This is a genomic window from Dietzia sp. Die43, from assembly GCF_024519835.1.
Lineage (GTDB): Bacteria > Actinomycetota > Actinomycetes > Mycobacteriales > Mycobacteriaceae > Dietzia > Dietzia kunjamensis.
Genome location: NZ_JALJRF010000009.1, coordinates 114,556 through 169,690 on the forward strand (window position 1 = coordinate 114,556; position 55,135 = coordinate 169,690).

A 55,135-nucleotide genomic window follows, 5' to 3' on the forward strand; every position below is an offset into this window, starting at 1 on the left:
GTCGAAGGCACCCTCGTCCAAAGCTTCCGCCACCGCCAGACCGCTGCGTACCCGCGGTGTGGTGCCGGTCGTGGTGCTGCTCGCGGTCGTGGCGGCAGGTGTGGTGGTCCCGCTCTCGCGAATGTCCACGGACCTGGCACTCGAGCTCCTCGGCGTCCCGAACCCGGGCCTGCTCACCACCGCCGGGCTCCCGGCGGTCCGCGCGATCGCCGAGCTGCTGGCATCGGTGGCGGTGGGAATGGCGCTGTTCGCCGCGTTCTTCACCCCGCCGCAGAAAGACAAGACCCTCGACGTGGACGGCTACCGCGCACAGCAGATCTCCTCGTGGATCAACATCGCGTGGGCGATCGCGGCGGCCCTGCTCATCCCGCTGACCCTGTCGGATGTGTCCGGGCGCACGCTCTGGCAGTCCCTGCCGCCGGACCAGTGGATCGTGGCGATCACTCAGATCGAGGTGGCATCCTCGTGGCGCTGGGCCGCGATCATTGCACTGGTCGCCGGGATCGGGCAGCGGCTCACCGTGAGCTGGCGCTGGTCGGTCATCTGGCTGGGGGTCACGGTGCTCTCGCTCCTGCCCGTTGCCGCGACGGGCCACGCCTCGGGCGGCACCGCCCACGACATCGCCGCCAACTCGCTGATCATCCACCTGTTCGCTGCCGCGTTCTACGTGGGCGGGCTCGTCGCGGTGATCGCCCACGCGCTGCGCGGTGGCTCGCGCGTGGCGCTGGCCCTGCGCCGCTATTCGGTGGTGGCCACGGTGGCGATCGTCGCGCTCGGGCTGACCGGGATCATCAACGGGCTGGTCCGTCTGCACCCCGCCGACCTGTTGTCTTCGACCTACGGGCTGCTGATTGTGGCCAAAGCGTTGTGCCTGGCACTGTTGGCGGTGTTCGGGCTGGCGGTGCGCCGGCGCATCATCAACCGCATCGAGGGAACGTCGGCCAACGCCCCGGTGGACCGCGGCACGCTGCTGCGCATCGGACTGGTCGAAACGGTGATCATGGCGGGCACCCTGGGTCTGTCGGTCTCGCTCGGCCGCACCCCGCCCCCGGCACCGCTCTATGTGCCCACCCGGCAGGAGTCGCTGCTGGGTTTTGAGTTGCCGGGGCCGTTCTCCTTCGAGACGGTGTTCGGTCTGTGGCGCTTCGACCTGGTGCTGGGTCTGGCCTCGGTGATCCTGCTCGGGCTCTACGTGTGGGGGCTGATCACCCTGCGCCGACGCGGCGACTCCTGGCCGGTGGGACGAATCGTGGCGTGGGTGCTCGGGTGCGTGCTGCTGTTCCTGACCACCAGCTCCGGTATGGGGATGTACATGATGGCCGACTTCGCCAGCCACATGGTCGGGCACATGCTCATCTCGATGCTCGTTCCGGTCCTGCTCGCCCTAGGCGGGCCGCTGACACTGGCACTGCGGGCCCTGCCGGCGGCGGGCCGCGGCAACCCGCCGGGACCACGCGAGTGGATCGTGGAGTTCATCAACAACCCGCTCTCCCGATTCCTCACCCACCCGATCGTCGCCTCGGTGCAGTTCGTGGCCGGGTTCTACCTGATCTACTTCGGAGGGTTCTACGAGACGCTGGCCTCCGAGCACCTGGGCCACATGTTCATGAACGTGCACTTCCTCATCAGCGGCTACCTGTTCTACTGGGTGATCATCGGCGTGGACGCGGCGCCGCGGCACTTCTCGCCCTTCTACAAGCTCATGGTGCTGCTCGGTTCGCTACCGTTCCACGCCTTCTTCGGCATCGTGCTCATGAACTACAAGACCGTGCTGGCCGAGAGCTGGTACTCGGGGATCGGGCTGCCCTGGCTCCCGGATCTGCTGCAGAGCCAGCAGGTCGGCGGCGGGGTGGCGTGGGCGGCGGGGGAGATCCCGCTGTTCATCGTCATGCTCGCCCTGGCCTGGCAGTGGTTCCAGACGGACATGCGTAAGGCGCGGAGGGGGGAGCGGCAGGCCGAGCGGGACGACGACGCCGAGCTCAAGGCCTATAACGACATGCTCCGCGAGATGTCCCAGACCGACCGGAAGTAGGGGACAAGCGGACCCTCGTCGTCGAGGATGGTTCCCTCACACCCCCTTGTTCGTCCCCCAGGCACGTCGGCGATAGGAGCGAGCCCGTGAACGAGATGGCCGCCCGCCGCAACATCCCCAACCCCACCAACCGGCGGGTGCGACAACCCGGTGGTCTCCACCTCAGTGGCGAGCAACCCCGCTACCAGGACCACGACACCGATCACGGCGAGGGGAAACAGAGAATGGGCGACGAACTGAGTCACAGCGCACGTAATCAGGCCGAGTTCACACGCTCGCACTGGCGGGCGATGCGAGAATTCGTGCTCGTCGGCCTCACCGCCATCATCGCGGGCGGCCTTGTCGCCGCGGTCACCGGTCCCACCGGTTTCGATGAGGGTTCCTGGGTGGCGGCCTACCTGGTGCTAGTTGCGGGGGTGGCCCAGGTAGGGCTGGGCGTCGGACAGGCACTGCTTACTGGCGGCACACTGTTCGGTCGCCTGCGTGTTGTCCAGCTTCTCGCCTACAACTTGGCCAACAGTGCGGTACTCGGTGGCACCCTGACCGGCTCCGTGATCGTGGTGGCCGCGGGCGGTGTGCTGTTGCTGATATCGCTCACGTTGTTCCTGGCCACTGTGCGTCACGCGCGCCCGCGTACGTGGTATCTCGTGCTCTACCGGATTGTCATTGCCAGCCTCGCAGTGAGTGTGCCGGTGGGCGTCGTCTTGTCAGTTGTTCGTCACAGTTAGAAGCCCAGTGTGGGGGAGCCAGGGCCTTGTCGGCCAGCCTGCGCCGTCAGAGTTCCGGCGTCATAGGGCGCTGCTGCTTGACCCCGAGTTGACCATGATGCCCCGTTCTGCCAGCCATGCCGACGGATCGACAGCCCGCGAGCCGCCGTCGGCCCATACCTCGAAGTGCACGTGTGGGCCGGTGGAGAAGCCGCGGTTGCCCATCACGCCGATTTGCTGACCAGCGACGACAGTGTCACCGACCTGAACGGTATTGCTCTCATTGTGGCCGTAGACGGTCATGAAGCCGTCCGGCGACATGATCCGAATCCAGATGCCGAAACCGGAGGCCGGGCCTGAATCGATGACGATTCCGTCGGTCGCGGCGAACAGCGGTGTGCCGATGGCGTTGGCGACATCGAGACCCGAATGGGACGTGCCCCATCGGGGGCCGAAGGAGGACGTTGAGATGCCCACTGCCGGGAGGGCCACAATGGGACGCCGCGCCTGCTCCTCGGCAATCTCACGCTCGTAGTTGAGTTCGGTGCCCCTCTGCAGACTGGCGACGAAACCCGCGGCGGTGGGTCCCGGCTCGCCTGACACGTTCGCGTCATCGGAGGTGAGGGGGAGCGGAGCCGAGGGGGTCGCGGCTTGGGCATCTTTGGAGTGTGCGTCATCGGTGCTACCGGCCGGGGGCTCGTCGGTCGCGAGAAGAACGATCCGCTGATCACTGACGGGAGCCGCTGCCGCAATAGAGGCACCCGCGGCCAGGGCCACGACCGCGGCGATACTGCGGTGGTTGTTCGGTGAAACCCGGCGATGGGCTCCGCGGCGGCGCCGCGGGGGGCTGGTCGACTGAGAGGCGTGCTTCGGTCCTGCTCGCTTCTCCACTGCTACCGAATCCCGTCGTCGTCTAACCGTAATCGTTTCGTGACCTGACCCCGGTTAAAGGTAGTGGCTGACCAACCGGGTCGCAAGGCAGATGCACGGCCGAGACGACCGTCACAGAGAGGACCAGTGAGGTGACAGCTCCGCCAGGGTTAGGCGCTGGCTGAGCTTCCGAGGTGGAGACGACTTCTCCCCGACCGGGAGTCGATCTGGGCGCACTGGGGCTGGCGATGATCACGAATTACGCGCTGAGGGGTGACACGATCGATACCGAGTTGTTATATTGGGTCGTGTTGCCGACGAAATCGGTCACCCGCATCGCCTAGACGTCGCGGGAACACATCACCCCGAACGATGGAGACAGCCCCATGATCGACTCCACCCGGCCCGTGACCGTCGCAGAGCTCACCGAGCGTTTGGGCGTGCGCAGCGCGACTTTGGCCGGCGGCCGCCATCGTGTGGCCAGCGAAACCGCGACGGTGTCGCGGTTTGTTGGTGGCGCCGTCGTCGGCGTAGCCCTCTCGGGCGGCCTTGGTCTGGCTTTCGCGCCAGCCGCCGCCGCTCAACCCGTCGCGATCGATCAGGCCCAGGTCGTCGAGGCGATCCAGTCCGCGGCCGAGCAGTTCGGCATCGGCCCCGCCGAGATCCAAAGGATTGGGGACCAGTTCGGCGTGGCCCCAAGTGAGGTCCGGCAGTACGCCGCCGGGCTCGGGCTCGGTTCCCTCGGCGACAGCGCCGGTAGTCCGCAGATCGGTGGTGCGCATGCCCCTACGGAGGCCGTGATCACCTCGGGGTTCGGCTCGCGTTGGGGCAGCTTCCATAACGGCACCGACTTTGGAGCGCCGATTGGTACGCCGCTCTACGCCGCCAAGAGCGGCGTTGTCGAAGCCGCTGGCCCCGCCGCCGGGTACGGCATCTGGATCCGCATCCGCACAGATGACGGCGAACTGCTGGAATATGGCCACAACGACCAGAACTACGTCAGCGTCGGCCAGCGGGTCAACGCCGGTGAAGTGATCGGAACCGTCGGCAACCGCGGAGACTCCACCGGCCCCCACCTGCACTTTCGCGTACAGACCGCCGCCGGTCAGTGGGTCGACCCGGTGCCGTGGCTCGCGGCCCAAGGAGTCCTCGTCTAGCACCGTCCACTTCGGGCGTGCCGACCGCCTCCCCGCGGGGGAGCGCGTGCTGGTGTTCGCCAATTTCCGGGCCGGCGTTGCAACCCCGCGCGGTAGTGCATTTCTTCGGGGAATCCCCGACTTACTAGATCTCAAACAAGCCCCTGCAGGTCACGGCGTTGCGCCCACTCCGAAAGGACTCCAGAACCGGAGAATTCTCCGGAACGCTGGCAGGAGTGGTTCCTGGTTTCCGGCCGCGTGCGCGACGTGGAAGCGTGTCCCGGCTGGGAGCGAAAACCGGGGTTCCGCGGACCGTCTTGATATCGCGGTCATTGAGCTGAGTCGTACGGGATTCGATCAGCAGGCCGGTGACCGGACCAGATGCTTACCGCCTCCACCGGCGGCGTCGAGTTGGTTGCGGTGCTCCTCACGCAGATGCTGCCGGGCTCGCTCGTGCTGCAGGAGTTGTGGGCCGACGGGACTCCGTACGCGCCGGGCGTGCGGTACCTCAACGGGCTACCCGGTACGTCGAGGTCGTCCTGCCGTACACGTCGGGCCTGGCCCCCGGTTCGATGGCGACCAACGTGGTGGTCCAGGACGGCTGCGAGCAGAACCTCTCCGAGCACGTTGCCGTGGCCGATCCCCGCGCCCCCGACTACGTCCTGAACGCTCTCGACCCCGGCAACCCGCGTCAGCCGCGGTGCGAGGCGAGCGCCCCGATTCACGATCCGCGGGAATCTTCCTCCCGATGTTCACCCCACCGCGAAAGGCCGGGGTCTTTGTCAATTTGCTTTTGGCCCCGTTTCGCGAGTGGTCAGGATCTGACGAAGGCCCGCCACGAAGTACACGACGAGCACGATCAGCATGATCCCGCTGACGATTACCGCAGCAGGCCGCTCTGCATCTCCGGCGAACAACGCGCCGAGGTCGGCAAGCGGCATGAGAGATCCCAGTGCCCCGAGCACGGCGATGACGAGCGCTGCGATCATCACCCCTCGGCTGGCGTTCGGGACGCGGCTCGCGATGAACGCCGCGATGAGCAGCAGCACACCGATAAACGCCGGTATCAGCGAGGTGGCACTCTCCATCCCGGTGGTGAAGTAGGCGATGAGTCCGGTGGCGGTGAGGATGCCGCCCGTCCACGTGGTCAATGCGATCATTGCTGATCTCCTAGGTCGGTATCTGATTGCAGCTAGGCTGGCACGCCCGTTGCTCTGCGAGCAGTCATCGGCTCCAACGACGCCTAATCAGGCTACGGTCCCGGACGCTGCTGGGGGCGAGACTCCAGGGCGCTCTTCAAGTGTCCCATTCGGTCATGAGTCCCGCGTTTCTGCTTGGGGGGTTAGGTGACACGGGCAGAGTCGACACGAATTGCTAGACCTCAACATGCCCGTGCAGGGCACAGCGTTGCGAACACCCCGGAATGGCTTCAGAACCACCGAATTCTGCGGAACGCCGGTCAACCGGAAGGTGCTGGCGGCCCAGTAGGTAGGCGCCCAGCGCAGCCACGCCGGGCCCGTAACACACCGGGGCTCTGGCCTCGGCCGGGAACGCAGCGGTAGTCACTACTCCGCATGAACATGCGCGCCGCTGGGCGCGGTGCTCGATGGCGAGCATGTTCGATCGGCGGGAGGTCGAAAACCTGACGACGCTGATCACGGACCACCAGGGCACCGGACAGGTCGTAAATGAGGTGCGCGCCCCCCGGTCAGCCCAGTTTTCCGACAGGCCCGTGCAGCCGGCTCCCGTCGCCGTGGTGATGCGCAGGGTGATCGGACAGCCGGCACGATTACTGTTTGGCAGGTGAAACGGTTCTCTCGCATGCTCAAGCCGGGATGGTTGATCACCCTTCTGTTCATCAGCCTCTTCGCCTACCTGTGCTTCACGATGCTTGCCCCCTGGCAGTTGAACAAGTACGAGGATCTCAAGGCACGCAATGCCAGCTCGTTGAGAGCAGCGTGGCAGGGCCGGTTCCGTTGGACGAAGTGATCCGGCGGGAGGGATCTCTCGGTGATTCCGAGTGGCATCTGGTTACTGCGCGCGGAAGTTACCTGCCCATGGAGGATGTCCTGTTGCGGATGCAGTCCGTCGACGGTGAACTCGTGTACCAGGCACTTCGTGCATTCCGCACCGACAGTGGTGACTCCCTGCTCGTCAACCGCGGATGGGTCCGCGTCGGCGACGACAACGCGGTCCCGGACTTCCCGTCCGCGCCGACGGGCCAGCTGACCATCATCGCCCGCCTCAGGATCCCGATGGATGCTCCCGTGAGAATGACAACCCCATTTGGCCCCGCTGTGCTGTTTTGATTTGGCCCCACCCTCGTGATGGGTTGGGGGTGGGTGCGCCGGTGGTTGGCGTCCCGGGCGGTCAGGTGGTCGCGGGTTCCTTTCGGTGTTGGGCCGCGGTGGTGGCCAGTCGGTAGGAGGCGGTGCCGGTCTGGATGATGTGGGCGTTGTAGGTCAGGCGGTCGACCACGGCTGCGGCCAGTCGGGGGTCGGTGAAGGTGGTGCCCCATTCGCTGAACGGAGCGTTGGAGGCGCAGGCGATGGAGGCTCGTTCCTCTCGCGCGGTGATGATCTGGAAGAGGAGTTCGGCCCCACGTGGGTCGAGGTGGACGTAGCCGACCTCGTCGAGGCACAGCAGGTCCAGTCGGGCGTAGCGGCCGACCACGCGGGACAGTTGCTTGTCGTCGGCGGCTTCGACGAGCTCGTTTACCAGGGCCGCGGTGGTGATATACCGGACTCGGCGTCCTTGCTCGGCTGCCGCGGTACCCAGGGCGATGAGCAGGTGGGTTTTGCCGGTTCCGGAGTCGCCGAGCAGGACCAGTGGTTCTCCGGCGTCGATCCACGCCCCGCCGGCCAGGTGCGCCAACGTTGCTGGTGGTAGGTCGGGCAGGCGGGCGGGATCGAAGTCGGCGAGCCGTTTGGTGCGCGGGAACTTGGCCTCGTTGACCCTGCGCATCCGTCGGCGGGCATCGCGTTCGTCGCACTCGGCCGACAGCATCTCGGCCAAGAACGCCTTGTGGGTCAGACGCTGCTTGGCGGCCGCCTCGGCCATGGGTATCGCCTGGTCACGGATGGTGGGTAGGCACAGGGTCTTGGCTGCGGCACCAATGGCGGCTTCGGCGGCCGCGTCGGTCAGCGCAGTCATCGCCGGCGGGGTCTTGCTACTGCTCATGCGATGGCCTCCTCGAGCTGGCGCCCGCTTGAGGTCAGGAGTTGGTCGTAACCGGCCAGCGACGGGGCGGGCCTCTGATCGGCGGCCGCCGGAGCGGCCGTGGTCGGCAGTGCGATCGGCGGGGTGGCGGCCCGCCCGGTGGTGGCCCGGCGGGCGTGCACGGCGACCAGATCGGCATCGAACACCTCGTCGGCCACAGCGGCGGCCATCCCGGCGGCCACCGCCGAGGCGCTCATGGTGCGATGCAGCAGCAGGACCCCGATCAGGGCGCGGGTGCCGGCGCCGTCGCCCAACGCTTTGCGGGCGGCGGTCCAGAATCGCTGGTGGTTGGCGGTGAACGCCCCCGACGCTTTAGCGCTGGCCAGGGCGGTCGACCCGGCCAGGGCGCCGGGCTTGCGCACCAGCACCTCCAGGTAGTGGTCCAGGACCAGGTCTTCGGTGCCCTTGTGCAGTGAGCGGGTGTGCTGCGCGATGACCTTGCCGTGGGCGGCCGGGTCGAGCACGAGGATGCGCGTGGCGCCCAGGCGGACCTCGAGACGACGCCCGACGTGACGTGCGGGCACCGAGTAGTAGGACTGGCGCACGCACACTCGCGCTTTGGCATCGACCCGGCACGACAGGACGGCGTCCACATCGAAGACCTCGGCCGGTAGCGGCCGCAGCAGCGGCAGTTCCCGGGCCGCGGCCGCGCCGACGGTCTCGGCCCGGGCCCCGATACGCCGGGCATCATCGCGGGCATCGGCGGCGGCGATCAGCTCATTGAGCTCGGCCAGGGAGTCCACTTTCGGGACCGGGGTCAGGTGCCGGCGCCGGAACCGGCCGATCTCGCCCTCGACGCCGCCTTTCTCGTGGGCGCCGTCCTTGCCAGGGATGCAGTAGAACGAATCGAATCCGTAGTGCGAGCGCAACGCCACGAAGCGGGGGTGCTCGAACCGGTCCCGACCGAGCGCGACCCTGGTCACGGCGGGTTTGAGGTTGTCGTAGCGGATCATCCCCACCGGTACCCCGCCGAAGGCGGCGAACGCTCGGACGTGGCCGTCGAAGAACGATTCCTGGGCCTGGTTGGCGTAGGCGAAGTGGAACGCCTTGCCCGAGTGCGACAGGCGCATGCAGAACATGAATATCTTCATCACCACCCCGGCAATCGTGGCGGTGAATTCGCCGAAGTCGACCTCGGCCTCCTCGGCCGGCGGGTGGGTCTGCGGCACCATCACCTCTCTCGGGCCGCTGATCTCGGCACGGAGTGTGGCCACCAGGTTGCGCACGCTCGACTCGGCCACCTCCACTCCTTCCTCCTCCATCAGGCGCTGCCACACGCGGCGAGCGGTATGACGCTGCTTGCGAGGCGCTGTGAGGTCCTCGGTCAACCAGCGCCGGATCGTCGCCTCATGCGGGCCCAGTACCGGCGCGGTGCGTTGCGGGGTCTTACGTGGTGGCGGCACCGCATCGGCCAGCGCCGCGCGCACCGTACGGCGGTGCACCTTGTGCCTCTCGGCGAGGGCCCGGATGGACAGGCCTTCGTCTCGGGCGTCTCGTCGGATACGTTCGAACTGCTCCACTCTCGATCTCTCCTTCAACCCCTTGCCTCTCGTGAACGTCTTTGGTCGGACGACACGAAACTTAGGGTCTGGTTGATCGAGGGTGGGGCCATTTCAGAGCAGCACTACGCCTCCAAGTGGGGCCAATTCAGACTGGCACACTCACTCCCGCCCAACCCATCGTTCTGCACGATTGGAACATGGTGCGCAACATCGACCCCCCCGTCATCGGGGACCTCCTCGGCACCGACCTGTCGCCCTATTATCTCCAGCTCGCCGGTGGGCAGCCCGGGTCTTTGGAACCGATGCCACTGCCGTCCACCGAGTCAGGACCGTACTTGTCGTACGGCATGCAGTGGATGGCCTTCGGGGTCCTCGCTCCCATCGGCCTGGGCTACTTCGTGTGGAGCGAGATACGTCAGCGCCGTCGTCTGGACGACGAGGACAACGATGCCGCCGCGGCGCGGCCACGCAAGGGCGGGAACCGGGCAGCAGGTCCCGGGCAGGACACCACAGCGTCGCAGGCCCCGTCGGGCCCTCCCGCGGCCACGGTTGGAGACGATGGTCCATCGGACGAGGCCGCGGACTCAGACCGGCTCGTAGCGGCGGCCATGCGTGATCGCTACGGTGACCGGTTCGCATCCGAGTATCGACGCAGCTCGCGTGGAGGCAACCGCGCCTGATCGTCTGCGACAGCAGTCGATAGCTGTACGAGGAGTTGGACAGCGGGCGGGGGACCGGGTCCGAGAGCCATCCGGCGTGCGCTGCTTTGATCTGGGAGCGCCTGCGCAGACTGCGGTGTGCCGCCCCCGAGTGAGCCGAGGACTGACTCGCGGAACGCGATCTGCTGTTCGGCGAGCGTTTCTAGACGAGGGTGGTCCAGTAGTCCCAGAAACGGTGCGTGATGAGCAGCAGAACAAGTAGGTACCAGGCGGTAAGTATCGCGCCCCGGTATTCGGTAACTACGGCGATGAGGCGCGCAAGACCCGCCGTACCGCTGCGGCGTAGTAGCTGAAGATTGCACAGGGTGCAGTACCAGAAGATCGGTATGGTCACCGCCCAGACGATCATGCAGTACGGGCACAGGGCACCGATGCTGTACAAGCTTTGGTAGATGAGCCAGTGGATGAACACCACCGCGAAGGTGACGCCTATTTGGATGCTGGCCCAAAGCCACCGCTGAAATGCTCCCCCGGCTAGGAGCGCGGCACCCAGGGCCGTGGTGGCGGCGAATCCGGCGATGCCGATGATCGGATTGGGGATGCCAAAGGCCTCGGCCTGCGCGGTGGTCATCACCGACCCGCAGGACAGGACGGGGTTGATGCTGCAGGACGGGACGTAGCCCGGGTTCTCGATCAGTGCGATCTTCTCCACCAGGAGCACTACCGCTGCGACCAGGCCGATGAGCCCACCAACGATCAGCACCACCGCGAGCCTGCGGTGGGGGTACTGATCCGGGCCGGCGTTGGTGGAGTGTGCGACCGGGGTGGCTGAGCTATTCGAGGGCAGCATTGATGCTGTTCTCGAGATCGGTGACGCTGGTCGGCTCGAGGCGCTCCCCGTCCAGGAAGAAGGTCGGCGTGCCACTGACCCCGAGGCTCTGACCGTCCTGCTTGCTCTGTTCGATGCGCTCGAGGGTGGCCGGGTCGTTGTATGCGCTCTCGAAGCGCTCCATATCTAACCCCAGTTCCTCGGCATAGCCGAAGAAGGTGTCCATTTGCGGGGTTTGTTGGTGGCCCCACTGCTCGGGAGTGTCAAACAACTTGCGGTACATGGCCTCGAACTGGCCTTGCTCGGCGGCGGCCTCGGCGGCCAGGGCCGCCGCCATAGAGTTGTCGTGCAGGGGCATGTGGCGCACCACGAACGTCACCCGGTCTCCGTACTGCTCGCGGAGGTCCTCAATTGTCGGATAGAGCGCGATGCAGGCTTCGCATTCGAAATCGAGGAACTCAACGAAGACGGCGTCACCGCCCTCAGACAGTCGGGGACTGTCCTCACGCACCAACACTCCGGTGCCCGGACTGTCATCAGGACGTGCCTGCTCGGAGCCGGAATCGTTCCCGGCAGCCAGTAAGGCCACCACCAGGACGATCAGAGCAGTCGTGATCAGCGCTAGCGAGAGTTTCAGATTCTTACTCAACAGATTGTCCGCTTTCCAACTCATGCGTGCCCCGACGTGATCACTGGATGATAATCGGGCCAGCCGTAGCGATAGCGGTGAGGCGGGGCAACCGGAGCGCGATCGACCCACGAGACGATGGCCGGACAGGTCCGAATCGAGCGGGTCGGCGACCGCAGCTCCCGGTGGTTGCGTTGCGGCTATCCCTCCAATGCGCTCTCGCCGACGTAGCCGCCCTCGTGGCACCCCGGTGGGATCGCGAAAACGGCGGAGCCGATCGGGACCGTCCAGGTGTTGAGCATGTCCTGCTCTGCCAGTCGCTGCTGGATCGGCACGAACTGGCGTACCGGGTCGGCCTGGTAGGACGCGAACAACAGCCCGGAGTTGCTGATCTGGCCGGGATCCGGGATATCGTCATAGTTGTACGGTCGTCGCAGAATCGTCTCGGCCCGGACCCGTGGCCGGGCCCGGGCGATGTGTGATTCGGTGGGGATGACGGTCAACCCGGTCTGGTCAATCGCCTCGAAGTCAGCGGGGTCGTGTTCTGTGGTACCGGTCAATGGCGCGCCCGAGTCGAGTTTCCGTCCGATCGTGAGCTCACGGGAGCTCCGTTCGATCTCCTCCCAGGTGTCCATCGTCATCCGGATACGACGCAGCACCAGGGAGGTACCGCCCCGCATCCATCGCCGGTCGGCGCCATCGGAGTACAACAACTGGTCGTAGTCGGCATCGGCCGGCGAGGGATTGGCGGTGCCGTCAATCTGCCCGAAGAGGTTGCGTTGTGTCTGCCCGGACGGGTCGGTGCCCACGGCACGACGGAACCCTCGCTGCGCCCACCGCTGAAGGACCGCATCGCGAACACCCGAGGACAGAATCCGGGCCGAGTGGGCGACGGTGAGCGGGTCGTCGGCACAGACCTGCAGCAGCAGATCCCCGCCGGACCACCGGTCCTCGAGCCGGTCGATCTGCGGGAAGTCCGGTAGCGGCTGCAACCACTCCGGGGTGCGGTCTCCAAGACCGATCTTGCCGAGCAGCTCCGGGCCGAAGCCGATGGTCACCGTTAACCGGGACGGTCCTTCAGCCAACTCGTGTTGCAGGTCGGCCAGACCGCCGCGCCCCTGCGTGAGCCGGGCCGCGTCCTGCGTCCAGGCTCGTAGTACGCCGATGAGGTCGGTGCGGCGAAGGCCGTCTCGCAAATCGAATGCCACATACGCCGCATGCGCCTGTGGCGCCGTGGTGATGCCGGACTGACGGTCACCATGGAAGGGCTCGGTGGCCGCGCCGACGGCCCGGGAGTTGGCTATCGCGTCGCGATCAGGGGTCCGCGCGGTCGCGGTGCGCCCACCAACTCCCCACCCCGCAGCTCCTCCGGCGACAGCGGCACCACCGGTAAGCGCCGCACCGCCGACCAGGAAGGATCTGCGATTCAACGCCGAGCGGCGGTTACTGTCACCCATTGCCGGTCACTCCCCGCCCTGGTACTGCTCATTGCCCCCCTCGAACGACCGCGCGGAGGCGACGATCTCGCTGCTGTCGCCGTTCTCCAATGTGAGGGTCACGGCGACTTCCTGACCCGTGCGGATCGATTCGTGCACGCCCATCAGCATGATGTGGTTCCCGCCAGGCTCGAAGACAAGCTCTCCGCCTGCCGGGATGACAAAGCCGCCCTCTCGCTCCTGCATCATCGAGCCACCCGCCGCCCCCGAGACGGTCTCGTGCAACTCGGCCTCACCGGAGACCACGGAGGCCACCTCGACCAAGCGGACATCCTCATCGGATTGATTCCGCACGATCCCAAACACCGGTGCCATCGCGCCACCGTCACCGTGCGCTTTCGGGTCAGCAGAACCGGGGTCACCAGTGGCGGCCTCGCCGTGTTCAGTGCCCCCATTGACATCAGTGGCCTTGACCCACGCATCCTCCACCACAATGGGCGCCGCGCCGACGGTCGAGGCTGCGGTCGTCTCCGTCCCGGTCTCGGTGTTCTCCGAGGTGCACCCGGCCAGGCCCAGGGCGACCGCGGCGATCACCGCGACGAAGGGAGTCCTACGCATAGCTCACTCACATCCATGTAACTCCACGCACCTGAACCGCGACCGCCCCTGTTGTCCAAACGGAGCGTCGCACCGGCGTGGATTATTTACGGCGCGTTTCGGGCTGCAACGGCTAGCCAGGACTCTATAATGCCGCGCTTTGGTCCAACCCACCGGCCGTGGGTGGGTTGTAGAAACGACAGAGCCGGCCACCGCACCGGCCGGGTGCGGCCACGTCGGCACCTGAGCAGTCAGGTACGGCCGAACTAGAGGCGAGCGCAACTGCATCGACTGGCTGCCGACCAAGCGGGCTCGGGATCGGCGGAAATGCAGCGGGGATAGCGCTGCCGCCCTGAGCGTGGGTCAGCCACTGTGAGCATCTGTCGCAGAATCTCGGTGTAACTCGGACTCGTCTCGCGGTCGGCACGCAAGACCTGACGTCACCAGCTCCCACCTCAACCACTCGACTGATCCGGGCAGGCCGCGCAGGCCGCGCAGGTCGCGCAGGTCGGCGAAAGCGGTGCTCTGATGGGGGCGCTAGGAGCGCACCCCGAACGCGGCCACGAGGCCGAACCACAAGGCCGATGCTGCCGCGGCCACCTCAGTTGTCATGAGGTCCCCTGACTTGCCGGGCTGCAACTTCTGGCGTCTCCCACACCTCGATCCTGTCGCGGCCGGTAAGGGTGGCCACGATCAGCACCACAGCGCCACCGGTGATGAAGACATCGGCGAGGTTGAAAGTAGGGAACCATCCGGTGTGCAGGTAGTCAGTCACCAGCCCGTCGGGGGCGCGATCGATGAAGTTGGCCACAGCTCCGCCCAAGACCAGGGCCAACGCCAGTCGTACTGTGCGCGTTGCTGTGCCGGTGGCCCGCCAGGTGAAGAGCGCCAGGGCGCCGATGATGAGGCCAGTGATGGCGAGAACGACGCCGGCGGGAAGGCCAGCGCCGAGGCTGAACGCCACCCCGGAGTTGAAACCCAGGCGCAGCTGCATTGGTCCCAGATCCACCGTGTGGCCGTCGGCCAGTGCTCCGCCCGCCCAAGTTTTAGCTCCGAGGTCCGCCGCGGCCAGCAGCATGACGGAGACGACCAGAGCAGTTCGCGCCCGGGCGCCTTGTTCGCCTTGGTGGGGTGGTGCAGTAGCGGGACTAACGTCCTTTGGCATGACGTCATCCTCCTCGACTCGAAACCGGAGGCGGCAGGAACCTCGATCGCGGCCAACCAAGCCCCCTCATGTGGAGGCGGTGGTCAGGCGCAGCAGGAGGTGGGTAGTTCGGTGTGGAAGGTGCCTGCGACCAGGCGCAGGGCTTCGGAGGTGGTCAGATAGGGGGCCCAGGTGTCGGCAATCTGGCGGGTGGTCATCCCGGCTGTGATGGCGTAGGTCGCGGCGAGCATGATTTCTCCGGCGTGGTCTCCGATGGCGCTGAGTCCGAGGATCCTCCCGGTTTCTGTTTCGGCGACCATCTTGATCGCCCCGCGGGTGTCCTGGTCGACTAAGGCGCGCGGCAGGTCCTCGAAGCTCATCACTCGGGTTTGGCACCGGTGCCCGGCGGCCCGGGCTGCGGCCTCGGTGAGCCCGGCGGTGGCTAGTTGGGGGCGGGAGAAGATCACCGTCGGCAGTCCGGTGTAATCGACGACCTCGGCTGGGGCCTGCGGATCGGTCCGAAGAGCGTTGACGGCGGCGGCCTTCCCAGTGGCAGCAGCGACGTAGACGAACTGGGGTGCCGTGGTGGCGTCTCCGGCGGCGAAGACCCGCCGGTTGGTGGTGCGCTGATGCTTATCGACGAGGATGAATCCGTCCGGGTCGGTGGTGATGCCTGCGGCTGGCAGGTTGAGGCGAGCTGTGGAAGGGAGACGCCCGGTGGCCACCAAGAGGTGCTCAGCGCAGAGGTTTCGGCCCGACGCTGTGCGCACCCTGACTTGTGCGTGCTGCCGGTCGACAGTGGTGGCGTGCTCTTCGACTACCGTGATCCCGTCTTGGGCCAGGGCCTGGCGCAGGATGGCGACCATCTCCGGTTCGGCGGCCGGGGTGATCCTGCCGATGATGGTCACCCGGGTGCCCAGATGGGCGAAGAGCTGGGCCTGTTCGATACCGACATAGCCGCCGCCGATGACGATCATGGACTCGGGCAGTTCAGTCAATTCCATGGCTGTGGTTGAGGTGAGATGCTCCACCTCGCCCAGCCCGGCTACATCCTTCGGTCGTGCCGGTTCTGCTCCGGTGGCCAGCACCACCGATCCGGCCGCCACCGGATCCCCATCGATGACCAGAGTGTCGGGATCGAGGAAGGATGCCTCCCCGCGGCGGACTTCGAAGCCATGGGCGTCCGCGACGTCGGCGTACTTGGTCCCTCGCAGCTGGGTGATCAGCTGGTCCTTTTGTCTGACCAGCGCTCCCAGATCAACGTCCCGGGCGAGGGTGGGGACCCCTGGGGAAGGGATTGGTCAGTGCGGCCTGGCGGGTGCCAGCAGCGGCCAGCAGCGCCTTGGACGGGACGCACCCGATGTTCACGCAGGTGCCGCCGATGGTGCCGCGCTCGATCACCAGCACCGTCCTGCCGGCCTGCCGCGCGGTGATAGCGGCCGCCATGGCTGCCCCGCCGGAGCCCACCACCGCCAAATCGAATTCGAAACCCGGTTCCATCAGATGGCCCCTCTCTTTCTTCGCTCATTAGGATGGACCTTCCAGCACACTGGAAGGTCAAACCAGGCGGTCTCGAAGGAACGGTAGATTCAATGAGGATCGGCGAACTGGCTGCCACGGCGGGCACCACTCCGAAAACCCTTCGCTACTACGAATCCGTGGGCCTGCTCCCGCCCCCACAACGAACCCTCAACGGTTACCGTGACTACCCCGAGCACGCGATCTCCCGGATCGATTTCATCCGGCGGGGCCAGAGCGCGGGACTATCGCTTGCCCGCATCGGTGAGATCCTCCGGATTCGCGATGACGGACAGGCACCTTGCGCTCACGTCGACACGCTCCTGGTGACTCGACTGGACGAGATCGACCAGCAGATAGCCGACCTCTTGCAGCTGCGTCAGACAGTCACCCAGCTCCAGACCGCCAACCGCACAGTGGACCCTGCGACCTGCCAAGCCGAAACGATCTGCCACTACCTCTGACTGGCGGAGCTGTGGCCCATGCGGGACGCACCTGGCTTCCCTGCCAGCCGGTGGCCGCGACCCGGCGGGGGGTTGTCAGGCGAGTCTCATGGTGGTCAGGCAGGTGAGGTCCTGGTCTCCGGTGGCGATCGGAACAGTGGCCGATTTGCCGTCGTAGTCGATGGTGAGTACGCCGGTGACGTCCCGGGGGAGCCAGAGTCCGAGGAAGCCGTTGTCATAGGTGGTGCGTGGTTCATCGATGAGGATGTCTCCGGTGGCGGTATCGGTGACGGTGACGTGCATCTCTTCAGTAGCTATCTCGCCGAGGCAGGTGGTCAGGCTGTGGAATTGGCAGGGGTGGGTGCTGGTGTCGTAGGGCGCCACTGCCAGATAGAACTGGTCATCTGGCATCGGAATTGTTGCGAGGCTCTCATCGCCACTGGTCAAGACCAGTTCGTTCGGCTGCACCGAGGCGATCAGATCGTCAGGCCTATCAGCGACCGGCATGGCGTCGAGTTTCTCGATGATCTGGGGCGCATCGAGACCGGCGAGTCCGTAGGACTCCAACGACGCGGTTGGCGTTCCCGTCGGTGCGTTGTCGGCGGGTCCGGTCGAGCAGCCGGCGAGAGTCAACGCGGCGGCAGCAAGCAACGCGGATGCGACTCGTCGCCGAGAGGTGTCGGTGGTGATCATTGTGGTTATCCTCGCTCCATCGCTCGTGTGACGGATTCTGGACTCAGGTCGAGGCGGCGTAGCAGCTGGGCGTTGAGGGCAACAACGACCGTCGAGAGCGACATGAGGATGGCGCCGACGCTCATGGGCAGCACGAATCCGATCGGGGCTAACACTCCAGCGGCGAGAGGCACGGCGGCGAGGTTGTATCCGGCGGCCCACCACAGGTTCTGCTTCATTTTGCGGTAGCTCGCGCGGGAGAGTTCGATGACCGAGAGCACCGAGCGGGGATCCGAGCTGGCCAGGATTACCCCGGCGGAGCCGATCGCCACGTCGGTCCCGGCGCCGATGGCGATGCCCACATCGGCTTGGGCCAGCGCCGGGGCGTCGTTGACCCCGTCGCCGACCATGGCGACCTTGCGGCCCTCGTGCTGGAGTTGAGCGACCTTGGCGGCCTTGTCCTCGGGCCGGACCCCGGCGAAGACCCGGTCGATGCCGAGCTCGGTGGCGACGGTGTCGGCGACGGCCTGAGCATCGCCGGTGATCATGACGACTTGCGCACCGGCAGCATGGAGCGCATTGACGGCGTCACGGGACTCCGGCCGGATCTCATCGGCCAACCGCAGTGCGCCGATCACCCGACCATCGGCGAGGACGTGCAGGATGATCGCGCCCTCGTCGCGCCACTGATCGACGACGGGCAGTTCGGCGCGGTCGTGTTGGTCGAGGAGATAGGGGCCGCCGACCTCGACCACGGTGCCCTCCACCGTGGCCTTCACGCCCACCGCTGGCGAGGAGGAGAAGTCGGTCGCCGTCGGCACGGCCAATTCCCGGGCTCGCGCCGCCCCGACCACAGCTCTGGCGAGTGGGTGCTCACTGTCGCTCTCGGCCGCAGCAGCGAGGGCGAGCACCTCGTCCTCGGTGTGTCCCTCGATCGGTTTGATCCCGGTGACGGTGGGTTCGCCTTTGGTCAGGGTGCCGGTCTTGTCGAACAGGACAGAGTTCACCGTTCGCATCGATTCCAGCGCGAGGCGGTCCTTGATCAGCACGCCGCCGCGGGCGGCGCGTTCGGTGGCGATCGAGACCACCAACGGAATCGCCAAACCCAGCGCGTGCGGGCAGGCGATCACCAGCACGGTGATCGTGCGCACCACCCCCGCATCCGGCATCCCCAGAACACTCCAGATGACAGCGGTGATCACGGCCGATGCGAGGGCGAACCAGAACAACCAGCCGGCCGCGGTGTCAGCGATGCGCTGGGCCCGCGAGGAGGATGCCTGCGCGTCGGCCACCAGCTTCTGAATTCCGGCCAGGGCAGTGTCGTCACCGATTGCGGAGACCTCGACGCGTAAGCCGGAGTCGGTGGCCACCGTGCCGGCGACCACCTGCTCGCCGATCTCACGCCGGACCGCCTTGGATTCGCCGGTCACCATGGACTCGTCCATGCTGGCCGAGCCGTCGATGATCCTGCCGTCGGCGGGCACAGAAGCACCGGGGCGGACAATTACGACGTCGCCGACCAGCAGATCGGCCGGTGCGACGGTGACCACGTCGTCGCCGTCGACCTTCTCGGCCTCATCAGGCAGCAGCGCCGCCAGAGAATCGAGTGCAGAGGTGGTGTGCGCCAGAGAACGCATCTCAATCCAGTGGCCCAGCAGCATGATGACCACCAGCAGCGCCAGTTCCCACCAGAAGTTCAGCTCATGATCCAACAAGCTCAGGCTTGCGCCCCAGGAGGCGATGAACGCCACGGTGATCGCCAAGCCGATGAGCAGCATCATGCCGGGCTGCCGAGCGCGAACCTCAGACACCGCGCCAGTAAGGAACGGCCGACCACCCCAGAGATAAATCACTGTGCCCAGGGCGGGGGAGACCCACCACACCCATCCGGCGTCGGGCAGCTGGTAACCGATGAGGTCGGCGAACATCTCGTTGAAGCCGACCACCGGCACCGCCAAGACGAGCATGATCCAGAACAAACGTCGGAACTGCCCGACATGGTCTCCGTGCCCGGCATGACCGCCATGGTCTTCATGGCCAGCGTGATGCTGCCCCGCATGGGCGTGGCCCGTCGTCTCCTGGGGCCCGTCCGGGTGATGGTGCTCAGCTACCGCCGTGTCTCGCTCGTTGAGGTGCCCGGCCGCGGCTCCGCCGGATCCGTGACTGTGGGCGTGGTCATGATGATCGTGCGACTGATTCATTTGGTCCCTTCCGTCTTGTCCATTGCCACCTGGTTGGCGTGATCTTCGAGCGGCATGCGTCCGGCAGCTTCGATATGCAGGAGTTTCGAGGGAGTGAAACAGCAAGAACATGATTCCCTGACAGCGGTGAGCCCTAGCGCATGATGTGTTCTAGGGGTCATGGACATCTCTTCCCGTGGGGCCAAGTAGCAGTTGCTCCGGGCCACGAGCCGATACCGCCGCAGGGTATCGAATCGTGCTGACATCTGTGCTCGGCCGACCACGTTCGTGACACCGCCCATCCCAGGATCGCCGTTCCCGTCGGTGATGACGCACGTCCTGGCGTTCTGGGGTCCGGCCGACAGTCAGGATCGTGGGTGAGCCAGCGGATTGTGGTGGAGATTGTGGAGGTTTGCTCAAGATGTTCGTCAGGGGAGTGGTTCGGGCTGGCGCCACGATGATGGCGGCTCCCTTCTAGGGCGCTCGGAACGATGGAAGCACCCTCCGCCGCTGCTGGTCTTTCGGGCGCCCAAGGGCGTGGGCCAGGGTGAGCTGCCTTTGGCCCGACTTCGTAGCCACATTGCTCGAACCCGAAGGCTTTTTCGGTGACGACCTGCGGTGATGGCCTGGGACGATTGGAACAACCGGGTTGCCAGCCCGGGATAGGGCCCGCGAGTTCGTCGAGCTAACCGGCGGCGTCGACCGGATCCTGAATTCGATCAGATGTCATGTTCTCTCCTGGTTTCTGCCGTGCGAGTTCATTGGCTTTCCCACCCGCAAACTATACCCCAACGGGGTATGTTGGTGAGGCGTGTTCACCGAATTTCGGGGCTCTGCTACATCCGCGAAGCATCCTGCTCGCGACCTTGCCGGGGCCTCCCATGCACCTACCCGCCCCCGCTTAGCGGGAGAAGCGGGCGATGGCGTCGGCCACTTCCTTGAATTTGATCTCTGCGGCCTCGTCGGACTCGTTCACTGCGTCGGCGACGCAGTGGCGCATGTGGTCGTCGAGCAGGCCGAGGGCGACGTTGCGCAGTGCGGAATTGATGGCGCTGACCTGGGTGAGGATGTCGATGCAGTACTGCTCCTCATCGATCATGCGGTGGATGCCCCGCACCTGGCCCTCGATCCGCTTGAGCCGGGCCTTGTAGCGGTCCTTTTCCTTCATGTAGCCGTGGTGACTGTGGGTCTCGCAGCCAGCGGCTTCGGCATCGTGCTCGGCTGCAGGGTCGATGGCGAGGTCCGGCGTATCCGTCATGACTGGCTCCTGGTCTGGTCGTGGTTGGGGGTCGCGTGGCTTGAGGTGAACCCGCGCAGGCGTAGGGAGTTGGTCACCACGAACACACTCGAGAACGCCATTGCGACGCCTGCGAGTATGGGGTTGAGCAGTCCGATCGCAGCGACGGGGATCAGTGCGAGGTTGTAGGCGAACGCCCAGAATAGGTTGCCCTTGATGGTGCCCAGGGTCCGGCGTGACAGCCTGATCGCGTCCACGGCGGATCGCAGGTCGTCGTTCATCAGAGTGATGTCGGAGGCTTCGATCGCCACGTCCGTGCCGGCGCCCATCGCCAGTCCGAGCTCGGCCCGGGCGAGAGCTGCCGCGTCGTTGACGCCGTCGCCGACCATGGCGACGTTCTTGCCCTTGGCCTGCAGTTTCTCGATCTGGGCGACCTTGTCGTGGGGCATGACCTCGGCGATCACGTTGGCCGGATCAATGCCGACCTCGCTGGCCACGACACGTGCGGCTCCGGCGTTGTCGCCGGTGAGCAGCCACGGGGTCAATCCGAGAGCTTTGAGTCCGGCTACCGCCTCGGCGGAGGTGGGCTTGACGGTGTCGCGGACGGTGATCACGCCCGCGACGGTGCCGTCGATCTGGGCGACCACAGGGGTGCCGCCCTGCTTCTGGGCATCGTCGAACGCGGTCCGCAGGTCCGCCGGCAGGGAGCCCTCAGGGCGACCAATGGTCACCACGGCACCGTCGACGGTGCCCGTGACGCCACGGCCTGCAGTATTGGTGAACCCGGTGACCTCCGGCAGAATGGCGGATCCGGCCTCCCTGTCGGCCACGGGGCCCTCGCCCGCCAGACTCTTTGCACCCTCGCGGGCGATGGCCTGGGCGATCGGGTGCTCGGACGCGGCCTCCACCGCAGCGGCCTTGACCAGCAGATCCGTCCGGTCGAATCCGGCGGCAGTGGTGACCTGGCTGACGGACATCACTCCGGAGGTGACGGTGCCGGTCTTGTCCATGACGATGGTGTCGACGCGCCGGGTGGACTCTAGGACCTCGGGCCCCTTGATGAGCAGTCCCATCTGGGCGCCGCGGCCGGTACCGACCAGGAGTGCGGTGGGAGTGGCCAGGCCCAGTGCGCACGGGCAGGCGATGATGAGCACGGCCACGGCGGCGGTGAACGCGGTGGCCAGTCCCGCTCCCACCACAAACAAGTGCACGAGCAGGGTGATGATCGCGATGACGATCACGATGGGCACGAAGACCTGCGAGATGCGGTCGACCAGTCGTTGGACCGGGGCCTTCTTGGACTGCGCCTCGGTGACCAGCTTGGCCATCTGGGACAGTGTGGTGTTCTCGCCGGTGCGGGTGACCTCGATCAGCAGTCTTCCCGAGGTGTTCATGGTTGCGCCGGTCACCGTGGAGCCGGACGTGACCTCAACCGGGACGGATTCGCCGGTGAGCATGGACTCGTCGATCGCGGACGAACCCTCGGTGACGCGACCGTCGGTGGCGATCTTTTCGCCCGGGCGCACCACGACGATGTCGCCGACCTTCAACTGACCCACGGGGATGCGGACCTCGACGCCGTCGCGGAGGACGGCGGCGTCCTTGGCTCCCATGTCGAGGAGCGCCTTGAGTGCGGCGGAGGACTGCCCCTTGGCCTTGGTTTCAAACCAGCGGCCCAGCAGCAGGAAGGAGATCACCACGGCGGCGGTCTCCAGATAGATCTCGTCCATCGTGGAGTTTGTGGGCAGCAGATGCACTTCCATGGTCATGCCGGGCATGCCGGCGTTGCCGAGGAACAGTGCCCACAGTGACCAGAGGTAGGCGGCCGCCGTGCCCATGGAGACCAGGGTGTCCATGGTGAACGAGCCGTGCCGCAGGTTGGCGAGGGTGGCCTTGTGGAAGGGTGCGCCTCCCCAGAAGAAGATGGGGGTGGCCATGGTCAGCACGGCCCACTGCCAATTGGTGAACTGCAGTGCCGGGATCATGCTCAGCAAGACCACCGGGACCGTGAGTGCAGCCGAGACAATCAGACGGTGTTTGAGGTCTGCGGTCTCGCGTTCCCTGGCCTCCTCGATCTGGTCTCGGGGACCGGCGCCGCCACCTGCGGAAGTTGCGTCCACAGCCTGGTCGTCGTCATTCTTCATCGTGAACGCGTCGTATCCCGCACCGCGCACGGTCTCGATGAGCGCGTCCGTGTCGACCTTGCTCGGGTCGAAGGAGATGGACGCGGACTCGGTGGCGAAGTTGACCGTGGCGTCCACCCCGTCGAGCTTGTTGAGCTTGCGCTCGACCCGCCCCGAGCACGAAGTGCAGGTCATGCCCGTGACGCCCAGATCTATGTCGATCAGGTCCACCGCGGGGTGCATCTGGGAGGGTTGAGTCTGGGTCATCGAGGATCAATCCTTCACGGTGAACGGGTGGTGTGCTCGGGGCCAGGGATCTCGCCAGCTGCTGGGGCTGGCGAGATCGCTTCGCGTCAAGAGGTGACGGTGTAGCCGGCTTCCTTGACGGCGGCGACGACCTGCTCGTCGGTGAAGCCCTCGCCGGAGACCGACACCGTTCCGGTCTTGCTCGAGGCCTCCACCATGGAGACGCCCGCGATTTCGCCGACTTCCTCCTTGACCGACGACTCACAGTGTCCGCAGGTCATGCCCTGGACGGTGTACTCCTTGGTGCTGGTAGCCATGACGGCTCCTTCCGTTGACGGGTGTAGTTCGTTGAGACATCCGATGGCTCGGATCAATCCGAACACCAATGAACATATACCCCGTAGGGGTATTGGTCAAGGGTGATGTTCGCTTGTGTCCGCGGCTCACTCCGCCTGCACTCTGATCGCCCGGACGCCGTATGGATTGACCAGTAGGCGGGCGCAAGAGCCGTGGCGGCAAGGTCTTTGGAAGCGCGGAGACGAGCTCACCGTGCTGGCGGTGCAGCGCGAACCAGGCCCTTGCTGCCGCAGTCGAGCAGTTCGTCATAGAGACGGGCGACGCGTATTAACGCAGGCCAACACCCGGCCATGTCTGTATCCGCAACCAATTGTTCGGAACCCTGGCCGAGGGCCTCTTAGGCTAGGTCGGCATTTCCAGCACGCCAGGTTTCCCACGGGATGTTCCAGTCGCCCAGCCCGTCGGTCCCGGGAAGCGTCGGTCCGACGGTATTGATGACCTTGACCACGTCGCCCCGGTTGCTGCTGTGCTGGAACGACTTGGCGTAGGCGTCGGTGACATTGATACAGCCGTTACTGACGTTGGTGAAGCCCTGTTGTTCAACGGACCATGGGGCGGCATGGACGTAGATCCCGCTGTAGGACATCTGGGTGGCCCAGTTGACTGAAAGCCGGTAGCCGTCGGCCGAGTCGACCGGCACACCAAACGTCGATGAATCCATGATGAGCGATTCGTATCGGTCGCCGATGTAGTAGGTGCCGTTCGGGGTGGGTGTCGATGCCTTTCCTAGTGAGACCGGGCTACTGCTGGCGACCTCGCCATTGATTCGGGTCGTCATTGTCTTGGTGTTGTCGTCGATCGTGGTGATGACCTCGTCGCCGATCGTGAAGTTGCTGTTTGCGTCCTGGGCTCCGTAAAGGCCTTCGCCCATATCGGTGCCGTAGATGTTGACGTCGACGTCGACCTCGGTGCCCGGTGCCCAGAATTCGGCGGGGCGCCAGCGAACCTCCGAGGGCGACACCCAGTAGAAGGCTCCTTCGACGGCGGGGGTCGTGGTGACCTCGATGGCGTCCTGGACGGCCTTACGGTCGCCGACGGCGGACTCGAAACGCACCGCGACCGGCTGCGCGATACCTACCGTGTGGCCCTGACCGGTCACCAGGCTCGCGCTGGTGGTCGAGTTCGGGACCACGGTGCTGAACGAGGACGAGTCTGTAATCGTCTTACCGTCGTCGTTAGTAGCGCTCGCCTCGATCGAGTAATCCCGGTTGTAGCCCAGAGTCTCGGTGGTGCGCCACTGGGAGCGTTCCGCGTTGAACTCGCCTTCGACCTCGCGGCCTTCTTCGTTTGTGACCGTGACATCGTCGAACGCACCGTCTGTCACATCCAGAACGATCGGTTCCCGCGGCGTCGCGGCCACTGTCCCATCTTCGAACGAGGTGTGAATGACGGCCGCAGCGGCGGGGGCTTCTTTCGGTGCAGCGGCCGTCGAGGTGTCCTCGGTATCTCCGATCGTGCACGCGCTCAGCCCTACTGCGGCCACTAAGGCCACCGCGACCGAGGCAAGCCGTTTCGCCGGTGTGCGCTCTGGTGCGGCTCCGCCTGCGAGCATCGCTTCTTTCCTCGCCACTTCTCCCTCGAGTTCGTATGCGTTCTGACCGGTAGTTTCCATTCCGTCTTCGGTCGGCCTTGGTTTGCGCCGCCGATGACGTTTCAGGGAATCGTTAATGTATGAAGTGACCGTCCATCAGCAGCGTAGGCAGTGTCCTGGTCCGCGGCGATGATGGCTTCGACATCACCGACGACTGGTCCCTGCTGCCACTCATCGTCGTTGACGTTCTTGCGCCAGGCGGTGCCGTCGGTGTCGATCCCCCAGAGGGTGCCGTCTTCGGCTGCAGATATCAGCAGGAGTTCGGGAGCAGCTGGTACTGATGCGAATGTGCGCCCGATGTCGGTGCTGAGTTGTAGGCCTCCTGCGGTTGTGGCCCAGATGCCCTCGTCGGTAATCGCCAATGCTCTCGCGGCTATCTCGATGCCGTCGGTCCAACTGACGCCCGAGTCGGTGGACGTTCGAATTCCGTTGGCGGTGTCGAATCCGACAAGGGTGTTTCCGTCGGTGGTCAGGGCGTGAAAGTCGACTTCGCCGGAGAGGGATTTCGTCGCCCACGACTGGCCGCCGTCGACACTCTCGATGAGTCCGAGAGGATTGGGGGCGGAGCTTGACGGGCCGGGATGGCCCGAGGCGTAGAGGTTATCCGTCCCGGGCGCGCCTGTGAGCCCCATGAAGTCGTCGTCGGCGTCGCCGACGCGGGTGGTCGCGCCATCGGGGTTGAGGACGAAAAGCCCCGTATGCGTGCCGGCCAGCACCCTTCCCTCAGCATCGAGGTGGAGTCCGTGCACATGGTCAAGCGCGGGTGTTAATGCGGTGCCGACCGTCGATGAGGCGTCCCCGGATTCGGGTGCTGGCGTCTGCTGCGGGCTTGAACACGCGGTCGCGGTGAGAGCCGATGCAAGGATGGCTATTGGGGTCCAGGCCCGCTTTCGGTGCGAAAGCATGAGTGCGTATCTCGTTTCTGGCAGGGACAAGAAAATGTGTTGATGTCCAGACGGTCTCCGGCGGGGTCGGACTGCCATCGACCCCGCCGGGAATGCGAGCTTTCGTTTTTTTACATGGAGTCGAGCATCTGCTGCATGGTGTCGATTTCCTGCTGCTGGGTGTCGATGATGGTTTGCGCCAGATCGACAGCCGGCGGGTACGTGCCGTTCTCCACCTGGTCTTCGGCCATGGCCACGGCACCTTCGTGGTGGGCGATCATCTGGTTAAGGAACAACTCGGCAGCCTCAGGGCCGGGAGCGTCGGACAACTGCTGCAATTCCTCATCGGAGAGCATGCCCTCCATCTGCGCCATGTCATGGTCACCGCCCATGTCCATGCCTTCGGGCTGCGTCGGCTCGCCCCACTGCTCAAGCCAGTCGGTCAGCTGCGCGATCTCGGGCCCCTGGGCCGCCTTGATCTCCTCGGCCAGCGAGGTGACGTCGGCGGGGACATCATCCTTGGACAAGATGATGTCGCTCATCTCGATGGCTTGCTCATGGTGGGGGATCATCATCTGGGCGAACATCACGTCAGCCTCGGAATGCTGAGCTGATTCCTCTGCCTGCTCGGTGGTCGAACTCCCGCTGGTCGCAGTGGTCTCGACGGCGGTCGTGGTCTCGCTGGCCGTGTCGGTCTCGTCGCTGGTGCAGGCGGACAGCCCCAGCAGGACCGCGGCGGCAGCGGCGGTCATCACAAGCTTCTTTCGATTCATCTGGGTTCCCTTTCTTCTGCGGACTTTCGGGCCCGCGAGTGGATCACCTTGCCGGTCAGGCGAGGTAAGACAGAGTGGTCATCATCCCGGCCTCTTGGTGATAGGCGTTGTGGCAGTGCAACGCCCACTGGCCAGGATTATCGGTGTCGAACTCGATCTCAATAGTGCGCATCGGCCGAATCGTGACGGTATCCTTGCGAAGCCCGCTGTCCGCGAGCGCGAACGTATGTCCGTGCAGGTGCATCGGATGGAACATGTCGGACATGTTCCGCATCCGCATCCGCACCCGCTCCCCACTGTTGACCTCCAGCGGCACCGAATCCGGGTGGACTTGGCTGTTGAGGGTCCACCGGTACGGCGACATCGTCCCGCCCAGGTCAACACTGTGGTACCGATCATGACTTTGGCTAGACAGACGTACTGCCTCGCTGGGGGATAAGTCGGTACCCAATAGCGGACGCCGGTCCACTTCGACTGGTCGGGAATTCGTCGGGAGATCGCCCGCTGCTGTACGTACAAGGGCCTGCGCGTGGCCATCCTTGCCTTCGGGCTGAGCGAACAACGGGAACACGCCGTCGCCGAGCGTGACCACAACATCGAACCGTTCACCCATACCGATCAGAAGAGAATCGGTGTCCTCGGGAAGCACGGGAAAGCCGTCAGTGTGAGTGACGGTCATCCGGTGCCCGCCAAGCGCGACCCGGAACGCGGTGTCGGCGCCGGCATTGACGAACCGGATGCGCACGCGTTGGCCCCGCGACGCTCTCCAAACGTAGGGGTCGACAGGGAGTCGACCATTGATCAGAAAGTGCGGGTAGGTGACATCCCCGGCGCTGCCGAGGATGGGGGACATCATCGACCCCTCACCCCCGTGCATGTCCATCATGTCGTGGTCCATCCCCTGCATCCCGGCATCTGCGGTGTCGGCACCGATGCCCAGATCACGGGCGACATCGTCGGGAGTCCGACCGGTCCCGTCGACCCAGTCGTCAAGGACCACGAGCCATTCATGGTCGTAGTCGCCGGGCTCGCCCGGATCATCGATGATCACCACTCCGTACAAGCCCCGATCGAGTTGCAGACCCGAATGTGAGTGGTAGAAGTACGTGCCCGGGTCTGGGGCGGTGAAGTCGTAGGTGAACGTGGTGCCTGGTGCGATCGGGTCCTGCGTCAACCCGGGAACCCCGTCCATGTCGTTGCTCATGGCGATCCCGTGCCAGTGCACGCTGGTCTCCTGGGGCAGCTGGTTGTCCACGGTGATCTGCAGCCGCTCTCCAGCTTGGGCCCGCACCAGTGGGCCTGGCAATTGTTGGTCGTATCCCCACGTTGAGACGACTCGGCCACCCAGATCAACGTCGACCGGACGGGGGGTCAACTGCGCAGATACCACCGTTTGGCCGGGGGAGCGTCGCTCCTGCTCAAGCCGCCTCACGAGATCTGACGAGGCTCCCACGGGACTGCCCGTGGCTGCTCCGGAACCAGAACATGCAGTCAGAGCGCCGGCGCCGGCGAGAAGCGATCCGGCCAAGAAAGACCGGCGGGAGACCAGCACGCGCGGCGCACGTCTTAGCGCACCTGCCCGCCCCGTGGCGTCAGCGTTCATCATGATCGGCGTTTCGCGAAGTCGCGGTCCCTACGTGAGATCCGAAAGAGATACCGGAAGAGACGACCCCAGTAGCAGGAGAGTGAGACCCGCGTAGGTGCCGATGCCCTCCGAAAAGACTGGTCGTCAAGGCCAGAACCATCGCCCAGAAACCGAGTACGAACGCGATCAACAGGACGATGTCGATCCAGTTCATACCGTAAAACCACCCCATCAGACTCAACTCCTTGCCTGTCTTAGAAACTCGATTCTGCGGGGCGAAATGCGAGATCTGGGTCATCGTTTCGTCAAGATCCGATCAAGGTTCTTTTCGGACAGACAGACTCGACTCGAGTTAGGAGAGACCATCGGAGCACTGTCAGATCGGCAAAGTGGTGTCTGAGACGGCGAAGTCGCGGAGCCAGTACACGAACTGCGTCCATATGCCGCTGAGCAGCAAGATTCCGACGACAATGAGCATGATGCCGCCGACGATCTGAATCGTTCGCGTGTGTCGTTGCAGCCAGCCCACCGTGCGGATGGCTCTCGTCGAACCGAAGGCCACCACGATAAAAGGCAGTCCGAGCCCCAGGCAGTACGCCACGATGAGCAGTACTCCGCGTGCGGCGTCGAGTCCGGTTCCGGCGGCCACCGACAACGCCGCTGCCAGCGTCGGTCCGAGACACGGCGTCCATCCCAGGGCGAAGACGGCGCCAAGTAGCGGCGCGCCCGCCCAGGTGGAAAGCGCTTTCGGCTGCATTCGAGTGTCCCTCTGGAGGGCGGGTATGGCCCCGATGAACACCAGACCCATCAAGATGGTCACCACACCGCCGAGCCGCTGCAGCAATTCTTGCTGGGGGGCGAGGTATTGCACGGTGCCCAGCACCATCGCCGACAGCAGCACGAAGACCACCGTGAATCCAGCAACGAATAGCACCGCGGCGAGGACGACTCGTCGTCGCGATGACACCCGCTGACGCTGCTGTTCAAGAGTGAGCGTGCTGGCTTCGGCGCGGCGTTGCTCGGCGGCCTGCACGGTCACCGCCGGGCGCTCTGCACCCACGATGCTGGCCATATATGCCAGATACCCGGGCACGAGCGGGACTACGCACGGCGAGGCGAACGAGACGAGTCCCGCAAGGACACATGCTCCCAACGCGAGAAGTAGAGGCCCGGAAGCAGCTGTTTGTTGGAACGTCTGGCCAATGGATTGCGCGATCAGCACTGTGTTCATGCAGCGTCGCTTTCAGCAGGCTCGGCCAGCAGTCTCTCGATGACCGGCTCCAACTGGGTGTCGGTGATCTCTGCTAGATATACCGCAGCGACTCGGTGCTGTTTGTCGAGAATCAGTGTCGCTGGCACCACCGAGGTGGGGAAACCATGTAGCGCTGCCACCGCGGCCTGCGATGGGTCCCAAATTGAGGGATAGGTGACCCCGTAGTCCTTGATGAAGTCGACAGGCTTTTGCCGATTCGGGTCGCGCAAGTTGACGCCGAGATTGGTGAACCCTTGCGCCTGGTACTTGTCCTGTAGTCGCTGCAGGTCGTCGGTTTCCGTCCGGCAGGGAGCACACCACTGACCCCACAGGTTGATCAGCACCACCTCGCCAGGAAAGTCTGCGACCGCCACAGTGGCCTCCGGATCTACTACTTCCGGGCCAGACATCGGCGCGATCTTCTGGCGGTCCGCCGGCGGATCATAGAAGATCTCAATCTGGCCGCCCGGGCTGACAAAATCGAACGTCTCACCTGAAGCGACGGCATCAGTGCCGCTAGCGCAGCCAGTAAGTACAAGCGAACTCACCACCACTGCGGCCAGTTGGCATCTTGCCCGTCTGCCCCAGCTACCGGGCTGCGCAGCCTTGCCGAACACATCCGTCGTCATCACAGCATCAGCACCACTCTTGCCTGCACAGTCACACCGGACGATTGTGCCGCCCCTACCCCATTGGTTCGGTCGGGGTTCGATGAAGGTCTGATCAAGATTCCCAAGAGAAGCTGTGGGCACCGCGAGACCGATGCACAGTGTGCAGCTGACACGAGAACCGGATTCCGAGTGCAAAAAAGGAGACCCCCATGGCGCATGGGCATGGTGGACACGGGCAGGTGCAGGCTCGTGGGTGGGGCATGGCTATCTCGGCTTGGCTGACGGGAATCTACTTCGTCATCGAGTTGGCGATCGGGCTGTGGACCGGCTCGGTTGCGGTGATCTCGGACGCTTTTCACACCTTCTCGGCGGTCGGTGGTGTCCTAGTCGCCATCTTCGCTGCTCGACTCGCCCGCCGCCCCGCAGACGAAAATCGCAGCTTTGGCTGGTACCGCGCCGAGATCGTAGGCGCGCTGGTCAATGGCGGTTTCCTGCTAATCATGGCGATGGTGGTGATCGTGATGGCTGCCATGCGCATGAATGCTCCGGTTGACCTGCCCACGACGCCCATGCTGTGGGCAGCCGCGGGAGGCTTGCTTACCGAAATCGTCGCCCTGAGCCTGATCTGGAAACAAAGCCGCAGCGACATGAACGTTCGTGGCGCGTTGTGGCACATCATCCAGACCTTCGTCGGCAGCCTGCTCGTCATCGTCACCGCACTAGTGATCAAGTTCACCGGGTTCTTGCTGATCGATCCGCTGCTCGGTTTGGCGTTCGGCTTCGTGCTTGTATGGGCAAGCTGGAGCATCCTGCGCGACGCCACCCATCTGCTCATGGAGGGCACACCCGACGAGGTCTACCTGTCTGACGTGACTGAAGACCTGGCAGCGATAGATGGGGTGGAAGACGTCCATCATGCCCATGCTTGGGCACTAACCAGTGGACGTTTCGTGTTCTCCGGCCACCTGCGCACCTCCGCAAGCGCCGATCCGCCCATCGTTCTCCAATCCGCCTCCAACTTGCTTCAGGATCGGTACGGCTTCTTCTTTTCTACTGTGCAGGTGGAGACCGACTGTCCCGATGAGTCTGCGGCAGCAGCGATCGACATCACACGTGCGGCGGGTACGAGGAGGGGGCAGGAGTAAGGACCTTGATCCTGCTTGCGTTGATCGCGGTTTAGTCACCCGGGACGATTGCGGGGTGGCTCCGGCCGGCCCGCGTTCGAACCAAAAATCACGTCGGGGTAACGGTCGGGCGATGCCGTAGATGAATAACAAATGGCGTATGAACTGCTGATTTCTGGATTCTCAGGAAACTCTCCGTGACAGGACGATATGCAACTGTTACCTTTTCGGGAGTCTCCAGTGGTCGTCGGTATGAAGCTGCGACCATCGCTTAAGTTGAAGGAATCAATCATGTCGAGCTCCTCCAAGAGCGTTCCGTTCGCCGATCTCATGGACTCGCTTGGTGTGGGCCACCGCATCTCTGCTGGTGGGCGTCATCGCGCCAACCGATCCAGGGGAGTGGGCCGGATCGCCGCCACCACGCTGGCTGGCGCCGCAATCGCCGGTGGCGCGGCGCTTAGTGTCGCCCCTGCGGCCGCTGCCCAATCGTCTGATCCCGAGCACGTCGGACAGATGGTCGAAGAGGCTGCCGCCCGCTATGGCATCGGAGCTGACGCGGTCCGCCAGTATGCAAGTCAGGCCCCCGGGCTGAGCCAGGCGCTCGGATTCGATACTGCTCAGTCGTCGTCTTCGGCGTTTTCGGTCGCCAGCCAAGCTCACAGGCCGACTGATGGAACGATCACCTCTGGCTTCGGCTCGCGGTGGGGCGCTAACCACAATGGCACCGACATCGCTGCGCCGATCGGCACACCCTTGTATGCAGCCAAGTCCGGCACGGTCGTGGCCTCCGGCCCCGCTTCCGGTTATGGGTTATGGATTCGCATCAAGACCGATGACGGCTATCTCTTGGAGTATGGCCACAACAATGCCAACTACGTCACCGAAGGCCAGCAGGTCACCGCCGGCCAGGTGATCGGTGAAGTCGGTAACCGTGGCTACTCGACTGGTCCGCATGTGCACTTCGGCGTACAGAATCCCGCCGGCCAGTGGATCGACTCGGTGTCATGGTTGGCCGCGAACGGCGTCGTCATCTGAGGACGTAGACAACGACCTGCTGCTCGACACTTCCGATCCAGGCCCGGATGCCACAATTCGGCACGCAACACGCTGATCTCGCCGGATCGGAACCATCCCTGCCGACAGTGGCGGGAGGCGGGCACGATTAATGATCGCCGGAGCTGGTGCCGACAGGAGGGCCCCGATGCCGACCGTCTTGCCATCACGCCTACCGTGAACGGCGTGCAGAGGGTCTTTCGCGTGATGACGCCGGGGTGGTTGATTTCCTTCATCGCCGTCGCACTGTTCGTCTATACGTGCTTCACACTGTTGGCGCCATGGCAGTTAGGCAAGAACGAGGATTTGAAGACGCGCAATTCCCAACTTCTTCACAGCGTCGAAGCCGATCCAGTGCCGTTGACGGAATTGACGGCGCGGGACGCGCCGTTGGACGAATCCGAGTGGCATCGGGTCACAGTAACCGGTCGCTATCTGCCCGAAGACGAAGTGCTCTTGCGGCAGCAAGCTGTCGACGGGGAACAGGTTTACCAAGTTCTCACCGCATTTCGGACCGAGGGCGGCGATGATCTGCTTATTAATCGTGGATGGGTTCGCGTTGGCGAGAACAACACGGTGCCGACCTACCCGGCCGCGGTAGCCGATCCAGTGACCATCACCGCCAGGCTCAGAATGCCCACCGACACCCCGGCCGAACCGATAGTTCTGCACGATCGTCACATGGTGCGCTCCATTGAAACCTCGACGATCGGTCGGGTTCTGGATCTCGATCTTGCTGGCTATCATCTCCAGCTCCCCGGAGGTCAACCAGGATCACTCGAGCCAACTCCGATACCGGAAGTCGAGGCGGGTTCGTACCTGTCCTATGGGCTTCAATGGCTTGCATTCGGAGTTCTAGCGCCAATTGGGCTTGGCTACTTTCTGTGGAGTGAAATCCGGGAGCGGCGCCGCCAACGTAGCCAGGGCAACGACGAGCAAGGCAGCCTAGGCGACGGTGCTGTGGGACCTGGTGACAGGGATATCGATCCTGATGTCGTATCCGGTCATATTGCTGAGGTGGATGCGGCCACGGAGGCAGTGGCCCATGACCGCCTCGTAACGATGACCGTTCGTGATCGCTACGGCACCAGATTTGAGGCTGAACGCCGACGGCGTCTACGTCCGAGAAATAGGCTCGATTACTGAGTCCAATCCTCGAGCTGGCTCTCGCCCTTACCTCGCGGGAGCTCATCAATTTCTCGCCCTCGGCGCCCTGCCCGACATGCTCACGTTGAGCGCCTGCAGCCGGCCCGGCCGACGACGGGTCCGCTCCCGATATCGGCGCGCACTCATGGCCGGGGATCTCAGCCCCGCCGACGGCGGCTAGCAATCCACCCCACCAGCATCGCGAATACTGCGGTGACCGTGATGATGAGTTCAGGAATTGAACGTAATCGGGTGGCAAGTGTGAACTCGGTATTGAGCGGGACCTGTGCGACGAGGGCATCGGCAGTGAACATTTCGGTCTGCTCGAGGACATCGCCATTCGCCGCGATAATCGCGCTGACACCGCTGGTGGCCGCTACCACCACCGTGCGGTTGTGTTCGACAGCGCGCAGCCGCGACATCGCCAGCTGCTGATAGGTCATGTCGGTATCGCCGAAGGTTGCATTGTTCGTTGGTACCGCGATCAACTGCGCCCCCGACCGAACCGACTCGGATACCAGATCATCGAACGCGACCTCATAACAGGTGGCCACAGCGAGCGGTGTCTCATCGATGGTCACCACACCATCGCCGTTACCGGGCACGAAGTTGCCCGCCTGCGCGGCATAAGGCGAAAGCTTGCTCACGATCGATCGCATTGGCAGATATTCACCAAATGGAACCAGGCGTCTTTTGTCGTGCGCATCGCCAGGTCCTGTTCCTTGCTCCCACACCAGCGCTGTATTTCGGGTGGTACCGGAGCCAGTGGACACCACCGCCCCCACAAGGATTGGAGCGCCGATCGCCTCTGTGGCCGCATCGATCTGTTCTGCAGCGTCGGCATTGCGAAACGGGTCGATGTCTGATGCGTTCTCCGGCCAGATCACCAGATCCGGTGCGGGCTTCACCCCCGCTGCGACCTCGGCGGCGAGAGCGTCGGTACGAGCCACATGATTGTCCAGTACAGCGCGCCGTTGCGCGTTGAAATCCAGACCGAGTCGGGGCACGTTGCCCTGGACTAGGGCAACCGTTTTAGAGGGGGTGGTGACCGCTGCGGTAGGGACGGGCATCGAGCCGAGTGCAGAGGCGGTCACAAGCACCGACCCGAGCAGCGACACCGAGCGCCAGGCGGAGCGCCGAGCAAGTCCGACGACCACTGCAGCCGTCGCGCTGCCCACCAGTGCAACGGACAGGCTCACCCCTGGCGCCCCAGCGATCTGAGCGATCGCCAGCAATGGTCCATCAGTCTGACCGAACGCCAGCCGGCCCCAGGGAAACCCACCGAAGGGCAGGCGCGCTCGAACCGCTTCGGTGGCCACCCAGCAGCACGCGATCCACAGTGCAGCCCCGGGCAGCCGCGCCACCAGTGCGGTGGCCCCAGCGAAGACAGCGACTGCCACGGCCTGTAGCGCCGCTAATGCTAGCCAGGGGACAGCGCCGACATAAACCCCCACCCAGGGCAGTAAAGGTACGAAGAACCCGAGACCAGCCAGGTATCCCAATCCGAACGCGCCGCGCACGCCGATCCCTCGGACCGACAGAACCAAAATGGCAAGACCGGCCGGGGCGAGAAACCACAAGGATAGAGGCGGGAAACTGGTGTACAGCAGTATTCCTGCGCCCAATGACGACACCATTCGACCAAGCGCACGGCCGACGGGGTGACTATTTAGCCACCGCCGAGAAGGCGTTGACCGCGGTTGATTTCGGGTAACCCCGCCCATCCTGAGGCCGACTGCTGGCAGTACCACCGATTGCGGCCCACGGTTCTTCTGTCGTGTTGTCATGTCACGCTCGCGAGGTGTGCTCTCGTCTTCCGCAGAGGTCGCGGGGGGAGCGAATCGAACCCGTTCACGGCCTCGCTGAGTCCACGCGCGCGGCCCCGGAGCGGGGCCCGGCACATGCCTCCGACCGGGACGCACAGAGCGGATCGGAAGCATATCTGCCGGGTCACCCGGCGAGCTGGCCGATCTGGAACTCGGCGAGCCGCGATTGTGGCTGGGACGCTCCACTGTGCTGGTCGGTGAAACTCTCTGTCCCGTCTGTGCCGCACAGCTGCTCGATCCGGTCCGGCCCGCCCGGGTGTTGGTCGACCCACGCGGTGAGGTCGTAGACGATGTTCTCGATCACGGTCCAACACGAGTCGGTCGAATCGTTCTGCTGGACCTCGGCCATCGTGACCTGTTTCTCGGCTCTCTCGCCCGTCTGGAGCTGCTCTGCCTGCTCTGGCGCGCCCGTGTCGTTCCCGGCGCAGCCCACAGCTAGGAGCAGGGCGGCGGTGGTGCCGGAGGCGGTGAGTGTCCTGCGCAGTCTCATTCGATCTCCTCGTATAGTGATCTACCGAAAGTCCAGGCGGCCAGCCACGTACACAGGACCGTGAGCACCAGGGCTACGCCGATGTGGAATGCCAAGGTCGAGCTGCCCCCTAAGCTCGCTTGGGCGAACGTGGCCCCGAACAGGACGAGGGCGACGACTGCAGCCCAGCGACCTCGCCGTGTAGCCCACGCGCGCCACCCTAGAACCAGAGCCAGCACGCCGGTGAGGAGATGAAGGGCGATGGCGGCCGAGCTGTGGACGTCCAGACTGGTGCCGTCCTGGACCAGCACCCCTGCCGAAGTGAAGAGGAGTCCGAGGGCGCTGACTGTCACTAACGCCACCGCTCGTGCGAGCAACAACAATCGTCCGGAAATCTGTAAATCTTGTGATCGCGACACTTTCCCTTTCTCGAGCTGCTCGTCCACTTCTTCGTGGTGGGAGGCGGCCGGCGACCCGCCCCACTTGTCCCCCAATGCCGCACGCACTGTCACATCTGGAGATTGTGCTGTGCTGACCTCTTGATTCGGTCGGGGTTTGATGAAGGTCTGATCAAGATCCCGGACGTGACGGTCGCTGACGCGGTGCTGATTTGGTGCGCGGCCAGTTGGGGTGAACCTGGGTGAAGCCTGTCAGGACGTCCAGCTTCCGAAGGCCTTCCCATGTCGCCCACGTAGTCCCTGACACTCGCAACAGGCAGCTTGATGAACGCTGCCAGAGGCTGTGGTCAGAGGGAGACTCTAGGCACGATGCACGCTGGTGGGGGCCGCTCCCGGTCGTTCTTCGACACGGGTGACGAGGCCCCCACTTCTTGCGACGGCGGACTCTGCTCGTCTAAGTTCGAGCAGAAGTCACATCACGAAACCATCACGGTATAGCGGCAGGGGAGACACGGCGGCAGTGGAGCGAAGACGTGCACACCGCGAGGAACACCCTTCAACTGTCGACATCTGGGCGAGTTCTGGTCGCCCTCGAGGTGGCGGTACGCATCGCCAACCCTCCGCCCGGCCCGAGTTACGCGATCAGGTCGTCGTCGTCACGGTCGCCGCCGGGGCCATCGTGTCCTCGATAAGTTTTCTAGTGGACCAGCACACAGAGGCTGGTGGTGAGCACATTCACCTCATCGCGCACGAGGAGTCGATCAGTCCTGCTGGCCAGTCTGGAGACATAGCCCTTCCCCCGGCTGAACTGCCTGGGCCCGTTGCGGTGCAAGGCGACATCCCGCTGGAGAGCGCTGCCGCCATGGTGTCGTCATTGGCGGCAGGCACCGAAATCGACGCTCGCCGGCAAGTTGCCGAGGAGACCGCGCGCCGTCCAACAGCAGCGATGCCGACAGTCGGGACCCTCACGTCTGAGTTCGGCCAACGCTGGGGCTCGCTCCACGGCGGCATCGATATCGCAAACGTGATCGGAACCCCGATCGTGGCGGCCACTGACGGGACCGTCATCGATGCCGGCCCGGCGCAAGGGTTCGGCAATTGGGTCCGACTGCTGTCGGATGAGGGCACGATGACCGTTTATGGACACATGGAAGAGGTTCTCGTGTCCACGGGCCAGCGTATACAGGCTGGACAGACGATTGCCCTCATGGGAAGTCGTGGCTTTTCCACCGGGTCGCACTTGCACTTCGAGGTGTGGTTGAACGAGGGACGGGAGCGCGCCGACCCCATCGAGTGGCTCCGGGAAAACGATATCGCGACCAACTCAGTCAGCCCTTGGAGTGAGCCGGGGTCTGCGGTAAGGAGATCGTGAATCGGGCGCCGCGGCCGAGCCCGTCGCTGTGTACGCGGATATGGCCTTCGTGGGCTTCGACGAGCGCACGGGTGATGGTGAGCCCGATGCCGCTTCCCCCGTGTGCCCGGTCGCGTGCGGTGTCGACGCGGTAGAAGCGGTCAAAAATGTGGTCGAGGTGCTGCGCTGCGATGCCTTCTCCAGTGTCGGCGATAGTGATCTCCACGTTCCCCTCGTGTAGGCGACTGGTGACGGTGACCATCCCACCTGAGTCGGTGTGGCGGAGCGCGTTGTGCAAAAGGTTGGTCAGGACCTGGTTGATTCGATCACTGTCGACAGTGATCGGTATTGCCTGATCAATACGTGCTTGGAGCAGCACATTTTTGTGCGAGTACTCGGGGCGCAGGGCGTCGATCGCGGCCGCGATGATGCTGCGAGTGTCGGTACCGATGGGGATGAGACGCGTGAGGTGTTCTTCGGCTCGGGACACCGCGCTGACGTCGTGAGCGAGCCGGCCTAGCCGACCAGTCGCGGTTCGCAGAATGCGCAGCGTGTCGTCGTCGAGTGCACGGACACCGTCTTCGATCGCCTCAAGGTGGGATTCGAGCGTGGCCAGGGGAGTCCGCAACTCGTGTGCGAGATCTGAAAGCATCCGTCGGCGTGTGGTTTCGGTGGCATCTAGTCGTCGTGCCAGTTCGTTGAAGCTGACGACAAGATCGTCGAATTCACGACCTATTCTCGGCTCGTGCACTCGTGAGTCGTATTGTCCACCGGAGATCTGCTGGACTGATCGGGTGACCGGGGTGATCGATCGTTGAACGCGGCGGGCGATGTAGCCGCTGACAGCCAGCGACAAGATCACCGATACCGCCAGTGCGATCGACCAAGACAGCATCATTGACGAGTTGAATGCCTCCTCCATATGGGCTGCTTCGGAGGAGTTCTGTGACAGTCCGGCCATCTCCAGATGCTCGTGGAAGATCCCGGGGGCAAGTATTGCGGCGACGACCCAGGCACTGACTGCGAAACCGATCATCACAAAAGCGAGCGCCGCCAGTAGCCGGGTACCGAAGGTGGCAGTGGTGAACCACCGCTTGAGGCGCGTCACGTTGTCACCCAGATCGATCCGGCTCACTGACCATCTCCGGTGCGGTAGCCGACACCGCGGACGGTGCGGATGTACGCGCCCCGGGACGCAGTGTCTCCGAGCTTGCGTCTGAGGTGCGCGATGTGGACATCAACCAGGTGCGTGTCGCCGACCCAGTCAGGCCCCCAGATGGCACTGATCAACTGCGTCCGGGACAGCACCAAGCCGGGGTCTCGCGTCAGTGCCGCCAAGAGGTCGAACTCGGTCCTGGTCAACTGAACCGGGGTGGTGTCGACGGTGACCTCGCGGCCTTCGACGTCGATCGCCAGTGCCCCAATCCTTCGCAGCTCTCTGCGTTCGGAGGCCGCAGACGGGGAGCGTAAGGCTGTAGACGATCGAGGACGGCGCAGCATGACTTGGATGCGGGCCATGAGCTCTCGTGGGCTGAACGGTTTGGTCATGTAGTCGTCGGCTCCCACGGACAGTCCGATGAGGGTATCGACCTCCTCGGTGCGGGCGGTGAGCATGACGACATACGCATCGGAAAAGGTGCGCAACTGGCGGCACACTTCGACGCCGTCCAGTCGCGGAAGGCCGAGGTCTAGCACGACGACGTCGGGATCAATCTGCCGGATCAGGTCGACTGCATCCTGCCCGTCGTGAACGATCGTGATGTCGAAGCCCTCGCGGGTCAGATAGGTACCGATGAGATCGGCGAGCTCACGCTCATCTTCGATGACCATCGCCCGCAGCCCTGCGGTCGCGCGCGTGGTCGGTGACTCACCTTCAGGTCCGGCGTCTCGAGAATCGGATGTGAACATAAGGCCTCAATCATCGTCGTAGGTCTGCCACCGGTGCCTATCGCATGCTTGATCTTGATCAGACCTTCATCAAACCCCCACCGAATCAATGGGGTCGGCGAAGGACAATCTACAGATGTGACTATGCGTGCTACAGCGGTGCTGATGATGCTATGAAGCCGGTGACGCCCCACCGAAGCTGCCCCTCGTTCCGGTTCGTCGCGCCGGGAACGGCAGAGGGGACTCATATCAGTGCCTAGGATGGCTCCGGTCACCGCGTTCCTGCGGAACTCATGGCGCACTCTCACCGCGATGCGCACGGCATTGATTCTGCTATTTCTGCTGGCAGTGGCGGCGATACCGGGGGCACTCCTGCCGCAGCGCAGCCTCAACCAAGGAAACGTCAATCAGTACATCGCGGACAACGGCTGGCTGGGGGAGTTCTTCGACAAGCTCCAGTTGTTCGACGTGTTCTCCAGCTGGTGGTTCACAGCCGTGTACGTGTTGCTGTTTATATCGCTGGTGGGCTGCCTGACGCCGCGGTCGATTGATCTGGTCAAACAACTCAAGGCCCCGCCGCCGCTTGCCCCGCGTAACCTTGCGCGCCTGCCGCATCATGCGGCGTACCGGACCACGGCCACGCCGGAGCAGGCTGCGGACCAGGTCCAAAAGAGCCTCAAGGGCTGGCGGGTCCGTCGCAACAACGGGGACGGTCGCGTGTCGGGCAGCATCGAGTTGTCCGCGGAGCGCGGGTATGCGCGCGAGGTGGGCAACATCGTATTCCACTTCGGCTTGCTGTTCCTGCTGATCGCGTTCGCGGCCGGCAAGTTCGTGTACGCGGAGGGCATGCGGGTGATCATCGCCAACGAGGAATCGCCGGCCTTCTGCAACACCACGCCTAGTGCGTACGACTCGTTCCGGGCAGGTCTGCTGGTAGACGGCACTGACTTGGCGCCGTTCTGTATCAAGGTCGAAGATTTCCGTACCGACTATCTACCCAATGGCCAGGCGGAGATGTTCACCTCCAACATTCGCTTCAGTGAGGAGGTCACCACCACCGATCCAGACACATGGGATCCCTACACGTTGCAGGTCAACCACCCGCTGCGCATCGGCGGTACTCGTGTTTACCTCCAAGGTCACGGCTTCGCGCCCACGTTCACGGTCACGTTCCCCAACGGCGAAACCCGTACAGACACAGTGCAGTGGCAACCGACGGACCTGTTGACTTTTCTCTCCTCCGGCATCATGCGCTTTGATCCGCCAGCCGGCATGTACCCGGACATCGACGATCGCCTTGAGCAGCAGATCGCCATCCAGGGGCTGTTCGCACCGACCGCCTCGTTCGACGGCAACATACTCAGCTCCCGTTTCCCGCGGATGGACGACCCGGCGGTGGCGATCGACGTCTACCAGGGCAACGCCGGCCTGGACAATGGCGGCGCACAGTCGATCTTCTCGCTGGACCCCGACCTAATGGAGTCGGGCGCGTTGGAGCGTAGGGCCCGCGTCAACCTCATGCCCGGCGAATCCACGACCCTGCCCGATGGCACCGAGGTTCGCTTCGACGGAGCCGACGAGTTCATCAACATCCAGGTCTCGGAGGACCCTACTCAGATCTGGGTTGGCGTGTTCGCTGCCGTCATGGTGGGTGGACTCGTCCTGTCATTGATGGTCCGTCGCCGAAGGATCTGGGCACGGATCATTGTCGACGAGGCCCAGGCGACCCGCGTCGACCTGGGCGGCCTCGCCAAGACGGACAGATCGGGCTGGGGCCGGGAATTCGACGACCTCCGGGACCGGCTGGCCACCATTGCTACTGCTACACCCGTCTTGCCCGAACCTGGCGACACTGCATCTAGTCGAGGCGACGACCCCGACGCTTCGTGGAAGGACAACATCCGGTGAACACTGTAATTCTCGCGCAGGGACTGCCTGTCAACGAGACGCTCTCCACCTACAGCGACCTGGCGTATAGGTCCGCGTTCGGTCTATACGTGCTGGCGCTTGTCGCATCGTTGATCTACTACGCCGGATTCCGGGTAGCCAAGGTGACTAAATCAAGCCGGAACCTAGTGGGTGCCGGTGGGCCCGGGCTCACAGAATCAACCTCTCTCACCGACACCGGAGACGAGGACCGTGAGTCCGCAGGCAGTGTCCGCTGGGCACGGATCGCACAGCTATTCATCATCATCGCCTTCCTCTTCCAAGCGGCTGCGCTGATCCTGCGCGGGGTGGCCACAGGTCGCTTCCCGTGGGGCAACATGTACGAGTTCATTCTGGCCACCACGCTGCTGGGAGTGGGCGCCGGGCTGATTTTCCTGCGCAAGCCGGCCCTACAGGTGGCCTGGCCATTCGTACTGGTACCGGTTCTGATCCTGCTGTTTTTCGGCGGCACCAACCTGTATTCCGAAGCCTCTCCCGTCGTGCCGGCACTGCAGTCGTACTGGCTGCCCATCCACGTCTCGATCATCTCGCTGGGATCGGCCATACTGCTGATATCCGGCGTCGCCTCGATCATGTACCTGATCCGGGTGTGGCAACCGCAGGGTCAGGAAACGGGCTGGAGCTCTGGGCTTTCCCGCCCACTACCGCATGCCGACACTCTCGACCGACTGGCCTATCGCACCGCTGTGATCGCATTCCCGATCTACAGCGTGGGCATCCTGCTGGGCGCTGTCTGGGCCGAGGGCGCGTGGGGTCGCTTCTGGGGCTGGGACCCCAAAGAGACTGCCTCCTTCGTCTCTTGGGTCCTTTACGCCGGCTATCTGCACGCCCGTGCCACCAGTGGCTGGGGCCCCAAGAAGGCCGCTTGGATCAACCTCGCCGGGTTTGCGGTGCTCATCTTCAATCTGTTCTTTATCAACATCGTGGTCTCCGGTCTGCACTCCTATGCTGGCCTGAACTGAACGGTTGAGGAGCACTTCGCAGCCTCGATATCTGCTTTAGAAAGCGCAGCATCCAACTCCGCGAAATGAAAGAAACGGGGCCGGCTATCGCCCCGGTCCGACTCGGGCAGGAGACGCTTTTTGGCACCGTGCGAGGCGAGCCGGGTAACCACACTGGGCTAGGTGGAACCGTTCGCGGCACCTCGGGGAAGCCGGTGGCTCCCTGAGTCCGACTACGAAGAGATCGGCAGAACGAAACTGTGAGCTCCCGCAATGAATCCGAACTGACCGGCCGCCGTGTCCGCCCGGCCACCTGGGCGATCCTGGCGTGGATGATCATCATGATCGCCGCCATCCTGGGGGCGTGGAAGGGGTCGGAAGCCCGGTTCGGTGTGCTGTCGGAGATCACCGTGGCCACCGACCGCAGCACCGTCAAGGCTCTGCCCTTCACCGCGACCGACCTGGACGGCAACTCCTTCACCAACCCGGTGCCCGAATTCGTGGTGCGCAGCGAGCACACACTGACCGTCCGATTGTCCACCGAGCTGCGCGAGTCGACGATGAACGTCTACGAGGTGCGTCAGGGCGGTACCAACGAGTACATCGTCGAGGCTGGCGGTGCCGGCGAGCTACTCATTCCGGTGAGCACCCCGGAGCATGGCCCCATCGAGGGCCTAGCCATCCGGTCGGTCCCGATCTTCTATGATAAAGCCGGTGAGCCGTCGATCCTCAACGGCGAATGGTCCGTGTCCTTCGTCTACGAGGACTGAGCGCCCCAGTGGCGGCAGCGGTATCGGCCTGACCATCACTCGCGCACTCGTCGAAGCCCACGGCGGGAACATTCGAGCGCACAGTGACGGGCCCGGCCGAGATGCAAGTTTCACTGTCGAGTTTCCGAGCTCTGGCCGCTCTCCCACTAACCGAGCCGGCATTTCCGGCGCGCAAGTGGCCGGGCCCGGTCTGATTTGACCGAAGAAGGGAGTCAGCTTATGTGTCGACCGACGTGGCTCTACCGTGCGCGGACGGCGCCTTGCCCACGGCCGGGACCGGCGACGGAGGACGATCTCGTGCTGCGGTACGCCACGATCGCTGATCTCGGCGCGACCGCGCAGTTGCACGTTGAACAGCTACCGGCCGGTTTCTTCCCCGGCCTGGGGCCACGATTCATGCGTCGCTGGCACCGGACCTACCTTGATTCCCCGCACGGCGTGGCGCTGGTCGCAGTCTGTCGGTGCGACGCCCGCGGGCACGTGTGCGGTTTCTTGTTCGGTTCGATCGACGAAGCGGCACATATGCGGGCGGTGCTGGCCGACCGCCGCTGTCTGCTGGTCCTGGCAGCGGTCGCCGCCGTGTCACTGCTGCGCCACCCGTCACTGGCGGTGCGGTTCGTGCGCACCCGAGCCAGGCCGTGGACGCGTCGCCTGCTTGGCACACTCACCTACCAGACTGCCGCACCCCCGGCAGGGACCGATTCTGCGCCGGTAGCCGTGCTGGCCGCGGTCACCGTTCGCCCGTCGCTGCGGGGCAGCGGCGTCGGTGCCCGCCTGGTCGAGCTGTTTCTCAGCCACGCGCACGAGGGCGGCTGTGCTACCGCCGAGTTGTTCACCAGCGCCGGCTCGGACGGGGCCGGCGCGTTCTATGAACGCTTGGGATGGAGCCCGGGGAGCGAGTACCGCACGCGCGACGGCGACATGGTGCGCAGCTATCGTCACCCCGTGGTGCCTCCGGCCCGCCACGGCACGTTCTGCGACAAGGGTGGGGCAGATCCCCGATGAAGCTGACCCGGCGCCAATTGCTGACGGTGCTGACTGCGGGGTCAGCCGCCACCGTGGCGTCCTGCACCCTCGGCCCCGCCCCGCCACGGCCTGCGCCCTCGGTGATTACGCCGACACCGCAGCCACCTCACCTGGGTGGAGCCGAACTCGGTTCCCCTCGTTCCCCGTTGTCCGCCGCGGCAAGCCGATGGCAGCCGGCGCCGGGTGAAGTACGCCCGGAGATCAAGCGCACCGCAGCGGCGTTTCTGGAAAACGCCGGAAACTGGAGCGACGGCGAAACGGCCGTGGGCACCCTCATCCGCGCCGGCGCGTCGCCGCCGGTGGCGTCGACAGCGTCGATACTTCAACTGCCGGACGCCCGCGCCGGGGAACTGACCGTCGTCTATCCGCAGTACGGCGGGCTCGCCTCGGATACCGCTGCCGTCATCGCCCTGGTGGAGCAGAACCTGCACACCGTCTCGGGACCGTGGAACCGCGAACTGGTCGTGGACGTGCGATTGGCCCGACCCCCCGGTGGGAGTTGGGCCGTCGAGCGGCTCGTCGCGCCGACCTCACTGGGCCCGTCGCTGCCGTTGACCGACACGGCGGCAGCGGTGCTCGCCGAGCCGAAGATCATCCTGCCCGGCCCAGCCCGCAGCGATGTCAGCACCGGCAGGATGGACAACCGACTGCTGGCGATACTGCACGCACTGTCCCGGGAGTTCACCCTGGCGATCCAGGTAATGCACACAGGCCACATCCAGACGGTCTATCCCACCGCGCGAATGTCCAATCACGCCGTGGGACGAGCAGTAGACATCCGCGAGATCGACGGTCGGCCGGTGGTGGACGTCCGACCCGGCGACGATCGTGTGCTTCGGTTGATGCGGCGAGCTGCCGAGTTGGGGGCGACCGAGGTCGGTGGACCTGCCGACCTTAACGGACCGCGCAAGGGGTTCTTCTCCGACGACGTCCACCAAGATCACATCCATCTCGGTATCACTCCCGGCGACGCGCCGGCGCACCTGCGGTAGGGCGCACGTGCGTGCGGGTGGGGCACGAGGTCACCGGCGGCGTGAGCCAGTCAGCTCCGCAGCGGTGCAACCGTTTCGGACCAAGTCGCACCCTTGACGAGCACCGTGCGGCGCAGACTGGCAGTGCGCCCGGCTCACGCGACGGGTCGTGTCCAGAGAGCGAAGGCACCGAAGGCCCCGAGAACTCCGAGAGCCGAGAGGATCAGCGCGGTCTGAGGTAGACCGAGCATCGCGCCAAGAACGCCGGCGATCGGGTAGGTGAGCATGAAGCAGGCGTGGGACAGGGAGAACTGCGCGGCGAAGACCGCAGGTCGAGATACTTGGTCGGAGGCACGCCGAAGCAGGCGGGCTGACGGGGTCAAAATCAGCGACGTCGCGGCCCCGAGAACTGCCCACAGTGCGAGCAGCAATGTCCACTGCCCCCCGCCGGGCGGTAGATCCATCACCGGGGCAGATGCGGCCAGGGCGACGGGAATGACCGCCGAGCCGGTGAGCATGACGGGCCGATCGGCGATCTTGTCGAGGACTCGGGGAACAACGAGGGCGACGAGCATGGAACCGGCGCCGAAGGCGGCCAGCAGAAGCGCGACGTCGCTCTCGGAGCGATCCAAAGATCCTCTGACCACGACGACGGTGTTGACGATCACCATGGCGGTGGAGGTGGCCACGATGAGGTTCATCACCAGCAGACTGCGCAGCTCCGTGGTGCGCAGCATGACCCGGACGCCCCGGGTCAGTCGTTCTCGAAACGATGCGGCTTCGGACCGTGCGCCATCGGGAATTTCGGTGACCAGGACGAGCGCGCCGGAGGCGAGAAATCCCAGCACCGTGCCCAGAAATAGATTGTTGTAGGACATGATCGCCAGCAGCGCCGCAGCCAGTACGGGGCTCAGTAGCGATTCGGTGTCGTACGCCAGGCGGGATAGTGACAATGCGCGGGTGTACTGCGCTTCGTCGGGAAGGACATCGGGAATCACTGCCTGGAACACCGGAGTGAAGGTCGCCGACGCCGCTTGCAGCGCAAAGATCAGGACATATATCTGCCAGGCCTCACTGACCCAGGGCAGGGACAACGCCACTGCAGCGCGGACTGCGTCCGCGCTGACAAGAACGGCCTTTCGTCGCCACCGGGTGGCCATAGCCGCCATCACCGGTGACACGGCGACGTACGCGACCATCTTGATCGTCAGCGCCGTTCCTAGCACTACACCAGCGTCTTGCCCGGCGATGTCGAAGGCCAATAACCCGAGCGCCACGGTGAGCAGACCGGTGCCGAGAAGGGCGACTATCTGAGCGCTGAAGAGCCTGGCATAGGTGCTGTTCCGAAGGACACCGATCACGATAGGCCGGTGATCTTCCCGTGGCCCAGACGGTCGCGGTCATGATGCGCGGGGTGACTGTCCACCGCGTGCTGCGCCTGGAAAATCGCGTCGGCGACAAGCTGGCGGGCGTGCTCGTCAGTCAGGCGGTAGAACACTCGTTGCCCGTCTTGGCGTGCTGAGGCCATTCGCGCCAGGCGGAGTTTGGCCAAGTGCTGAGATACCGACGCCGGGGACTTGTCGACGATCTCGGCCAGCTGGTTTACCGACAGCTCCCCGTCGCGAAGGGCCAGAATGATCCGCACTCGCGTCGCATCCGCCAGCATGGCGAACACCTCGACAGCTAGCTCAACGTACGAACTCTGCGCCGTCAAGCCACACTTAGCATCTGCATTTATACGCAGATAATGGCATGTCGACTCCCAGGGATCAAGGTCTCGACGCTGCGGCATTCGGCTGGACAGCCTGGCAAGGACAGGGCGCCTAACGATTTGGTTTCTTCGGAGACGATCTCCCAACTGGGCGGCGGCGATGGCTACGGTGACGGGTACGGCCTGCGGCAGGGAGACCCACTGCGCCGCCCGTCGGAGGCGTTCTAGACGACATCGACTACGGAGGAACAATGAGCACCACCGCCATGATCAACTCCCACCCCAATCCCACCAGTGGTCTGGACGTGGACCGCCTCGCCGATGCGATCGACGCGGCGCTGGCCTGCGCGCAGTCCTGCACTGCGTGCGCGGACGCCTGCTTGGCAGAAGAGGCGGTTGCCGACCTGCGGAACTGCATCCGTACCAATCTCGACTGCGCCGATGTCTGCGTCGCCACCGCTTCCGTCCTGAGTCGCCGAACGGGCAGCAACCTGACCGTGGTCACCGAGTTGCTCAAGGCCTGCCGTGCCGCGTGCGCTACTTGCGCCGAAGACTGCGAGGCTCACGCCGACATGCACGAGCACTGCAAGCTGTGTGCTGACGCCTGCCGTCGTTGCGAAAAGGCCTGCAGCGACCTCCTCAGCGCCATTGGCTGAACCCGCGGCGCCGCTGTAGTCGTTGCTCGACTGGGTGTGCGACTTAGGTCCTACGGCGACAACCGACGATCTAGGGGGTTCTCTCCTATAAGCGGGCTCTCCTGTACGGCCCCCGGCTCCCTCCCGCACCTACTCGACGCCCCTTCCGGCTGGGGAAGGCTGCCGCTCCCAGCCCTACAGGATCCCGGGGCCGTCGAGGGCAGCCCACAGGACACCGGCCAGGACGCCCAGCGCCAGGCTCGCGGTCGCGGCGACCGCGGCCGTGACGGCCGGCCAGGCGGCCATCCCGCCGCGTCCGGGGAACTCGGCGGCTTGGGAGTCGGGTCGGGCGAAGACGGGGGCGAACCAGCGCAGGTAGTAGAAGAGGCTGATCACGCTGTTGACCACCACCACCAGAGCCAGCCACCCGTGACCGCCGTCCCAGGCGGCGGTGGCGGTGGTCAGTTTGCCCACGAAGATCGCCAGGGGCGGGGTGCCCACCAGCCCCAGCAGCGCCACCAGCACGGTCAGTCCCAACCCTGGGCGGGAGCGGGCCAGCCCGCGGTATTCGGCGAGCGTCCGGTGCTCGGGCAGGGCAGCGGTCACGGCAAAGGCGGCGACGTTGGTCACGGCGTAGGCGGCCAGGTAGAACAACAGCGAGGGCAGGGCCAGGTCGCTGCGCCCGGCTGCGGCCACGGGCACCAGCAGGAACCCCACCTGCGCCACGGTCGACCAGCCCAGTAGCCGGCGGGGATCGGTCTGCCAGTAGGCGGCCAGGTTGCCCAGGAACATCGAGGCGGTGGCCAGTAGGGCGGCGACGAGCAACCAGGAGTGCTCTTCGGCGGAGACCGTGGCCACCAACCGGTACACGGCCACCAGCGCGCCCACCTTGGGCACGGTGGTCAGGAACGTGGCGGCGGTGACCCCGGAGCCCTGGGCGGCGTCGGGCACCCAGAAGTGCATCGGCACCCCGCCGGCCTTGAACAGCAGCCCGGCCAGCACCCCCAGGATGCCTGTCCCCACGGCGGCGTCCGGTGCGGTGGGCAACGCCTCCCGGAGCAGGGCGTAGTCGGTGCCTCCGGCCAGGGCATAGAGCACGGTGACGCCCAGCATCAGCAGGATCCCGGACAGCGCCCCCATGAGGTAGGTCTTGACCGCCGCCTCGGCGCCCAAGCGGCCGCCGGTGAGTCCGATGATCCCGTACAGCGGGATGCTGGCCAGCAGGAATCCCACGATCAGCACCAACAGGTCGGTGATCCCGGCCAGGACCATCACCCCGGCGGTGGCGAAGAGCAGCAGGGCGTAGGTGTCGGATTCGCGCGGGGAGTCCTTGAGCTCCCCGGAGGCCACCCCCAGGATCAGCAGGGTGGCCAGGGTGGCTATCACCCGTGCGGCGCCGGTGGCGGTGTCCACGGCAAAGGTACCCGCAAAGGCGCTTTGCGCAGGCCCGGCCATAGCCACCGCGGCGGCGGTCGCGGCGCCCAGTAGCGCCAGGGCGGCCGCGGCGCGGGCGATCCACTGGCGCTGCCGGGGGAGGAACGATCCGCCCAGTAGCACCGCCAATCCGCCGGTAAAGACGATGATCTCGGGCAGCAGCAGCCCGGGGCTCATCTGCATGGAGGCGTCCACGGGTTACCGTCCCACCAGTTCCACGAGGGCGGCCGAGCTCGGCTCGATCACCCCGAGCAGCACCAGCGGCAGCACTCCGATCAGCACGGACAGCGCCAGCAGAGGGCCGGCCGACCACAGCTCGTGCGCCCGCAGGTCCGCGAACCCGGGGGAGCGCCCGGCGGCGGGCCCGGTGAAGACCCGCTGCAGGGCCCGCAGGAACAGGGCGGCGGTGATCACGATGCCCACTAGCGCCACTGCGGTCACCGGGGCCACGGCCACGCTGCCGGCGAAGATCTGGAACTCGGCTATGAACCCGGAGAACCCGGGCAGGCCCAGGGAGGCAAAGGCGCCGATCGCGAACAGCGCCGCGTACCGCGGGGCGGGGCCGGCCAGCCCGCCATAGGAACCCAGGTCGTAGGTCCCGGCCCGGCTCTGCATGACCCCGGCCAGCAAGAACAGGGCGGCGGTGATCAGTCCGTGGCTGACCATCTGCACCATCGCGCCGGTGACCGCCACGGACCGGGCCTGCTCGGCACCCTCCACCAGCAGCCCGGCCGCACCCAGGGCCAGGACGATGTAGCCCATGTGGTTGACGGAGGTGTAGGCGATCATCCGCTTGAGGTCGGTCTGGGCAAGCGCCACCAGTGCGCCGTAGAGCACGGAGACGATTCCCACGGCCACGATCACCCAGGCCCACGCCCGCCAGACCTCGGGCAGCATCGGCATGGCGATCCGCACGAAGCCGTACGCGCCCATCTTCAGCAACACCCCCGCCAGGACGGCCGAGCCGGCGGCCGGGGCGTCGGTGTGGGCCGGGGGAAGCCAGGTGTGGAACGGCACGGTGGGGGTCTTGACGGCCAAGCCCACCAGGATCGCCGCCAGCACCAGCCCCCCGGCGAGCGGCTCACCGGCCAGCGGGGGTGCGGCGACCAGCTCGGGGATGTCAAAGGTGTGGGGCGCCGAGAACACATACAGCCCGATGAAACCCAGCAGCAGGGCCAGCGACCCCAGGAACGTGTAGAGGAAGAACTTCAGCGCCGACCGGGCCGCATTGCCGTGGCCCCACCCGGCGATGATGAAGTACATTCCCACGATCGACAGGTCAAAAAAGACGAAGAACAGGATCAGGTCGGCTGAAACGAACACGCCGAGGCTCATGCTCTGCAGGAACAAAAATAGCGCCGCCTGCACGCGCGGCCGGTCCGAATCCCGCAGGCAGTACACAGCGCACGCCAAGAACACCACGACCGTCATCGCCACCAGCGGCAGGGACAGCCCGTCGATGCCCACGTGGTAACTGCTGCCCACCCCCGGGATCCACGGCACCTGCTCCTCGAACGCCAGCCCGTTCGGTCCCGGGTCCTTGTAGCCGGCCCACACCACGGCAACCAGCAGCACTTCCAGCACGCTCACCGCGATCCACGCCCATCGCGCGGCCGCCGGCCCGATCGCCGGCACCGCGGCCAGGACGGCGGCGGCGGCCAAGGGGAGAAAGACGATCAGACTGAGCATGCTCATCCCATCACTGCGTAGACGGTCCAGGCCACCACGGCCACGGTGAGCACCGCGACGGCCTGCAGGAGGTACTGGTGGACGGCCCCGGTCTGCGGGGTGCGGGCCAGGTGCCCGAGTCGGCGAACCCAACCGGCCAGGCCCTCGACGGCGCCGTCGACCACGGCGTCATCGAGGCGGGCCGCGCCCTGCCCGGCCGTATGGGCGGCCCGTGCGGCTGCTCCGACTCCGGCGTCGAGGACCTCGTCGTCGAACCGCGCCACGGACCGTGCCAGCATCGGGACGGCCCCGGCCACGGAGGTCACGGCGCGGTCCAGGACCGCGTCGTCGAACCGGGCCAGGAGGTGCGCCAACCGCATGACGGGAACGACGACGACAACGTGCGCAGCAGCCTCCAGCCCCAGCCACCGCTCGGCCCACCCGAGTTCCGGGGCGCGTAGACGTCGCATCAGCAGCACCACGGCCAGGGCGATGGCGGCCGAGACCACGAGCTCGAGCGCCGTCACCTCGCCGTGCCCGCCCATCGCCTGGGCGAGGGCGCCGCTGAGCGGGGGCAGCGCCAACACCGACAGCCCGGCCGCCCCCGCGGCCAGCACGACCAGCGGGGCCTGCTCGAGCGCCCCCACCTGCCCGGTGCCGAGCTCTTGCGTTGCGCCGACCTCCCGCCCGGCGGTGGGCTCCTCGACCCGGGCCTGGGCCCCGCGGTGCCAGATCGTCCATAGGACCTTGCCGGAGTAGGCCGCCGACAGGGCCGCCGCCACCAGTCCTGTGGCGTAGAGCCAGGCCGAGGTCTCCAGGGCCCCAGCCAGCACCGCGTCTTTGGTCGCCCACAGGGACAGCGGTGCGATCCCGGCCAGGGCCAGGGCTCCCACGGTCGCGGTCACGCCCACCACCGGCCATCGGCGGCCCGCCCCGCGCAGTTCCGTGAGCTTCTCGGTGCCCAACGCGGTGAGCCACGCCCCGGCAGCGAGGAACAGCAGTGCCTTGGTGGAGGCATGGGCCACCAGTTGGGCGGCACCTCCGCTCACCGCGCCCACTCCGGCGGCCAGCACCACAAATCCCATCTGCGCCACAGTGGACGCCGCCAGCAACTGTTTGAGATCCCGTTGGGCCAACGCCACGATCCCCATCGCCACCGCGGTCAGTAGCCCGATCCACGCGGCGGCCGGGCCCGCCCACCCGGTGGAGGCGAGCAGCGGCTCCACGCGCAGCAGCAGGTAACCGCCCATTGCCACCATCGCCGCCGAGTGCAGCAGTGCGCTGACCGGACTGGGGCCCTTCATCGCGCCGGAGAGCCAGAACGAGAACGGCAGCTGCGCGGCCTTGCCCAGTGCCGCCACCAGGATCCCGGCCGCCACCACGTGCCGCCACGGGCTCTCCGCCGCCGGCAACTCGGACAGGCCCATACCGGCGCCGCCGGCCAAGGCAGCGCCGGCGGCCAGGTAGAGACCCAGGTCGGCGGTACGGGTGGTGAGGAAGGCCGTGAGCCCGGCCGAGACGCGGTCGGTGTCCCGCCACCAGAACCCGATCAACGCGTACGAGGTCGCGCCCATCAACTCCCAGGCAAACAGCAGCGCCGGCAGGCTGGCGGCCGAGGCCGTGATCAGGGCCGCGGCGGCGAAGAGCAGCATCAGCCCGTGGAAGCGGGGCCGGGCCGCCCGGATGTTGCCGGCCGCAAAAACCAGCACCAAAAGGGTCACCACTGCGACCATCGGCAGGGTCAGCGCCGCCAGGGCGTCGACCTCCAATGCCACGTCGACGCCGGCGATGAACGGGAACGCCACCGCAGGCCGCGCAACGGCGACGACAGCCGCCAGCAGCGCGGTCACGGCAGCGGTCGATACCGCGATCGGGGCCGCAACCCGCTCCGCCCGGGTCAGCGCGAGCACCGCACCCACGGCAGCCGGGAGCACCACCAGGGTCAGCAGCAAGGTCTGGTCGGCGGTCATCCGGAGAGATCCTCGGCCATGTCGGTCATGTCGGTCTGCCGCTTGCGGTGCAACAGCGTCGCCACGGCAAAGCCCATGGCCATCTCCACGGTCATGGCCGCCAGCACCACCAGCAGCAGCACCTGCCCGGAGGGGCCCGGGGCCAGGAACCACCAGAACCCCGCGGCGGCCAGGAGCACCCCGTTGATCATCAACTCCAGGCCCATCATCACCATCACCACCACCTGCTGGGACAGGGCCCCGTAGAGCCCGACGGCGAACAGGGCGGCGGCCACCACCAGAACGGCCTCCAGGGTCATCGACCCACACCTCCCGGCTGGGGGTCGTCGGCCGGGCGGCGCCGCAGATCGTCGCCGAGCCGGTCGTAGCGGGTGCGCCCGGCGGCCAGGACGATCCCGGCCACGATGGTGGCCACCATGACCGCGCCCACCACAGCCATCACCAACATCTTTTCGCCCATGATCTCCAGGCCCAGCGCGTTGGTGAGGTCCTCGGGTGGGGCGCCACGTCGCTCGGGCCACGGGATCAGCAGCGCCCCGGCGGCCAGCAGCACAAAGACCCCGACCGAGGTGCCGATCGCGGTCTTCTTCCCGTGGGTCATGTCCATCGGCATCAGCGCCGGGTTCATGCCCATGAACATCACCATGTAGACCGCCATCACCGCCATCTCCATGACCATCATCAGAATCGTGATGATGCCCAGGTAGCTCTGACCCAGCAGCAAAATCATCACCCCCACGGCGATGAACGATGCCGCCAGCGCGTAGGTGGCCCGGGCCATCGAGTCCACCACGAACACGGCCGTCCCCGCGGTCACCGCCACCACAGCGAGTACCCAGAACACGATCCCGACCAGCACGGCTCAGCCCTTCCAGACCACGACGAGGGACACAAGCAGATCCTGGGCCACGACGGCCGGGAGCAAGACAGTCCAGCCGATCTCCATGAACCGATCCGGTCGCAGCAGCGGAAGTTTGCGCCGCGCCCACACCAGAACCGTCAGCACCAGCGCTGTCTTGACCAGCACCCACGCCCAGTCGGGCAGGACGGGCCCGGCACCACCGCCGAGGAAGAGCGGCACCGAGAACGCCGCCCCGGCGGTGAGGAACAGGTAGCGCCCGGCCTGCAGGACCAGCCGATCGACCCCCGAGAGTTCGGCCGTCACCCCGCCGACGATGTCCGCGGACAGGGCCGGGGCGAATGGACCCCATAAAGAGAAGCCGGTCACGCCGATCAGGAAGACCAGGAACGCCACCGGCATCCACACCACAAACCACACGCCGTCCTGCGCGGCCGCGACGTCGCCCACCGCCAGACTGCCGGCGGCGATCGCCGGGGCCACCAATGCGAACATCAGCGGCAGCTCATAGGCCAGCCCGTGCGCGAGGAAGCGGTAACCGCCCACCAGACCGTGGATGGAGTTGGCGCCCCACCCCGCCAGCCAGACCAGGGCCCACACCATGACGTCGACGGCGTTGAACCACACGACTCCCACGTCGAGGTCCGCCAGTGTCCAGCGGCCCAGCGGGATCACAGCGATCATCAGGAACGCCCCGACCAGCATGCCCGCGCCGCCGATCCGCCACAGCAGGGTGTCCGCGGCGACCGTCGTGCGGCGACGCTGCCGCAACAGACGGGCCGCACGGGCCAGGGGAGTGGGCCCGCCACGACCGCCGCCCCGCGCCGGCGACGAGAGCACCCCGTCCAGCGCCACCGCGAACAACGCCAGCCCACACAGGATCACCCCGGCCAGCACGGCCCACCCACCGGACACGGTCGTCACCACGGTCTCAGACATGCCCCACCTCCCGGACGGCAGGATGCGAGCCCAGATCAAGGCTCGCCACCGCCAAGCGCACAGTGCCCAGCTCCAAACCGGTCACCAGGTCCGGCACCACCGCCCACGGCACAGTTAGTTTGTCCGCAGATTCCTGCGCTGAGCCGCCATCCGCCCGGTCCGGCGTTGCGCCGCCGACCTCGACGCGGATCCGTTCCAGTTGGGCCAGCAACCGGTCGTGGGCATCCCCGAGGCAGTGCCCCGGCAAGCCGTGGCGCTCCAGATCGGCCGGGCCGAGCGGCAGCACGCCCCGCAATGACCAGCGCAGCAGCCGCGACCTGCGAACCTTCCGGTGCAGACGCTCGACGGCGTCACGGGCGGCACCGGGATCGCCCGTCAGAATCCCGTCCCGGGCACGGCGGGCGCAGTCCGCCAGGTCTTCGGCACCGGCCAGTGCCAGCAGTGCCATGACCTGATCACATTGGGTCACCGTGGCAGACGCGTGGTCCGTGGGCCGACCGGGTGCTCCGGCCCTGTGCTCCGTCGCGTCGATCACCGAGGCGGTGGCGTCGACGACAACGTCCCCCTGTAGCGAGCAGTGCAGCACGAGCCCGGCCGGCCAGAACGGCAATACCGGACCGAGCGGCAGATGGAGAACATCCATCTCCAGGCCGTCGCGGTCCTCCCCGCCTTCGGCCAAGGGAATCCCGGCGGGAGCCATGTCCATATCCCCGTGGCCTTCATGGCCCTCGTGCCCGCCGTGGTCTGCGTGGCCCTCGTGGCCACCATGCCCGCCATGG

General features: G+C 65.6%; 52 protein-coding genes and 2 pseudogenes (1 of these 54 cut by a window edge). 19 read left to right on the top strand and 35 right to left on the bottom strand.

Features of this window, described 5'->3' with window-relative positions; translation table 11 throughout:
- Both NR111_RS09500 and NR111_RS09505 read left to right on the top strand, forming a co-directional pair.
- A protein-coding gene (locus tag NR111_RS09500) for a cytochrome c oxidase assembly protein (protein WP_256820648.1) crosses the window boundary here: on the top strand, nucleotides 1-2,032 show its 3' portion. The gene continues 11 nt to the left of window position 1, outside the view; 2,032 of the gene's 2,043 nt are visible here — the last part of the coding sequence; the start codon falls outside the window, past its left edge; it ends in the stop codon at nucleotides 2,030-2,032.
- An 86-nt stretch (nucleotides 2,033-2,118) separates the two neighbouring features.
- Complete coding sequence (locus NR111_RS09505; protein WP_017838581.1) at nucleotides 2,119-2,760, top strand: hypothetical protein; 642 nt, start codon at nucleotides 2,119-2,121, stop codon at nucleotides 2,758-2,760.
- A 60-nt stretch (nucleotides 2,761-2,820) separates the two neighbouring features.
- Here the strand turns inward: NR111_RS09505 and NR111_RS09510 are convergent, their stop codons facing one another.
- Nucleotides 2,821-3,516 carry a M23 family metallopeptidase gene (locus NR111_RS09510; protein WP_256820649.1) on the bottom strand — a complete coding sequence of 232 codons (696 nt, stop codon included), beginning with the start codon at nucleotides 3,514-3,516 and terminating at the stop codon, nucleotides 2,821-2,823.
- Between the two features lie 479 nt (nucleotides 3,517-3,995).
- Between NR111_RS09510 and NR111_RS09515 the strand changes: the two genes are divergently transcribed.
- Nucleotides 3,996-4,766, top strand: coding sequence for a M23 family metallopeptidase (locus NR111_RS09515; RefSeq protein ID WP_067717370.1), 771 nt, complete (start codon nucleotides 3,996-3,998; stop codon nucleotides 4,764-4,766).
- A 761-nt stretch (nucleotides 4,767-5,527) separates the two neighbouring features.
- Here the strand turns inward: NR111_RS09515 and NR111_RS09525 are convergent.
- Nucleotides 5,528-5,905, bottom strand: a complete 378-nt coding sequence (locus NR111_RS09525; RefSeq protein WP_017838585.1) for a hypothetical protein — start codon at nucleotides 5,903-5,905, stop codon at nucleotides 5,528-5,530.
- Between the two features lie 446 nt (nucleotides 5,906-6,351).
- Between NR111_RS09525 and NR111_RS09530 the strand changes: the two genes are divergently transcribed.
- Genes NR111_RS09530 through NR111_RS09540 form a run of 3 tightly spaced genes read left to right on the top strand, consistent with a single transcriptional unit; the run spans nucleotide 6,352 to nucleotide 7,054 of the window.
- On the top strand, nucleotides 6,352-6,552 hold the full coding sequence (locus NR111_RS09530) for a hypothetical protein (protein ID WP_017838586.1): 201 nt from the start codon (nucleotides 6,352-6,354) through the stop codon (nucleotides 6,550-6,552).
- Between the two features lie 14 nt (nucleotides 6,553-6,566).
- Nucleotides 6,567-6,734 (top strand): hypothetical protein, encoded by a 168-nt coding sequence (locus NR111_RS09535; RefSeq protein ID WP_159981201.1) that lies wholly within the window; start codon nucleotides 6,567-6,569, stop codon nucleotides 6,732-6,734.
- Complete coding sequence (locus NR111_RS09540; RefSeq protein WP_256820663.1) at nucleotides 6,731-7,054, top strand: SURF1 family protein; 324 nt, start codon at nucleotides 6,731-6,733, stop codon at nucleotides 7,052-7,054. The genes NR111_RS09535 and NR111_RS09540 overlap by 4 nt, the downstream gene beginning before the upstream one ends.
- Nucleotides 7,055-7,115: 61 nt before the next feature.
- Here the strand turns inward: NR111_RS09540 and istB are convergent, their stop codons facing one another.
- Nucleotides 7,116-7,925: an IS21-like element helper ATPase IstB gene (gene istB, locus NR111_RS09545; protein ID WP_206473580.1), complete on the bottom strand. Its 810-nt coding sequence runs from the start codon at nucleotides 7,923-7,925 to the stop codon at nucleotides 7,116-7,118.
- Entirely contained in the window at nucleotides 7,922-9,502 is a 1,581-nt protein-coding gene (istA, locus tag NR111_RS09550) for an IS21 family transposase (RefSeq protein ID WP_067718656.1), read from the bottom strand. The genes istB and istA overlap by 4 nt, the downstream gene beginning before the upstream one ends.
- 161 nt (nucleotides 9,503-9,663) lie before the next feature.
- Here istA and NR111_RS18510 point away from each other — a divergent pair, with 161 nt between their 5' ends.
- Nucleotides 9,664-10,146 carry a hypothetical protein gene (locus NR111_RS18510; RefSeq protein WP_067718653.1) on the top strand — a complete coding sequence of 161 codons (483 nt, stop codon included), beginning with the start codon at nucleotides 9,664-9,666 and terminating at the stop codon, nucleotides 10,144-10,146.
- Between the two features lie 181 nt (nucleotides 10,147-10,327).
- Here NR111_RS18510 and NR111_RS09560 read toward each other — a convergent pair whose 3' ends face one another.
- The 6 genes and pseudogenes from NR111_RS09560 to merA all read right to left on the bottom strand — a co-directional run bounded on the left by NR111_RS09560 (nucleotide 10,328) and on the right by merA (nucleotide 16,259).
- Entirely contained in the window at nucleotides 10,328-10,975 is a 648-nt protein-coding gene (locus NR111_RS09560) for a vitamin K epoxide reductase family protein (RefSeq protein ID WP_067718650.1), read from the bottom strand.
- Nucleotides 10,959-11,627, bottom strand: a complete 669-nt coding sequence (locus NR111_RS09565) for a thioredoxin domain-containing protein (protein WP_241261793.1) — start codon at nucleotides 11,625-11,627, stop codon at nucleotides 10,959-10,961. The genes NR111_RS09560 and NR111_RS09565 overlap by 17 nt, the downstream gene beginning before the upstream one ends.
- A gap of 155 nt (nucleotides 11,628-11,782) precedes the next feature.
- Nucleotides 11,783-13,039 (bottom strand): Dyp-type peroxidase, encoded by a 1,257-nt coding sequence (locus tag NR111_RS09570; protein ID WP_107747671.1) that lies wholly within the window; start codon nucleotides 13,037-13,039, stop codon nucleotides 11,783-11,785.
- 6 nt (nucleotides 13,040-13,045) lie between these two features.
- Nucleotides 13,046-13,612 carry a copper chaperone PCu(A)C gene (locus NR111_RS09575; protein WP_253702180.1) on the bottom strand — a complete coding sequence of 189 codons (567 nt, stop codon included), beginning with the start codon at nucleotides 13,610-13,612 and terminating at the stop codon, nucleotides 13,046-13,048.
- A gap of 604 nt (nucleotides 13,613-14,216) precedes the next feature.
- Nucleotides 14,217-14,693, bottom strand: a complete 477-nt coding sequence (gene lspA / locus NR111_RS09580; protein WP_172812206.1) for a signal peptidase II — start codon at nucleotides 14,691-14,693, stop codon at nucleotides 14,217-14,219.
- Between the two features lie 170 nt (nucleotides 14,694-14,863).
- A pseudogene (gene merA, locus NR111_RS09585) lies at nucleotides 14,864-16,259 on the bottom strand (mercury(II) reductase).
- A gap of 92 nt (nucleotides 16,260-16,351) precedes the next feature.
- On the opposite strand from merA, the gene NR111_RS09590 reads away from it, so the two are divergent.
- Entirely contained in the window at nucleotides 16,352-16,741 is a 390-nt protein-coding gene (locus tag NR111_RS09590; RefSeq protein WP_067719225.1) for a heavy metal-responsive transcriptional regulator, read from the top strand.
- A gap of 75 nt (nucleotides 16,742-16,816) precedes the next feature.
- On the opposite strand, the gene NR111_RS09595 is transcribed toward NR111_RS09590, so the two are convergent.
- The 11 genes from NR111_RS09595 to NR111_RS09645 form a co-directional block, all read right to left on the bottom strand.
- The gene (locus NR111_RS09595) at nucleotides 16,817-17,413 is read right to left on the bottom strand and encodes a CueP family metal-binding protein (protein WP_256820651.1); all 597 of its coding nucleotides are present in this window, start codon (nucleotides 17,411-17,413) and stop codon (nucleotides 16,817-16,819) included.
- A gap of 5 nt (nucleotides 17,414-17,418) precedes the next feature.
- Nucleotides 17,419-19,359, bottom strand: coding sequence for a heavy metal translocating P-type ATPase (locus NR111_RS09600; protein ID WP_256820664.1), 1,941 nt, complete (start codon nucleotides 19,357-19,359; stop codon nucleotides 17,419-17,421).
- A gap of 1,114 nt (nucleotides 19,360-20,473) precedes the next feature.
- Nucleotides 20,474-20,830: a metal-sensitive transcriptional regulator gene (locus NR111_RS09605; protein ID WP_017838595.1), complete on the bottom strand. Its 357-nt coding sequence runs from the start codon at nucleotides 20,828-20,830 to the stop codon at nucleotides 20,474-20,476.
- A complete protein-coding gene (locus tag NR111_RS09610) occupies nucleotides 20,827-23,199 on the bottom strand; it encodes a cation-translocating P-type ATPase (RefSeq protein WP_067718071.1) in 2,373 nt (790 codons plus the stop codon). The genes NR111_RS09605 and NR111_RS09610 overlap by 4 nt, the downstream gene beginning before the upstream one ends.
- A gap of 86 nt (nucleotides 23,200-23,285) precedes the next feature.
- Complete coding sequence (locus NR111_RS09615; RefSeq protein WP_007625927.1) at nucleotides 23,286-23,495, bottom strand: heavy-metal-associated domain-containing protein; 210 nt, start codon at nucleotides 23,493-23,495, stop codon at nucleotides 23,286-23,288.
- Between the two features lie 377 nt (nucleotides 23,496-23,872).
- Complete coding sequence (locus tag NR111_RS09620; RefSeq protein ID WP_206475198.1) at nucleotides 23,873-25,147, bottom strand: Ig-like domain-containing protein; 1,275 nt, start codon at nucleotides 25,145-25,147, stop codon at nucleotides 23,873-23,875.
- Nucleotides 25,148-25,188: 41 nt separating this feature from the next.
- Entirely contained in the window at nucleotides 25,189-26,031 is an 843-nt protein-coding gene (locus tag NR111_RS09625) for a F510_1955 family glycosylhydrolase (RefSeq protein ID WP_256820652.1), read from the bottom strand.
- Between the two features lie 110 nt (nucleotides 26,032-26,141).
- On the bottom strand, nucleotides 26,142-26,762 hold the full coding sequence (locus NR111_RS09630; protein ID WP_256820653.1) for a DUF305 domain-containing protein: 621 nt from the start codon (nucleotides 26,760-26,762) through the stop codon (nucleotides 26,142-26,144).
- A gap of 76 nt (nucleotides 26,763-26,838) precedes the next feature.
- Nucleotides 26,839-28,386, bottom strand: coding sequence for a multicopper oxidase family protein (locus NR111_RS09635; protein WP_067718077.1), 1,548 nt, complete (start codon nucleotides 28,384-28,386; stop codon nucleotides 26,839-26,841).
- Nucleotides 28,387-28,744: 358 nt separating this feature from the next.
- Nucleotides 28,745-29,599, bottom strand: coding sequence for a cytochrome c biogenesis CcdA family protein (locus NR111_RS09640; protein WP_043568439.1), 855 nt, complete (start codon nucleotides 29,597-29,599; stop codon nucleotides 28,745-28,747).
- Nucleotides 29,596-30,249: a TlpA disulfide reductase family protein gene (locus NR111_RS09645; RefSeq protein ID WP_241261797.1), complete on the bottom strand. Its 654-nt coding sequence runs from the start codon at nucleotides 30,247-30,249 to the stop codon at nucleotides 29,596-29,598. Before NR111_RS09645 ends, NR111_RS09640 begins: the two co-directional genes overlap by 4 nt.
- A gap of 191 nt (nucleotides 30,250-30,440) precedes the next feature.
- Here NR111_RS09645 and NR111_RS09650 point away from each other — a divergent pair, with 191 nt between their 5' ends.
- From NR111_RS09650 to NR111_RS09660, 3 genes are all read left to right on the top strand, one after another.
- On the top strand, nucleotides 30,441-31,376 hold the full coding sequence (locus NR111_RS09650) for a cation diffusion facilitator family transporter (RefSeq protein WP_256820654.1): 936 nt from the start codon (nucleotides 30,441-30,443) through the stop codon (nucleotides 31,374-31,376).
- A 270-nt stretch (nucleotides 31,377-31,646) separates the two neighbouring features.
- A complete protein-coding gene (locus tag NR111_RS09655; RefSeq protein WP_206475223.1) occupies nucleotides 31,647-32,390 on the top strand; it encodes a M23 family metallopeptidase in 744 nt (247 codons plus the stop codon).
- Nucleotides 32,391-32,585: 195 nt separating this feature from the next.
- Nucleotides 32,586-33,554 (top strand): SURF1 family protein, encoded by a 969-nt coding sequence (locus NR111_RS09660; RefSeq protein ID WP_227022437.1) that lies wholly within the window; start codon nucleotides 32,586-32,588, stop codon nucleotides 33,552-33,554.
- A 158-nt stretch (nucleotides 33,555-33,712) separates the two neighbouring features.
- Here the strand turns inward: NR111_RS09660 and lnt are convergent, their stop codons facing one another.
- The 3 genes from lnt to NR111_RS09675 form a co-directional block, all read right to left on the bottom strand.
- A complete protein-coding gene (gene lnt / locus NR111_RS09665) occupies nucleotides 33,713-35,191 on the bottom strand; it encodes an apolipoprotein N-acyltransferase (protein WP_256820655.1) in 1,479 nt (492 codons plus the stop codon).
- 313 nt (nucleotides 35,192-35,504) lie between these two features.
- Nucleotides 35,505-35,870 (bottom strand): cytochrome b5 domain-containing protein, encoded by a 366-nt coding sequence (locus NR111_RS09670; RefSeq protein ID WP_007626850.1) that lies wholly within the window; start codon nucleotides 35,868-35,870, stop codon nucleotides 35,505-35,507.
- Nucleotides 35,867-36,295 (bottom strand): hypothetical protein, encoded by a 429-nt coding sequence (locus NR111_RS09675; protein WP_256820656.1) that lies wholly within the window; start codon nucleotides 36,293-36,295, stop codon nucleotides 35,867-35,869. The genes NR111_RS09670 and NR111_RS09675 overlap by 4 nt, the downstream gene beginning before the upstream one ends.
- Nucleotides 36,296-36,947: 652 nt before the next feature.
- On the opposite strand from NR111_RS09675, the gene NR111_RS18710 reads away from it, so the two are divergent.
- Nucleotides 36,948-37,619, top strand: coding sequence for a M23 family metallopeptidase (locus NR111_RS18710; RefSeq protein WP_206475177.1), 672 nt, complete (start codon nucleotides 36,948-36,950; stop codon nucleotides 37,617-37,619).
- Here the strand turns inward: NR111_RS18710 and NR111_RS09685 are convergent.
- Together NR111_RS09685 and NR111_RS09690 are read right to left on the bottom strand one after the other, a co-directional pair.
- A complete protein-coding gene (locus tag NR111_RS09685; RefSeq protein ID WP_096907179.1) occupies nucleotides 37,576-38,733 on the bottom strand; it encodes a cell wall metabolism sensor histidine kinase WalK in 1,158 nt (385 codons plus the stop codon). The genes NR111_RS18710 and NR111_RS09685 overlap by 44 nt on opposite strands.
- Complete coding sequence (locus NR111_RS09690) at nucleotides 38,730-39,428, bottom strand: response regulator transcription factor (protein WP_206475176.1); 699 nt, start codon at nucleotides 39,426-39,428, stop codon at nucleotides 38,730-38,732. The genes NR111_RS09685 and NR111_RS09690 overlap by 4 nt, the downstream gene beginning before the upstream one ends.
- Before the next feature lie 318 nt (nucleotides 39,429-39,746).
- Between NR111_RS09690 and NR111_RS09695 the strand changes: the two genes are divergently transcribed.
- The 6 genes and pseudogenes from NR111_RS09695 to NR111_RS09720 all read left to right on the top strand — a co-directional run bounded on the left by NR111_RS09695 (nucleotide 39,747) and on the right by NR111_RS09720 (nucleotide 45,161).
- Nucleotides 39,747-41,393 carry a cytochrome c biogenesis protein ResB gene (locus NR111_RS09695; protein ID WP_374210706.1) on the top strand — a complete coding sequence of 549 codons (1,647 nt, stop codon included), beginning with the start codon at nucleotides 39,747-39,749 and terminating at the stop codon, nucleotides 41,391-41,393.
- Nucleotides 41,390-42,394, top strand: coding sequence for a c-type cytochrome biogenesis protein CcsB (ccsB, locus tag NR111_RS09700; protein WP_017836393.1), 1,005 nt, complete (start codon nucleotides 41,390-41,392; stop codon nucleotides 42,392-42,394). Before NR111_RS09695 ends, ccsB begins: the two co-directional genes overlap by 4 nt.
- A 239-nt stretch (nucleotides 42,395-42,633) precedes the next feature.
- A complete protein-coding gene (locus NR111_RS09705; protein ID WP_007626376.1) occupies nucleotides 42,634-43,143 on the top strand; it encodes a DUF2771 family protein in 510 nt (169 codons plus the stop codon).
- Nucleotides 43,142-43,342, top strand: a pseudogene (locus tag NR111_RS09710) (ATP-binding protein); the annotation flags it as partial. The gene NR111_RS09705 and the pseudogene NR111_RS09710, both read left to right, overlap by 2 nt.
- Nucleotides 43,343-43,440: 98 nt before the next feature.
- Nucleotides 43,441-44,148, top strand: coding sequence for a GNAT family N-acetyltransferase (locus NR111_RS09715; RefSeq protein ID WP_240341539.1), 708 nt, complete (start codon nucleotides 43,441-43,443; stop codon nucleotides 44,146-44,148).
- A 167-nt stretch (nucleotides 44,149-44,315) separates the two neighbouring features.
- The gene (locus NR111_RS09720) at nucleotides 44,316-45,161 is read left to right on the top strand and encodes a hypothetical protein (protein ID WP_067712799.1); all 846 of its coding nucleotides are present in this window, start codon (nucleotides 44,316-44,318) and stop codon (nucleotides 45,159-45,161) included.
- 134 nt (nucleotides 45,162-45,295) lie between these two features.
- Here NR111_RS09720 and NR111_RS09725 read toward each other — a convergent pair whose 3' ends face one another.
- Both NR111_RS09725 and NR111_RS09730 read right to left on the bottom strand, forming a co-directional pair.
- A complete protein-coding gene (locus tag NR111_RS09725; protein ID WP_256820658.1) occupies nucleotides 45,296-46,501 on the bottom strand; it encodes an MFS transporter in 1,206 nt (401 codons plus the stop codon).
- Nucleotides 46,498-46,815 carry an ArsR/SmtB family transcription factor gene (locus NR111_RS09730; RefSeq protein WP_371517175.1) on the bottom strand — a complete coding sequence of 106 codons (318 nt, stop codon included), beginning with the start codon at nucleotides 46,813-46,815 and terminating at the stop codon, nucleotides 46,498-46,500. The genes NR111_RS09725 and NR111_RS09730 overlap by 4 nt, the downstream gene beginning before the upstream one ends.
- Nucleotides 46,816-47,102: 287 nt before the next feature.
- On the opposite strand from NR111_RS09730, the gene NR111_RS09735 reads away from it, so the two are divergent.
- Nucleotides 47,103-47,507: a four-helix bundle copper-binding protein gene (locus tag NR111_RS09735; RefSeq protein WP_067712804.1), complete on the top strand. Its 405-nt coding sequence runs from the start codon at nucleotides 47,103-47,105 to the stop codon at nucleotides 47,505-47,507.
- Between the two features lie 174 nt (nucleotides 47,508-47,681).
- Here the strand turns inward: NR111_RS09735 and NR111_RS09740 are convergent, their stop codons facing one another.
- From NR111_RS09740 to NR111_RS09770, 7 genes are read right to left on the bottom strand one after another with little or no spacing between them, the layout of a single operon-like run.
- A complete protein-coding gene (locus tag NR111_RS09740; RefSeq protein ID WP_042329325.1) occupies nucleotides 47,682-49,097 on the bottom strand; it encodes an NADH-quinone oxidoreductase subunit N in 1,416 nt (471 codons plus the stop codon).
- Nucleotides 49,098-49,118: 21 nt separating this feature from the next.
- Entirely contained in the window at nucleotides 49,119-50,609 is a 1,491-nt protein-coding gene (locus tag NR111_RS09745) for a NuoM family protein (RefSeq protein ID WP_007626381.1), read from the bottom strand.
- A gap of 2 nt (nucleotides 50,610-50,611) precedes the next feature.
- Nucleotides 50,612-52,558 (bottom strand): NADH-quinone oxidoreductase subunit L, encoded by a 1,947-nt coding sequence (locus NR111_RS09750; protein ID WP_069389149.1) that lies wholly within the window; start codon nucleotides 52,556-52,558, stop codon nucleotides 50,612-50,614.
- Nucleotides 52,555-52,857: an NADH-quinone oxidoreductase subunit K gene (locus NR111_RS09755; protein WP_017836397.1), complete on the bottom strand. Its 303-nt coding sequence runs from the start codon at nucleotides 52,855-52,857 to the stop codon at nucleotides 52,555-52,557. Before NR111_RS09755 ends, NR111_RS09750 begins: the two co-directional genes overlap by 4 nt.
- Nucleotides 52,854-53,417: an NADH-quinone oxidoreductase subunit J gene (locus tag NR111_RS09760; protein WP_064257203.1), complete on the bottom strand. Its 564-nt coding sequence runs from the start codon at nucleotides 53,415-53,417 to the stop codon at nucleotides 52,854-52,856. The genes NR111_RS09755 and NR111_RS09760 overlap by 4 nt, the downstream gene beginning before the upstream one ends.
- 3 nt (nucleotides 53,418-53,420) lie before the next feature.
- Nucleotides 53,421-54,356, bottom strand: coding sequence for a complex I subunit 1 family protein (locus NR111_RS09765; protein WP_096907183.1), 936 nt, complete (start codon nucleotides 54,354-54,356; stop codon nucleotides 53,421-53,423).
- Complete coding sequence (locus tag NR111_RS09770; RefSeq protein WP_241257514.1) at nucleotides 54,349-54,999, bottom strand: hypothetical protein; 651 nt, start codon at nucleotides 54,997-54,999, stop codon at nucleotides 54,349-54,351. The genes NR111_RS09765 and NR111_RS09770 overlap by 8 nt, the downstream gene beginning before the upstream one ends.
- Nucleotides 55,000-55,135 lie beyond the last annotated feature (136 nt).

Excerpts from the sequence above, each read along its gene's own strand:
- NR111_RS09515 (WP_067717370.1), top strand. The coding sequence starts at position 3,996 with ATGATCGACTCCACCCGGCCCGTGACCGTCGCAGAGCTCACCGAGCGT.
- NR111_RS09525 (WP_017838585.1), bottom strand. The coding sequence starts at position 5,905 with ATGATCGCATTGACCACGTGGACGGGCGGCATCCTCACCGCCACCGGA.
- NR111_RS09530 (WP_017838586.1), top strand. The coding sequence starts at position 6,352 with ATGGCGAGCATGTTCGATCGGCGGGAGGTCGAAAACCTGACGACGCTG.
- NR111_RS09535 (WP_159981201.1), top strand. The coding sequence starts at position 6,567 with ATGCTCAAGCCGGGATGGTTGATCACCCTTCTGTTCATCAGCCTCTTC.
- istB (WP_206473580.1), bottom strand. The coding sequence starts at position 7,925 with ATGAGCAGTAGCAAGACCCCGCCGGCGATGACTGCGCTGACCGACGCG.
- NR111_RS18510 (WP_067718653.1), top strand. The coding sequence starts at position 9,664 with ATGGTGCGCAACATCGACCCCCCCGTCATCGGGGACCTCCTCGGCACC.
- NR111_RS09560 (WP_067718650.1), bottom strand. The coding sequence starts at position 10,975 with ATGCTGCCCTCGAATAGCTCAGCCACCCCGGTCGCACACTCCACCAAC.
- NR111_RS09565 (WP_241261793.1), bottom strand. The coding sequence starts at position 11,627 with ATGAGTTGGAAAGCGGACAATCTGTTGAGTAAGAATCTGAAACTCTCG.
- NR111_RS09570 (WP_107747671.1), bottom strand. The coding sequence starts at position 13,039 with ATGGGTGACAGTAACCGCCGCTCGGCGTTGAATCGCAGATCCTTCCTG.
- lspA (WP_172812206.1), bottom strand. The coding sequence starts at position 14,693 with ATGCTGCTGGCCGCGGCGGACCTCGGAGCTAAAACTTGGGCGGGCGGA.
- NR111_RS09590 (WP_067719225.1), top strand. The coding sequence starts at position 16,352 with ATGAGGATCGGCGAACTGGCTGCCACGGCGGGCACCACTCCGAAAACC.
- NR111_RS09595 (WP_256820651.1), bottom strand. The coding sequence starts at position 17,413 with ATGATCACCACCGACACCTCTCGGCGACGAGTCGCATCCGCGTTGCTT.
- NR111_RS09600 (WP_256820664.1), bottom strand. The coding sequence starts at position 19,359 with ATGCTCGTCTTGGCGGTGCCGGTGGTCGGCTTCAACGAGATGTTCGCC.
- NR111_RS09605 (WP_017838595.1), bottom strand. The coding sequence starts at position 20,830 with ATGACGGATACGCCGGACCTCGCCATCGACCCTGCAGCCGAGCACGAT.
- NR111_RS09610 (WP_067718071.1), bottom strand. The coding sequence starts at position 23,199 with ATGACCCAGACTCAACCCTCCCAGATGCACCCCGCGGTGGACCTGATC.
- NR111_RS09615 (WP_007625927.1), bottom strand. The coding sequence starts at position 23,495 with ATGGCTACCAGCACCAAGGAGTACACCGTCCAGGGCATGACCTGCGGA.
- NR111_RS09620 (WP_206475198.1), bottom strand. The coding sequence starts at position 25,147 with ATGGAAACTACCGGTCAGAACGCATACGAACTCGAGGGAGAAGTGGCG.
- NR111_RS09625 (WP_256820652.1), bottom strand. The coding sequence starts at position 26,031 with ATGCTTTCGCACCGAAAGCGGGCCTGGACCCCAATAGCCATCCTTGCA.
- NR111_RS09630 (WP_256820653.1), bottom strand. The coding sequence starts at position 26,762 with ATGACCGCCGCTGCCGCCGCGGTCCTGCTGGGGCTGTCCGCCTGCACC.
- NR111_RS09635 (WP_067718077.1), bottom strand. The coding sequence starts at position 28,386 with ATGAACGCTGACGCCACGGGGCGGGCAGGTGCGCTAAGACGTGCGCCG.
- NR111_RS09640 (WP_043568439.1), bottom strand. The coding sequence starts at position 29,599 with ATGAACACAGTGCTGATCGCGCAATCCATTGGCCAGACGTTCCAACAA.
- NR111_RS09645 (WP_241261797.1), bottom strand. The coding sequence starts at position 30,249 with ATGACGACGGATGTGTTCGGCAAGGCTGCGCAGCCCGGTAGCTGGGGC.
- NR111_RS09650 (WP_256820654.1), top strand. The coding sequence starts at position 30,441 with ATGGCGCATGGGCATGGTGGACACGGGCAGGTGCAGGCTCGTGGGTGG.
- NR111_RS09655 (WP_206475223.1), top strand. The coding sequence starts at position 31,647 with ATGTCGAGCTCCTCCAAGAGCGTTCCGTTCGCCGATCTCATGGACTCG.
- lnt (WP_256820655.1), bottom strand. The coding sequence starts at position 35,191 with ATGGTGTCGTCATTGGGCGCAGGAATACTGCTGTACACCAGTTTCCCG.
- NR111_RS09670 (WP_007626850.1), bottom strand. The coding sequence starts at position 35,870 with ATGAGACTGCGCAGGACACTCACCGCCTCCGGCACCACCGCCGCCCTG.
- NR111_RS09690 (WP_206475176.1), bottom strand. The coding sequence starts at position 39,428 with ATGGTCATCGAAGATGAGCGTGAGCTCGCCGATCTCATCGGTACCTAT.
- NR111_RS09695 (WP_374210706.1), top strand. The coding sequence starts at position 39,747 with ATGGCTCCGGTCACCGCGTTCCTGCGGAACTCATGGCGCACTCTCACC.
- NR111_RS09735 (WP_067712804.1), top strand. The coding sequence starts at position 47,103 with ATGAGCACCACCGCCATGATCAACTCCCACCCCAATCCCACCAGTGGT.
- NR111_RS09740 (WP_042329325.1), bottom strand. The coding sequence starts at position 49,097 with ATGAGCCCCGGGCTGCTGCTGCCCGAGATCATCGTCTTTACCGGCGGA.
- NR111_RS09745 (WP_007626381.1), bottom strand. The coding sequence starts at position 50,609 with ATGCTCAGTCTGATCGTCTTTCTCCCCTTGGCCGCCGCCGCCGTCCTG.
- NR111_RS09750 (WP_069389149.1), bottom strand. The coding sequence starts at position 52,558 with ATGACCGCCGACCAGACCTTGCTGCTGACCCTGGTGGTGCTCCCGGCT.
- NR111_RS09755 (WP_017836397.1), bottom strand. The coding sequence starts at position 52,857 with ATGACCCTGGAGGCCGTTCTGGTGGTGGCCGCCGCCCTGTTCGCCGTC.
- NR111_RS09765 (WP_096907183.1), bottom strand. The coding sequence starts at position 54,356 with ATGTCTGAGACCGTGGTGACGACCGTGTCCGGTGGGTGGGCCGTGCTG.
- NR111_RS09770 (WP_241257514.1), bottom strand. The coding sequence starts at position 54,999 with ATGGATGTTCTCCATCTGCCGCTCGGTCCGGTATTGCCGTTCTGGCCG.